Consider the following 51259-nt stretch of genomic DNA (forward strand, 5'->3'; position numbering starts at 1 on the left):
CCAAGCTTCTCTTTCAAGGTCTTCGTCGCTTCAATTACTTCTTCCAGTGTAAAAGCGGGGTACGAAGCACTTCTTTTACGATTTTTCTTAATTACTATATTATCTTTCATTTTGTCTCCTTTATTTACTGATACTAGTTTATCAGCTATTCAGGCTCTTATCAAGTATATATCTGTTGTATTATATACAACTATAGTTTTACGGCTTATATCCCCTTGGGTATACCTCGACTCAGCCGTAGAGATTCTTTCGCCTATAGGGAGTGGCTCTTTAGTTCTTTCAAACTAGTTTTGGCAAAAGCAAATCACGAATGTTAGATAAATAATCTATTTGTTTCTTGTTTTTATGTATCATATCAAATAATGGTCGCACTCTCTGCTCGAAATCATTAAACTCGCAATCTGATAAATCAGCAATCTCCAAAAGCTCTATGTGCTTTGGATAAATATGCGGCTGACCAGAGCCAGTTTGCATATCGTATATTTCTTTTTGCTTATTCTTGAGGAACAAATAATAGGTATAAACATATTTGGTAATTGTTGAGTCAATATACGAAGAGTCTGCCGACCAAACTGGTTCACCCCAGACAGATACAAAACCAGCATTTGCTCCGGATGCACTTATCGTGATAACTGGCGCGGTCGTATTTGCTTCATTGTGAAATCCGGCTGGCTTCAGTCCACCGCTAATCACCGGCGTGTCACCACAAATCATATCTCTAGCTTGCAAACTTCTACCTCTTTTTGGATGAAACTTTTTCCCTAAAGGTATGGTCCGTATATTACCATTACTCTGCTTAGTTTTATCAACAAAATAATGACGAAAGAGAGCTTGACCGAGCTGCTCGAGGGTTTCGTTCATGCGGCGATTGAGCTCGATTTTTTCATCAAGACTGCCGAGGATATTGGCAATTTTCTTTTGGGTTTCTAAATTTGGTATACTGACACTGACAACATCAAAAGTGCTACGAGTTATCGTATTAAATACACCACCGTGTGACTGCCTTCTTAGATCATTAACAGATTTTTTCAATAGATAATAAAGAAAATTTTGATCAACCCCTGCTTTTGCCCTAATTCCATAGCAAGATTGATTAAAAGCCATTGGTCGCCTCAGTTGAGCCAATTCGCCCACAGTACCGCGTGCAGATATGATTATATCTCCTTTGTTTAGCAGTTTCGTACTAGAGCTCTCCAGCCCAAGACTAGTGATTGCTTTTTCGGTTTGATCCACCCAGCGTCTGTCACCCCCAAAATCAACCACGGACAGCCACGGTATGTCACCACTCCAAAACTCGGGTTTGTTTGTCTTCGGGGTGCCGCCACCTATGAGCTCGATGATATCACTTAAAACAGCTGTTCTCATTATCCTTCTAACCCCAATTTCTCAAAGAATATTCGGTGACGCACGACTGCATCATTTAGCAGTTTTTCCCACGTTACGAATTCAATTCTGAGATTAATATTGTCCTGTATTAAGAACCACCCTTTATTGTCTGGCATTGATTTTAAGTTTTTCTCTTCAATCAACCATTTTTCAACCTTATTATCAACATCCGCTACTATATAACCATAGAAGGGTGTTGTGGGTGAGATATGAATCCTACTTCCTTTTGGTGTCTTATAGTCGCCATTTCTCATGCTGTTAACATAACGAATTATTTGTTGTATAGGGTCTTCTTTAGAAGACGCATCTACAAAGTCATTTCGACCAGGTCGTTTAAATTCAAAGATACTTACTGGATTAGAAGCCTCCGAGCCGTCTCTATACGCAACATTATAATGAAATGCTGCGATATCTGGACGGTCCTTATTTTCATTAAATATGTTTTTATCCGAACTGAGATACTGAGTAAGATTTAACCCTTCGTCTATAATCCACAAATTATGGCCATCATATATCGTATCATTTGAATCTGATTTTGTAGGAAATATTATATCATGAACTGCCTTTTCCGTATCGTATTCTCCCAAATCATTCCATTCCAAAGTCTTTTTAAATAATTCCAGGATAGATTTACGAAACGCTATATATTGTGCTAAATCACTATAGCTTGCGTCTTTTACTTCTCTAATCAGCTTTTTAGCATTCGACTGTGCTTCTATATAATTCCTGTTTCTACTAGTCAACTGAGAGATGTTTCTCTTTATCTCTAAGTCACGTTCATACTTTGCCTTATGTAGAATTAACTCTATGTCATCCTGGGTAGGATTTGCCTTTATTGCTTCAAAATCTATGTCGTCAATATATGGCTTGTACCAAATGTTACTTTGGGTATATTTCTCAAACTTCTCTCTTTTTACTTTTGACCTTAGACTAACCACACCTTCAAATTCCTTTTTTGCGATTTCTGCAATAGCCTTTTCAATATCCTCTCCCGATACTGGATATAGTGGGTCATGCTTTTCACCAAAGTTAAAACTGTCACGTTCTACCGTAACATTATCCTCCAGATATTCTCCTTGAACGTAGAATCTTATTATGTAGTTACGAGATCTCTTCTCTCCATCAACCAGTACGTCTTCGGTAAAGTCAGAGTAGAAATCTGGAATATACACATCCAAGCTCTTCTCGGTAACTGCTTGGTTTCGTGCAGTTAGAACAATCTTGCTCTTTTGGTTTCGAGGCTTAAGGATTTTAAACATTTTATATCTTAGTTCTATACCGTTAACAATAAAAGTATCACTTTTCTTGAGCTGAATTAGAGAATCATCTCTTGTGCCAATTTGCTCATTTAGGATTATTGGGATATCTAGCGCATCATCTTCAAATACAATCTGCGGGCATGTATATGATGGGTCGGAAAAATAACTAAGGATCTGTTCCAGAATGCGATGTGAGATAATTTCTGGATCTTTGTCAAGTTTTACACCCTTAATGTTTAAAAGTCGAAGTATCGTACCAGTCTCTGACGCGCTAGGTGAATTACTAACCTTATCATTAACTATAACGTCATATTGCTTACCAAAATCGAATGAACGATGTTTGTATTTGTTATCTTCAATAAACGTGCTTTCTATGTGTACGTCGTTAAAATGCCGCAGATAAAAAAATCGACCAAAACCCTTTCCTCCTATCGACCTTTTAAATTGGCTATATATGGTGTCGAAAGAATCGCGATTTTCTTTATTAAAACCGATACCATTATCGGAGACTTCCACAGAAGTTACATCTGCCAACTTATCACCGTCCGTTGATACAAATGGCGGATTCCTAATAATCCGAATACGGATTTCCCCATCATTTCGGCCTGACTTATCTATAGCATCAATAGCATTAGTTATTGCCTCTGTAATAGGAGTATACGGGGTGGACTTAGCCCTAATATTATTAATAACTCCTTGGATAAATACTTTACTCATTATAAATGCTCCCAGCCCTATTTTTTACTATCTCATTCATCTCTTCCCCTCAACCCTCTTCTGCACAGCCCTCAACTCCTCAAGATATTGCTGCTCTATACTACTCAGCTCTTGATTACGCATACGTTCTTTGTATGATTCATACTCTTTGGCAACTTTGGTGAGCATGGTTTTGTGTGATATTTTGCCCGGGTTATCAAGGACGCCCTTACCGTAGGTAGCCGCAAATTTGTCAACTTCACGCACCCAATCAGCCATGCGCATTGGTTCATGATTGATAGCCTTGAGCTCAGCGAGATCAAAAAAGGCACTCACGAGGCGGTTGAGTATGCCAAGTTCATCAGCCATCAAATAGTTTTTAGCAATTTGCGCTTCACTTTTGGTAGGTTGCTGACCGCGAAACGTCGTGAGCCCTAAGAATGGCTTGTCAGAATCAACCCTGGAGTAAATAACCTCAGCGGCAGTCAACATATTAACAGCGTAGTGCAGCTTATTCTGAACTATCTGGAAAAACTCTATTTGCTCTTTGGAGCTCGGATTATAATCTTGACTGGTGGCGAATAAATCTAACACTTGCCGATACAATATTTTTTCACTACTACGAATATCTCGAATTCGCTCAAGTAGCTCTTTCCAATAATTTCCGCCACTATTTTCTTTAAGACGCTCATCGTCCATGACAAAGCCCTTAGTAATATATTCACGCAGTCTTTCGGTAGCCCAGATACGAAAATTCGTTGCTATATTTGACTTCACGCGGTAACCAAGCGAGATGATTAAGTCAAGATTATAATGTTTTGTCGTGTACTTTTTACCGTCTGCAGCAGTTAGTAAGAAATCCTTACATACTGAAGCCTCATTTAGCTCGCCCTCATCAAAAATATTCTTAATATGCATGGTAATATTTGGTCGCGAGGTATCAAAAAGGTTGGCTAACTGAGCTTGAGTAAGCCATATTGTTTCACCTTGGAACCTTACATTAATCTGCGGCTTACAATCATCGCCAACATACACCACCATCTCGCCGTTTGGATTATCGCCGCTTATCATTTGATTTCTTTCCCTATTTTGGCAAGATTTTCTTTTATTTTTACCTCTAGCTCACGGCTCTTCGCAAACTGCCCTTCAAGCTCAGCCGTCAACCTAGCAAATTTCTCGACAAACAGTTCATCGTCTTCCTCGGCCTCTTCGACACCAACGTAACGACCGGGTGTCAGCACGTAATCATGCTGCTTGATTTCCCCTAGTGCAGCAACTTTGCAAAAACCTGGCTGGTCAGTGTAATCCGCGCTGGCGGTTTTATAATCATGATATGTCTTCGCTACCCTGGCGATATCTTCCGCAGTCAGTTCGCGGTTACGACGGGTGACCATTTTGCCCAAATTACGCCCATCAATGAACAGCACTTTGCCGTGACGATTGGCACGATCACGCGACACAAACCACAGACAGCATGGTATAGCCACATTAAAAAACAACTGGCTCGGCAGCGTGACGATAGCGTCAACCATATCATTAAGAACCAGCTGTTTGCGGATGTCACCTTCACCGCCAGTTTGACTGCTCATACTCCCGTTTGCCAGCACAAAGCCTGCAGTACCGCGCGGGCTCAAATGGTGAATCATATGTTGAATCCACGCAAAGTTAGCGTTACCCTTTGGTGGCAGACCATACTTCCAGCGCGGGTCAGCCTGCAAGTGCTCTTGACCCCAATCGCTGATGTTAAATGGCGGATTGGCCAAGATATAATCAGCTTTCAGGTCGAGAAGCTGGTCATCCACCAGGGTGTCGCCGCGTTTGATATTCGCGTCAATTCCCCGAATTGCCATATTCATTTTAGCGAGTCGCCAAGTCGTTTCGTTCAGTTCCTGGCCATACACCGCGATATCGCTAACGCGGCCTGCGTGCTCCTCGACAAACTTCTCGCTCCAAACAAACATACCGCCGCTACCGCAACATGGGTCATACACGCGCCCGCTGTATGGCTCAAGCATTTCTACTAGCAATTTCACGATGGAGCGCGGCGTGTAGAATTCACCGCCATGCTTACCCTCACTGTCAGCAAACATACCCATAAAATATTCGTACACTTGACCAAGCAAGTCTTTGGAACTGGCAGTGTCGAATTTGATATTGGTAAATAAATCGATAAGTTCACCCAGGCGACGTTTGTCCAGGGCTTCACGAGCATAATTTTTCGGCAAAACACCTTTCAAACTTGGATTATCGCGTTCAACTGCTTCCATGGCACTATCGACTAGCACGCCAATTTCTGGCTGCTTGGCGCTCGCCACCAGGTGTTCCCAACGAGCCTCCTTGGGAATCCAAAAAATATTCTCCGCCAAATACCAATCCCGGTCTTCAGGATCATAATTCTCATCAATCGCTGCCTGATGTCGCACCGAAAACGCATCTGAAACATATTTTAGAAAAATCAGCCCCAATACCACATATTTATAATCCGACGAGCTGATATTACCCCGTAGTTTATCCGCCGCAGCCCACAACTGCTTTTCAAGCTCCCTTGTATTCATAGATAAATTATATCAGATTGGGGGTCGTTTACTCTGAGTGTAGCAGACTTTTGTAGTCAGTTTTCGTAACAATAATATGATCATTAAGCGTAATACCAAGCAGTTTTCCCGCTTCCGCCAGCCTGTTCGTGACATCTTTATCAGCCTGACTGGCCTCCAAGCTCCCGCTCGGATGATTATGCGCCACGATGATCGAGGCAGCGCGGTCGGCGATGGCATCGGCGAAGACCTCGCGCGGGTGTACCAGGCTGGCCGTCAACGTGCCGATAGTCACCACCCGCTTGGCAATCAAACGATTCGCACCGTCCAGTGTCAGGCAAACAAAATATTCCTGCTTTTTGTCGCGAATGTCGGCCAGCAGTTCGACGGCCTTTTCTGGGCTGTCGATGATTGGCTGGTCGCTATCTAGCAAGTACCGCCGCGCCAGCTCCAAACTCGCCAGAATCACCGGGATTTTCGCTTCGCCCAAGCCAACCACGCTGCGCAGATCATCATACGAAACATCACCGCCTTTTTGACGCAAAATTTTCAGCACATCGCGCGCAATTTTACCAACATCTGCCTGCTTATTGCCGCTGCCAATAATCGCCATCAGCAGTTCCAAGTCGCTCAACCGCGCCGTACCGTAACGCGCCAATTTCTCGCGCGGACGGTCGATTTTCGGCTTGTCGAGCACCTTCATAATCTTATTATATCAAGCTCTCGCCATGCTATACTAGGGCCAATGCGACGGCAAACTATTTCCTTTTCTCACAATTCTCACACCATACCGTGCGAAATACTTTTTACGAGTGATGACATGTCGTTTGATACGATCCTCCTGCTCGGTAGTGGTCAAGTTGAGCACATATTTCACCGGGTAGCCCAAATATGCCCGCCCAACATCGCCGTTGTTCAAGGCGCGCCCCACTGGCTTCTTAATGAAGATAATGCCAATGATTTCATGGCAGCCTTCATCAAACAAGCCCTTGACTATTTACTAGCACACACCCAAACTCAACAGCTTCATATCATCGCTGAATCACAAGCCGCCCCGTCAACAATCTTTTGTTGTGCACAACCAGAGTATGTACCACGCCTCAGCCAACTCACCCTCATTCAACCACTTGGACTCACACACAACTATTACCAATCCCACCGACGTGTCATCAAGCTATTCCAGCGGCGTGTAGTAAAAAATATGTTGCATCAATTCGGATCGCTTCTCACTGACAAATATATGCGGCGCAATTATCGCACTGTCATGAAGCGAGTTAATTTTACTAATATCACAATCCAACGCCAATTTGTCCATGGATTATCTGTTAATAGCTTCAGTGATCTTCAGCAGATTCACCATAATCGCCACATTGTTATCATATCGGGGAAGCAGGACGCGTTATTTCCACCTCGTGTCATAAAACAAAATCTTACCAAACATCAATTACCAATCCCTGTAATCCGCGTACCTCGCATAGCTCACTCATCACTAGCCACGCGTCAAGGCTATCGGCTGCTCAAAATCGCGCTGGCTTGTCGACCGCGCGCTACACATATTGCCACTACCAACACACCGACCAATCGCGACGCTAATGACGTGTCAGTCGCACCGGATTGAATTGTCGCCACGGCTTCCTCTTCCGGATTGAGTCGGCTATCATCTGACCATAAGCCCAGCGATGGGTGGTTTTTGACAACCAAGATATTGTCACTCACGGTGCTCGTTTCGCTATTATAACCGTAATTATCAACCGCGCCGGCAACCGCCAAATCATTCTGCTCGCCCAGTTCAGACTCTACCGCCTCGTCCAACTCAGCATCAGGTATTAGCTCAACGGCTGGTGAGGTGGAAGTAACTATCTGCTCCTCTGACTCATAATCATTGGTGATTTCAGGAACTGATACCGCCTTAGAATTGTCCAATTGCCCCACGGAATCCATATCAACACCAATCTCGCCGTCTACAGAGAGTTCCAAATCACCAGGTTCTTCACACACCGTAACGACTTCTGCCGGCGATATCACCGCGGCTACTTCAGTTAAGGTTAATTCTGATTCCACTCCCGGCAAATCCTGCTTCACAAAAAACACCTCTTCCTCAGCCCAAATCTTATCTTCACTGCGACCGATGTCCGCGGTGGTGTCAGAGCAATCAAGTTGCCTAAAGACAGGAATTTGCGGCTCGGTCGCATCCGTATCAACCGCTAATTCATCACCCAATTTCTGTGGCAGATCAACGGCAAGTTGAGTGTCATTTCTATCAACTGCTGTGTGTTTATCTGGTAGATTCGGCGTAATGTCTATCATTTCTACAGATGCCGCCACATCAGTTTTATTTGTTGTATTTACCACATCATTCGCTACAAATACATCTGTTTCTACATCATCAATCTTCGGCTGTACCAAATTATTATCAAAATCGGCACGGTCGCCGATAATCAAAGAGTTCTCGCTACTTTCGACAGACATCTGCTCCTGTGACAATATAGCTTGCGGTGTTCTGCCAGATTGACCAATAGAATAACTGCCTGGCGATTGGTACGTCTCGTTTTTATCGTATTCCGCCGGCACGCTAGCCGCGACCGTTCGCTCCTGAGATAGCGGCACATCGTCTACGTCCGGCGTCAAGTTACCGGGCTGTACATTATCAGCACCGTCAAGAGCTTGGATAGAGCCATCACAACCTGCCACCGTGCCAAGTTCAGCTTCGCGAGGCTGTGTATTTTGTAGCGGCTTGACATTAGAACCATCAATTGATTCTGCCGCCGGCTTATTCATCTCTGTTGCATCAAATTGCGCTGCCGACCGCTGTTCAGAAGCTGACGTGAAGCTGCTTGCTGCCGTTTGTCTCGGTTCAGAATCAGACAGTTTTGGCGCTGCCGCAACAACGTTATTTTCTTTCGGATGTTCAATTGATGATGGTTTTATACTTGACGGCGCAGTAGCTTCATCACCATTATATGTATTTTCTACAACACTATCGACGAGTTTATTTTCGCCAGACAATAAGTTGGCAGTTTCATTTTTTGGCAAAGTATTATTCTCGTTAGCGGTTTGAGTATCCTCGCTTACCGCTGGCGATGACAGCACAGTTCTCGTTTTCGTTCGTGTCGGTATGTCTGAAGATTCAAATGCTGGCTGCTGGTTTTCTTTATCTGCTGCACCAGAAATAACATCAAAAGTCTGCTGTTTTATTTCTATCGACGGACGATTTTCCTCTGTTGGTTCGGCAAAATACTCCTCGCCAGATGTATTAACGAACGCTCCGCTAACATTTTCTGGCTGGGCTTCTCTAATCTCATCAACATTATCAGCGGCATCTTCCGTAGCAACTGTTGGTTCCAAAAACGATTGTTCCGCCTCCTTAATATCCGCAGGTTCGTCTGGAGATTCTGTTGTTTCACTAGTCGGGATTTCATTGCCTTGATTCGGCGGCGCAACCTGCTCAATTAGTTTATCCGTCTTATCATCGCTTGTTTCAGTGATATCTGCATTTGTTAAATCCGCCCCGCTATCAGGATTAGCGTAACCCGCCACGACAATGCCGTCATCGTCGTCACTCAACAGATCTCTTAAATACGATTCGCGTTCTGGCGCTGGCTGCAAATTTTCATTAGCAAAATTGCGCATACGTAAAATCGGACAGTCGTCGCGTGCCGCGCAACTAGCACAGGCGGCGCTCGCCACACCTTGACATATTGCTACCCTTCGCTCATCACTCATCCGGTTTTCCGACGAATTAATCTCGCTTTTGCCGGCAAGCGATAACGCGTCAACCGGCGCATCAGGCATATCTTTTAAGTCGGTGCTGCCATCCATGAAAGTATCAAGCTTTTCTTTGCCGCCAGCCACCGCTACTAAGTCAAGGCCGCTTGCCGCCTCGTCCGTATCAGCATTTACCTCTTCACCAATGTCGCCAATGCCAGACGAAAAATCCTCACCTCTCAGCGACGAAATGTCAAAACCATCACCGTCAATTCCTGCCGGTGATGATTCTCTTGTAGTCGCCTCCCCAATCATTGCTCAAAAAATGTCTCCGTTGAAATATGTGATTCGTCGACACCAGCGGCGGTTAGTTTTTGCCAAACATCGCGCACAAATGGCAGGCTGCCGCAGACCAGAAAATGCGCATCATCCGGCACTTCACTCACAATGTTCGCCGCCTCAAACCGCCCATTCCGCCAGCCATCTTTCTCCTTAACCTGCTGGCGGGTACTAAACTTTTTGACCGTAATATTTGACGCTGCCAGCTCCTCAGTAAACACCATATATTCCGGCGATTTTTGACTCAAATAGAGAAAGGTCGACTGCTGGGCATCCGCCAAAATACTCCAAATAGGACTGAGCCCGCACCCCGCCGCAATGCCAACCAGCGGCTGCTCAGTCTGCGGGTTGAAATCGCCGTACGCCCGACTAATCTGCAGCGTGTCGCCAACACGGCGCGAACACAAATAGCTCGAGAATTCGCCGCCCACATTTTTCACGGTAATTGACATCAGCTCCTCACTCGGACGCGAGGAAATACTATAAGCCTTGCCTTCGCGCACCTGACTGCCATCGATAAATACCGTAATGTATTGCCCCGCCATAAAGTCAATCGGCCGCACAAAATACAGTGTCGTCACCTCGGGGTTTTCCTGGCGCACCCGCACAATTTCAACCGTTAGTGAATCACGCATTCGTCAACGTACCTTTCCATTATGTTTTTGGCAGCTCTAAACTCTTCGTCGGTAAACGTGTGGTAGTTGGCAAACTTCGGGCTAATCGTCGTACCGGTGCGAAAATGCTGCAAAGCAAACCGTTTAGCGCCTTTGACCAACTCGCCAATCTTTTCAAAATCCGCCACCCCCAGCTGCTCGCGGACGATCGTCGTCCGAAATTCATGACCAATCCCTGAGTCAATCATCAGCCGCACATTGTCCTTGATCGCCGCTAGATCAATCGGCCGCGCCGCAATTTCTACGTATTTCTCTAACGGACCTTTGACGTCCATAGCGATAAAATCAATCGTCCCCTCTTCAATCATACCGCGCACCATGTCAGGATGCGTACCGTTGGTATCCAGCTTGACATCAAACCCCAGACTCTTGATCATCCGGCACAGCACCGGCAAATCCTCGTGTACCGTCGGCTCGCCACCAGAAATCACCACACCGTCTAGCCGACCAATGCGCGATTTTAGGAATATCATCGCCTCCTCGACTGGGATACTTGGCGCTAACCGCTCGGGTAGTACCAGTTCAGGATTATGGCAGTAGCCGCAGCGCATATTGCAGCCAGAGAGAAACAGCGCTGCCGCCACGTGTCCGGGATAGTCCACCAGCGACAGCTTCTGAATCCCGCCGATCGCCACCCTAAGCTGGGACAGCGACGGCGCAAGCTCGCTGGTGTTCGGCGGCATCGTCATAATGCTCCCTCATGTCAAATTCAGCTTGCTTGCCGTTGTTCCACTGGGAAACTGGGCGCAAGAAACCAACCACCCGCGAGTACACCTCGGTAGTTTCGCCGCAGTGCGGGCAAGCCGGATGTTCGCCAACGATATAACCGTGGTTAGCACAAATCGAGAAGCTTGGGCTAAAGGTAAAGTACGGCAGTTTGTAATGTTCGCAAATCATCTTAACTAATTTTTTCAGCGTCTGTGGATCATCCATGCGCTCGCCCAGGAAGAAGTGAATCACCGTGCCGCCCGTGTATTTGGTTTGTAGTTCGTCCTGGAGGTCCAGCAACTCAAACAGGTCGTCAGTGTAATTAACCGGTAGGTGGCTAGAGTTGGTGTAGAACGGATGCTTGACCGTGGCGCCGAGTCCATTGGCAAAGTGTGCTCGGTCGGGGAAGCTGGCCTTGTCAAGCTGCGCCAAGCGATAGGTCGTGCCCTCAGCTGGCGTCGCCTCCAGGTTGTAATTATTGCCCGTTTCTTTCTGGTATTCCACCAAGCGGTCGCGCATGAAGTCAAGCGTTTTCTCGGCAAAGACTTTACCTTTTTCAGTGCCAATGTCAACGCCCAGCAAGTTCAGTGCCGCTTCGTTAGTACCGATCAAGCCGATGGTTGAAAAGTGATTCTTCCAGTACTCGTTGAAGCGCTTTTTAATATCGCGCAGGTAAAACTTGGTGTACGGATACAGGCTGATATCCGAATCGGTTAGCTGTTCCAACACCTTGCGTTTGGTCTCCAGGCTGTCGCGCGCCATATCCATCAGCTCGCCCAGGCCCTTGAAAAACTCTTTCTCGTTCTTCGATTTCAGCGCCAAGCGCGGCAGGTTAATCGTCACCACGCCGATTGAGCCGGTCATCGGATTACTGCCAAACAAGCCGCCGCCGCGATATTCCAGCTGGCGATTATCAATGCGCAAGCGGCAGCACATCGAGCGCGCATCCTCTGGATCCATGTCGGAATTGATGAAGTTTGAGAAGTACGGAATGCCGTACTTGGCACTAGCCTCCCAAAGATTTTCAATGACCGGATTATCCCAGTTGAAATCCTTGGTGATATTGACCGTCGGAATCGGGAAGGTGAAGACTCGGCCATTGGCGTCGCCCTCAGACAACACCTCGAGCAGCGCTTTGTTAAGCATATTCATCTCTTCTTGATAATCGCCGTAGTTGGTATCCTGCATCTCGCCGCCGATGATCACAGGGTTACCAGCCATGTGCTTTGGACATTCCAGATCGAGCGTAATGTTGGTAAACGGCGTCTGGAAACCGACCCGCGTTGGTACGTTAACGTTAAAGACGAATTCTTGCAGCGCTTGCTTGACCTCGTCATAGCTCAGCTTATCAGCGCGAATGAACGGCGCTAAGAGCGTGTCAAAATCAGAGAACGCCTGAGCGCCAGCCGCTTCGCCCTGCAAAGTGTAAAAGAAATTGACCACCTGCCCAAGAGCCGAACGGAAATGCTTGGCTGGCTTGGAGGCAACCTTGTTTTTAACGCCAGTGAACCCTTGGCGCAGCAAGTCCATCAAATCCCAGCCAACACAGTAAACGCTCAGCAAATTAAGGTCGTGAATATGCAAGTCACCCTCTTTATGCGCCCGGCCGATTTTCGGCGAATAGATTTTATCCAGCCAGTAGGTCTTAGTAATTTCCGCCGAAACGTAATTATTCAGGCCCTGCAAACTATAGCCCATGTTGGAGTTTTCTTTGACTTTCCAGTCCAAGTTGTTGACGTATTTATCGATCAAATCGACGTGCGCATTGGAAGTAATTTCACGCAGTTTTTTATGCTGGTCGCGGTAAATGATGTAGGCCTTGGCGGTTTTCTTAAACTTAGAATCAATCAAAATATCCTCGACGACATCCTGAATATCCTCGACACCCGGCAGACGTTTTTGATTGCGGGTTTCCAGTACCGCCAATACCTTGTCAGTCAATTTAACGGCCTGCTTGGCGTCAAACTCGCCGGTCTCTAGGCCCGCCTTCTCGATGGCCTTTTCAATTTTTTTACGGTCAAATTTGACAGTCCGACCGTCGCGTTTTTTGATTGATTTGTACATACCCCTCCTTATGATGACAATAGCAAACCAGCCCCAACCTCCCCGAGGGACTCGTGTTGCAAAAAACGTTATTTATTTTCTAAAACACCATATCTAGTGCTTAATATAGAATATACACGCGATATATAGCGTTTGTCAACGAAAATACATTGTATTATTTACATGTGAGATGCGGAAGTATTTGTTCCCTCTGATAATACCAAAACGTCACGGTAAATCATATCAACAATTTCCGCCTGAGCCAGCTTCTCGCCAATTGGCTGCTCACCTGGCACATCCAAAACATCCTGATCTTTCCACCACTGGCGCATTTCCGATTCGCCAAATTCATGAGCGTTTGGCTTAGTGGCGTGGCGGCGCACCGTTTCTGCAAACGACACGTCAAAATAATAGACCAGCTTATCACCCTGAAAATCATTCAGCAGCCGACGCAGCATCGCGCCGTATTTTTTATTACTCAAAATACCCTCCAAAATCACCGTATAACCAACGTTATTGCCGTACATGCACAGATCATAAATCAGCTGAATCGCCGGGTTGCTTTCACTGTCTTTCACGCGAAGTATCTCCCGCCGCACCATATCCTGCGACACCAGCATCGTGCCGTAGCCTAGCCGACGCTGGAGCAAGCGCGCCGTGCTGGTTTTACCGCAACCAGAATTACCGCGGAGAATGATCAGCGGATGAGAGGTCGTCATATACGCTCCAGTAAATCATAAGCGGTGGCCGCTGACAGCGCCTGCATTTGGCGAAGATTATCGCCTGACTTAAGCGGCGGTTTGAGGCTGCGGATAAGATAAAAGCCAACAAATGCCGCTAACATCTCCGCATTGAGTTCATCCAACCACGGCGTTACGTCATGACCATGTCGCACCATATCGATCAGAAACTCCGTCGCACCAGACCCCCGAGGCGCATAGGAAGCCCAATTCCAATCGACCAATTTCAGCTCACCAGTTTGCGGATGAAACGCCAAATTATCACTGCGAACATCACTGTGATCAAAACAGTCTTCTGGCTGTTTAGCGAACCGTTTAGCACGTACCGAAATATCAACTAATTTATCGCTCTCGCCCAGTAAATCAATCGTCTTTTGGCAACGCCGCTGGTTAACTTCTGATTGTTCTGGTAATAGTGTCCGGTAATTCTCGATCAGCTGACGGCGAATATCAGCCTCGGCAATAATTCTATCAATGCCCTCATCCAAGCCGAGTTCCGCCGTCGTAAACGGCTGTAATTGCAGCTCCTCAACCACTTCATGCGGCAACTCCGTTTTTTCCAACTCGCGAGTTGCCGCTACCACCGCTGAAATATATCGTTTCACCACAAATTTTTCCGCTGGCGGCTGCCATAGCCAGCCGTCGGCTGACGCATAACTGGTTGTCATCAGCACGTACCCGTCGCCATCCAGTTTTATCCAATCGGCAACATATTGCGGGTGAAGTTTCTGCAATAACCTTGTCACTTCATAATCTTTTTTCAGCCAAGCTAATTCCCGCTCGCCATCGTCCGGCAGTAAATCGACATCAACCTCTTTGACAAAAATTGTCTTATCGCCCGCCGACACCAAGGCGCGGCGATTGCGCGAAAAGCCGCCGCTCACCGAGGTAATTTGTAAATCAGATACATCGACACCGAGCTCCGTTGCAGCACACTGCAATGATCTGTCGGTCAGCAACTTATCAGGGCGAGGCAAGGTTTCCATATGGAAATTATAACATTTACCATATACCTGTTCTATTGCGCCATATAATCAAACAGATCTATGTCAGTCATATAACGTCAGTTTCCTGAATTACACTCCCGTATCTCGCCGATAAAAGCCAATCGCTGCCACGCCAAGCGCCGCTAAGCTCACAAAGATTAAGACTACCAATTTTCCTAGGTCTAATCCATCCATCAAACTGCCCGGAATGTTGTAGTAATGGATCAGCGACCAAATGTCGTAATCTTTCCAACTTTCGATCAACTTGGCGGTAATCGACAGGGCGTACATTGCTAGAAAAATTAGACTACCAACGCCGACGGCCAGCCCGCGCCTACCTGTCACTGCCTGGGTGACAAAGGTGAGGCTGCCAAAACTAAGCCCCAAAAGCCACAAGCTCACACAGGCCCCGGCAACGTGAGTGAGGTTTGGATGAAAGTCGAACAGCGGACCGATGAGCACAATCGTCATACACAGCATCACTGGAGGAATCACCAACAATCCTGCCATCGCCACATATTTTTGCAGCACAATCGTCACACGAGTCCGCCGACTAGCGAGGAGTAATTCCAGCGTTCCTGCATCCTCTTCCCGACCAATTACCCCAGCACCCAAAATAATCGCCGTAATCACCACCCCGAACATCGCCACCAGCGGAAACAGCTCAATACTCAGCCAGCCCTCTGGCGTGGTGCCAATCGCCAAATCGCCAACTACCGCTTTCATGCCGGCTGGCATCATATTGATGAATGGACTTAATTGATCGCTAAATTTATTGAACAGCGCTGAGAACAACACCGCCACAACGCTAATTCCAATACCCAAAAACAGCGGCAGTTTGTAATTTTGCCGCACCGTCTGCCGCATCATCGCTTTGCCTCCTCGCCTTCATAATACCGCATGAATAATTCTTCTAATTCTAGTTCTGATTCGCGCAGGGCTTTTGGTTTATGTTCGGCGATGAATGAAACAAACTCTGCCGCGTCGCCTTTGACGGTAAATTCATATTCGTCGCCACGGTGTTGAACGTCGGTGATGGATGGTAATTTTTTAGCTGCCGCCAGGGACGGTTTTTTAGCAAAGGTCACAATGTAGCAGTGAGTCGCCAGGTGTTTCATGGTCGCGATAGGTTCAATAGCAATCAATTTTCCATCGCGGATAAAGCCAGCGCGGTGGCAAATTTTTTGCACTTCAGCCAGATCGTGGCTGCTAACAAACACCGTGGCGCCTTGCCCAGAAACTTCGCGCACCAAATCGTAAAATACCTGCTTCATCAGCGGATCCAGCCCGCTAGTCGGCTCGTCCAAAATCAGCAATTTCGGGCGGTGCATAAAAGCTTGAATCAGGCCGATTTTCTGACGATTACCCTTGGAAAGTTGACGAATCGGTCGATCCAGCGCCGCCTCAAAACGCCCAGCCAATTCATCAACATAGTGCCAATCAACATTTCGACCCGTTCGCGTCAAAAACTTCAGCAATTTCCGACCAGTCATAGTTTCATACAGCGCGATGTCACCCGCCAGATAACCAACCTGATCATGAAGCGCCGTTCGTTCCTCAACGCTCTGTCCACCCAGCAACTCTACCCAGCCATCCGTCGGCCTCAAGAAATCCATCACCGACCGAATCGTCGTGCTTTTACCCGCACCATTCGGCCCGAGAAACCCAAACACCTCGCCTTCGCGTAGCTCCAGCGACACATTGTCGACTGCCAGTTTATGACCAAAGCGCTTGGTCAGCCCGTGTAACATCAGCGGTGAAGTATTACTCATAACGACTCCTTTTCATAGTCATTATTTGCTATGGTTTCAGTATATTATAGCCATACTAAAAGATTAGAGCAATGAGCGAACTTCCACTGCTAGCACGCCATAATGTTTTTGGTCAGCAACGGAATAATATTTGTTGTATTCGGCAGCGGCAGCTTCGGCACTGGTGGCATGCGGAATAACACGGTGGTAACCCTCGGCCTGCACCATTTCTAAAAAGGAATTGTAGTGGCGGATAGCGACAATCTCCACGCGTGCTTGATCTGGTTCGCCGTCGTGTAGTATTCCTTCGGCATCGCGAACATCGCGGCGCAGGTGAATCTTATCGCCGACTCGATACTCGGCAAATTTTCCGCGATTCAATCGACCTTCAACCGTCTTCCGCCCGGCGATAATATCGTCGAGTAATTTTGATTCTCGTCCTGAGTGCCAGATTTTCATAATTCCTACAGTGTTGTATCTTTTTATAGTTTTTCTTAACTTCTAGACAGCAGCGGTGTCGTAGTAAAATTATAGCACAGCCTATAAAGGTGTTTCTGCTAGGCATACCTACCAAACTACAATAAAATCTTTAGATTAGGCAAACCTTAAACGGCCATCGCTTGCGCCTCCGGCCAGATTCGCTGCACCAGTCGTTTACCGCGCGTGGTTAGCCGCACCCAAGCGTCGCCATAGGCCTGGTCGATCGCCATCAAACCTTGGACATCACGAATCTGCCAACAGCCGCTCAGCCACCCTTCTATTGACACAATGGTCATAATTCGATACGATATGAATGAATATAAAAAATTATTCATTCATATTATTAACATGAAGGAGGTCACCAGCATTGGACAAAAGACAAGCATTAAAAACAGCCGCCTATGATGTCTTCTCAAAAAAGGGATATAAAGAGACCGGTATCTCAGAAATTGCTAAACGTGCTGGCGTAGCAGTCGGTTCTTTTTACAACTACTACGACGGCAAAGAAACTATCTTTCTGGATGTGTACATTGAAGAAAACAACCGTATTCGCCAAGCGATGATGGACGACATTGATTGGCAGCAGGATTTGGTTGAACTTGTGAGACAGATTTTTGAACAGTCACGAAGTCTCGTTTCATCCAATAAAATTCTGGCGGAATGGCATAATCCAGCCGTCTCTCGTACACTACGTGGTTATTATTCTTCGGGTAAGGGTAAAGCTACGAATACCTTCCATCAATTTTTGGTCGAAACCTTTACTGGTCGCATGGTAGCAGAAGGATATTCAGAGGAAAAAATTCAGGATATTTTACAGGTTTATAATCTATTTTACTACATGGATATGCATATCACTGAAGGCGATTTTCCAGGTATTGGTAGAACACTAGAACTACTTGCCACTAACTTTGTTAAAGGGATTTTTACATCATGAAAAGGAGTAAAAAAATGGTAATCATCGTTATGTCTATTCTTGCGGCTACAGGCCTTATCGCTTGGGGTGTCATCGCCTACTTAGGGAGAGGCCAAACGCTATCGGTCAAATCTATCGAAAACTCTAGCGGAGACCTTCATGTCATTCGCCTGGCAAAACCTGATACTATGACATGGAAGGCAGGCTCTTATGCCAAGATCACGCTACCCAGTACGACATTCGGTGGTGAAAAGAATGATCATAAGGGCTCGTTGGCTGAGTATCGCCTCTAGTCCTGAGGATAATGAAATTATTATCCTAACCCACAATAGCGGTAGTCCCTATAAAAAAGCTTTGACTAGCCTACCAGCAGGTAGTCAGGTCAAGATGAGTTGGCTGGAATCTTCTTTGTCAGTTACAGACGGTAGCGAGCCGCTGGTTTGCTTCGCGTCTGATGTCGGTATCTCAGCAATACGACCAATTGTCAGGCAGTGGGCCGGTAAACGCCCTGTCATTCTCTATCACCTAGACAAGGGAGTAAAGGTCTTTGATAAGGAACTCTCAGAGCTAGCAAACAAAACAGCCAATATGACTTATGAGACCAGTGCTAGCCTTTCTCAAAGCCAAGAACGCTTCAAGCAGGCGATTGATGGACATGGCAACAAGGCTCAATATCTTGTAGCAGGACAGCCCGACGATGTGAAAATGATGAAGAAACTCCTTGGAGACAACGCGATGTATGATAACGTCAAATCAAGTATTTTTCGGGGGTTGAAGTAGTCAATATGACTGCATGGGTTGCCGATAGGTGATACTTAGGCAGCTATCGCCTGAGCTTCCGGCCAAATTCGCTGTACCAGCCGTTTACCACGCGTGGTTAGTCGCACCCAAGCGTCGCCGTATGCTTGGTCGATTGCCATCAAACCTTTATGCCGCAAGTCCGCCAGCACATTCATCGCCGTTCGGCGCGGCATACCCATTTGCGCTGCCAGCATGGCCGCATCGTCACCGCCATCTTCGTAGACTTGCTGGAGTACCAACGCCTCGTTGGTGGTTAAATTGATTTCGTTTGCTTTCACCTTGTTCATGATCATCCTTTCTGTTAGTGATGAGTATATGATAGCTAAGCAATCTGTAATTTCGCTGTAAGCTGCTCGACTCTTTGACGTCCCTTCGTGACCGTTTACCTAGCAAAGAAAAACACCTCCCTAGAAGTGTCTTTTCTTGGCTCCGGGGGCGGGGTTCGAACCCGCGGCCTATTGGTTAACAGCCAACCGCTCTACCGCTGAGCTACCCCGGAATACGTGTCGTATTATAGCGAGTTTTCAATCAGTTGTAAAGTTACCGGCGGACAATTTCCAGGGCTTTTTTCAAGATTTCTGCCTCCAGGCGCGATTTCTCATCATCCGCCGCTTCCCGCTGCTTAATCTCCTTCACCAAGTTTTGCCACCACGCCTCTTTTTCCGCCTGGCATAGCACCAATGACCGCACCTCGCCGTCGCGCTTGTCAAGTAGCCCTGCCGCCACCAAATTATCGACGTGCTTTGCCACCGTCGAGACCGACTTATACCCCAGCGCCCGCATAATTTCCCGCAGCGTCGGGCTATAGCCATTGCCCTTGATAAATCCATCAATAAAATCCAGCAGTATTTTTTGCTTTTTTGTTGGCTGCATGCTTTTAGTATAACCTGCCCGAGTTATTTGCGCTATACTAAAGAGGTGAAGCGAGTATCATCGACGATATATGTGTGGCTACTGGCCGCCGTGCTGTTTGGCGGCGCACTGTCACTACAGCCGAGCATCAGCCTGGCGATGCTCGATTTTCCGTCGTTTCGCATCGGACTATATCAAGTGGCGGTGATCGGTGTGGTTGGCTGCGGTCTCGGTATAATGATGCGCCAGCGACTACGGCCTCGCGGGCCATGGTGGTGGCTCGGCATTAGCATGCTGGCTATTACTAGTATCATTGGGCTGTTAGTATCTTATGTCCGAGCACGTACCGCATTATATACGGCATCGCTTTTATTGCTGCTGATAACCGCGGTATGTGCTGCCCTGATGTACCGGGCATTATCGGCGAGCGATCGGCGGCGCCTCATGACAATTGGCCTGTGGAGCGGCATCGTCTTTGGTATATTGGCGGTACTGCAGCTGATCATCGCCCATATTGAACCAACGGCATTCGGTACGCTCTGCTCAGGTTGTCACGCCGGCGTGTTTGGCTTTGTCAGGATCAATTTATTTGCCGCTGAGCCGCAATTTTTAGCAAGCAGCTTGCTACCGGCCCTGTTCGTCGGACTGTGCTGGCGAGAGAGGCGGCGACTAGCAGGCTGGAGCGTTTTTGGTAGCAGTGTGGCGATCAGTCTGACGTTCTCGCGCGGCGCGTTTATCGCGGTAATTGGCGCAGGCATCGTGTATGGCGTTGTCCGCTGCTGGCAGCGGTGCGGGAGAAATAGGGACAATACTACTGACGCGGCGCGGGCATCTCATCACGATGCGTGGCGTCAACTCGGCATCATCACGGCGGGGTTCGTGATTGGATGTGCCCTGCTACTGGTCTCAGCGGTGATTCGCTATCACGACACGCCACACATTGCCTATAATACCGCGGTGAGCATGCTTGACCAGCTGTCGCTCGGCCGCATCAAATTACCGCAAAAAAACACCCTCCCAACGCCGGGTAGCCCACCCTCACCGCAAGTACCGCCAACCAGCGAGACTACAGCACCAGAGGCACCGCCCGCCGCCCAACCAAACCAGCCCGCACCACCAGCTAATTTCCAGCCATCGGGTTTCGTCGCAGCCTCGGCTGATGACCGACTCAACGCCGCTCAACTGGCGCTCCGAGCCTGGGCAGCAAGTCCACGCACCATACTCTTTGGGACTGGCCTTGGCAATCTCGGCAGTTTTATCCAACATCAGCTACACCAGCCGGTGTCGACCGATCATACGGTGTATATTTTCTACGTTTTGCTGCTGAGTAATATCGGCGTTGTCGGTATGATACCGCTACTAGCACTGCTTGCCGTCACGCTATGGCGCAGTGGCCGATGGCTACTAAAACCGTGGGGGCGATTCGCCTTACTGCTAACAACGGCTATCGCTATCCACTTTTGGTTTTTTGGCAGCTTGATCAACTCGATGCATTGCCTTGCATGGATTGGTATTTTCTTGTATAATCACCCCAAAGGTCATGAAGAAGAACTCTGATTTTTACTTCAAATTGGTGTTGATCGGGCTGGACGTACTGGCGCTAGTTGGTGCGTTCACGGCGGCATACATCATGCGCGTATCACTCGACACGCGACCCTTCCATGTGCAAATCGGGGCGCTGGAGTTTATCACGTCGATTGTACTGATGCTGCCGCTGTGGGTTGTCTTGTTCTCGTTTTTTGGGTTATACGACCGTGAGCACTACATTCATCCGCTGCGCGAATTTTGGCGACTTGGTATGGCGGCGGTTTGTGGCATCATGATGATGATTTCCTTTAGCTTCTTTAGCAACACACCGCTCTTTCCGGCCAAGATGGTGGTGATTTATGCGCTGATCATCAGCTTTGTCATCTTGCTCATCCTGCGTAGCGCTGCCAATATCGTGCGGCTGCATCTGCTGCGCAAAAACATCGGCATCAAGCGTGTGGCGCTGGTCGGCAATGCCGAATCGACGCGAACGCTGGCCGAGTTTATCAGCGCCCACCCGTCAACCGGCTTTCACCTCAGTGCTATTATTTCTAAAGACGGACTAATCCCGCCACGGCTCAAGGGTTTGCGGCGTTCGACATTGGCATCGGCCTTGACTCGCGATAAAATTGACGCCATTATTCAGACCGACACTGCTCGCAGCGAAGCGCACTATAACTTGGCGGAGCAGCACTATCTTGATTTTTATCAAGCGCCAGCCCTCGACGGCCTGATGACGGCGCGCCATACGGTGGAGATTATCAATTCCGTGCCGCTAGCGTACATTCACCCAACACCGCTGGCTACCGGCTACGGACGCGTGGTCAAACGACTGATGGATCTCATCGGTGCGACCATTGGTATCATCATTACCTCGCCGATTATGCTGCTAGTGGCAATCGCTGTTAAGCTCGGTGACCCACGCGGCCCCGTGCTGATGCATGGGCAACAGCGGCGACGTTTAACCCAGTTTAATCGCCCATTCAAGGTGTATAAGTTTCGCTCGCACTACGCCAAGTTTGATGGCAAAACCGACGAGGAGGTGTTCACGATGATTGGCAAACCAGAGCTGATCAACGAATATCGGCAGAACGGCGACAAGCTCGATCATGACTTTCGCGTCACACCAGTCGGTCGTTTCATTCGCCGGTTTAGCCTCGACGAACTACCGCAGTTATTTAACGTTATCAAGGGCGATATTAGCCTCGTTGGGCCGCGGGCGCTGGTGCCGCACGAGCTGAGCAATTACGAGAAAAAGCACACGCTACTGACGGTCAAGTCTGGCCTGACTGGCCTAGCGGTTGTGTCGGGGCGGCGCAGCATCGGCTTTGAAGAGCGGCGGCGACTGGATCTTTATTATGTACAAAACTGGAGTTTGTGGCTGGATATCACCATCCTCCTCAAGACCTGCCTGGTCATCTTTAAGAAGGAGTCTTGATGCGCACCCAGCCGACCATCGCGATCGTTCACGACTGGTTGTATGGCGGTGGTGCTGAGCAAGTTGTTTTGGCGCTACACCAGCTCTATCCTGACGCCCCGATTTATACCTCGTACTGCTCCCGAACGTGGCGAAAAAAACTTGATAACAAGGTGGTGACTGGTTATTTGCAGCATTGGCCATTTGCCCAGCTCAGGCGACTACTGCCGGTGCTCAGGCAGCGGTGGTTTGCGCGGCTGGATCTCGGGCAATTTGATATTATTATTTCTAGCTCTGGTAACGGCGAGGCCAAGTTTATCCGAACCACCCGTCCCGATCAACGACATATCTGTTATTGTCATACGCCAACACATTTTTATTGGCGGCACTATCAGGAATACCTGCGTCGGCCGAGCTTTCGGCCGCGGTGGCTGGCGCGACTGGGCCTGCGGCTGCTGGTCCGACATCTCAGGCGGCGTGATTATCAGGCGGCGCAGCGGGTTGATGTCTTTTTAGCCAATTCCACCGCCATTCAGGCTGATGTCAAGCAGTTTTATGACCGAGACAGCATCGTCGTCTTTCCGCCGGTGCAAACAACCAGCTTTATGGCACTCGCAAAAACCCGGCCGCGCTCCGTGACGCTACCCGACCGACCGCGCTGCCTGGTGTGGGGGCGACTGGTGCCGATGAAGCGGCTGGATTTGGTGATTCGGGCCTGTCAGCAGCTTGGTTGGCCGCTGGACATCATGGGCGATGGGCCTGATCGCGAGCAGCTGGAGAAGCTGGCGGGCGAATCGACGCGCTTTCTTGGCTACGTCAGTGACGAGACCCGGGCTGCCGCCATCCAACAAGCCGACCTATTCATCTTTACCGCCCACGAAGATTTTGGCGTCGCACCAGTTGAAGCCTTGGCCGCTGGACTGCCAGTGGTAGCATATCAAGCTGGTGGCGCACTGGACTATATCAACCCTGGTAAGAACGGCTGGTTTTTCGCCGAACAAACCGTTGAGAGCTTGGTGGCAACGCTCCAAACACTGCCCGACCAGCGAGTCTCGCCGCGAGCCATCGCCACCTCCGCTAAACCATTTGCCGAACATGCCTTTACGACTGCCATAAAGAAAATTGTAACCAACGAAAGGAGGGGCGCTCATGCGCATCGCCATTGATGCTCGGACGCTACGGACGAGCACCGGCCGTTACGTCGAACGGCTGATTCATTATCTACAAAAAATTGATAACAGGAATGACTATATTATCTTACTCAAGCCAAAGGATATGGACGGCTGGCAGGCCGACAACCCACGCTTTCAGAAAGTCACCTGTCCATTTGCTGAATTTTCGTTTGCCGAGCAACGAGGTTTTAAGAAACAGCTGGAGGAGCTGCGCCCAGATCTCGTGCATTTTGCAATGGTTCAGCAGCCCGTGTGGTACCGGGCCAGCCCGGTCGTCACCACCATGCAAGACCTGACCACCGTTCGGTTCAACAACCCCGACAAGAACCCGATGGTCTTTTGGGTGAAGCAGCAAATTTATAAATGGGTCAACAAAAAAGTCGCCAGAAAGTCGGCTCATATCATCACCATCTCTGACTTTGTCAAGCGTGACTTGGTGGATTTTACCGGAGTCAGTCCAGATAAGATTACCGTGACGCTTGAGTCCGCCGACGAGCTACCAAAGGGCAATGATCCGGTCAAGGAGCTGGTTGGAAAAAAGTTCATCATGTATATCGGCCGGCCGACACCACATAAAAATCTGCGGCGACTAATTGACGCATTTGAATTATTGCAACAAAAGCACCCCGAGCTGACACTGGCGCTGGCTGGCAAAAAGGACGGCAACTACGCTCGCCACGAAGCGTACGTTACTGAACACGGCCTTACAAATGTCGTCTTCACCGGTTTTGTGTCGGACGAGCAACTGCGCTGGATGTACGAGCATACGGCTGTGTATTGCTTCCCATCGCTGAGCGAAGGTTTTGGCCTGCCGGGTCTCGAAGCCATGCTGCACGGCGCGCCGGTCGCTTCAAGCACCGCCACTTGCCTGCCGGAAACGCATGGCGAGGCGGCTCACTACTTTGATCCGTATAGCGTTGAGGACATAGCGCGGGCAATTGACGAACTTCTGACTGACGAGAAGCGACGTCGTGACCTCATCAAGAAGGGTAAACAGCACGTCAAAACTTTCTCGTGGCAGCGAATGGCTGAGCAGACATTGGCGGTGTATGAGCGATACGGCCGCAAAGACACCAACTCATAGCGGATGATTCTAGCTTATCCACACTAGACACTTACGTCCATGACCATAGTTCTTAGGTCGCGGCTCGGCTGCTGGGTTATTTTTGCAACTGCTTCGCGATATCGCCACACTTGGCGGCCACATCCCGCCGCGCCACCAGCACACCGTCTGGCGTGTTGACCACCACTACATTGTCAAGGCCGATCACCGCCACCGGCTTGTCTGGCTGCTCATTACGAATATAGGTATTGGCGACGTCGATGGTATGAATGTTGTCACCATATGCGTAATTGCCCGCCTCGTCCTTGGCGACCGCATCATGTAGATCCTTGAAATTACCGATGTCCATCCAGTCAAAGCTGGCTGATACCATAGCCAGCTGATGAGCTTTTTCGATCAAGGCGATGTCGATAACTTGATTATCTAGCGCCAGGTACGCGTGATTGTAAGCCTCGCTACCAAAGTCAGCAATTGACGCTAACGTCTGGTAATTTGACCACAGATCTGGGGCACTCCGCTGCATTTCATTCATAAAAACGTCAACTGAGCCAACAAAGTAGCCGCAATTCCACAGATAATTTCCCGACTCAACATACTGCTTCGCCGTCTCGTAATCAGGTTTTTCCTTGAACGACTCGACATTATAGACGCCCGCTTGAGCATCAATCACTCCATCGCGCTGAATATAACCAAAGCCAGTCGACGGGAAGGTCGGCTCAATGCCAATCAGCGTAATACAACCACGCTCGCGAGAAATGCGCGCTGCTGTATCGAACGAGTGGGCAAACCCCTGGGTGTCACGCACATTATGATCAGAATGAATAAAGGCAATCGGCTCAGTCCGGTTATGGTGGCGATTGATATAATCCAAGGCTAACACAATACAATGCGCTGTCCCCCGCCGTCCCGGCTCGATCAAAAAGGCCTCGTCCGGCAATTCCGGTAGCTGCGCCCGCAGCGCCCCGGCGTGGCTGGCCTCGGTCACCACGTAGATAGTATCACCGAGCTTTCTCGCCCGGTCATAGGCTTGTTGGACCATGGTGCGCTCACTAGTTAACGCCAAAAGTTGTTTTGGTTGAGTGGAGGTTGAGAGTGGCCAGAGGCGCGTGCCTGAGCCACCGGCGATAATTACAGCTATCATACTATATAGTATACCGAGTTAGGAGTACAAACGCCACCTATTCTTTAGAGGATTCCGCACTCATATCACAATGGGCCACTAGCGGGGCCTGTCATCGTCAACACCAACCTTGTAATCAAATAACATCGCTATAGCTTCTACTCTATCAAAGAACTCCTGTATCTGCCCGATCGTTGGATCTTTTGGCATTAATGTGAGTTCTTTTAGTATCATATCGCGCAGAACAGCCTTCTTATCATCAAGCTCGCTCAGCAATTTGATGCGCTGTATCTCGGCTTTATAGTCCTGAGGAGCCTCAGACTCCTCTCCTAGTAATATGTGGGCCTGCATTCTAGCTTGTTCGTAGCGCTTTTCATCATAAGCAGAATTATCCGTTTCCTGCTCAACCATTGACTTTGGATACATCAGGTCGACCTTAATTTCACCAACACGCTCTCCATTGGCCATTGCCGCCAGAACAGTATAGTACATATACGGCCATTTTTTCATATTTGGTGTATCTGAAGGATAATCTAATAGGTGCTGCATCCCTTGACGATTGTAGCCTCGTGGACCAGCGAGTGAATCTGCCGGCATCCCTAGTATATGCTCGAATAACCAGCCAATCAATTCTTCGGTACGCCGCTGGAATGGCGGCATTGATTCTTTCGAAGCCTCCGTCCGTCCGATAACGACAACTGAGGGGTCAACCTTTGAATCACCGTCACCCAACATCTCAGCAATCTTGCATGCAAGATGTGCCATTGATTTCTCTGGCTCGAGAGTGATAATTTTATTTCCACCTTGAGCTATGACAACTTCTGCACCCTCCTGTCGCTGACTGGCAATTCCCAACCGACGAGCAGATCGTACAAAAGCCCCGCGCGCGCGGAAGGCATCTGCGACTTTATCATCTGGCGACCCATCAATCACGACAAGTGGCAATTCTTGTTCGGACCACTCCTCTGCATTTTTAAGTGCAGCCTCAAGGCGAACATCGTCAAGATTAGGATAAAACGTCGCCGTCACTCCGACAGCCGGTGCTCCCTCTATAGGAGGGCTATTCCTTGGACTCATGCTCTCATTTTAACACAAAAGTTTAATTTGTCAATAACAAATCTGGTCTCTACCCTTCAAAAACGCTTTGTACAAACGATATCGCGTCTGCTACACGCTTCACGTTCTCACCCTGTTCGCCCGGGCGCATTTCGATTGACACAACACCCTCATAGCCAATGGACTTTAGCGCATCAGCTGCAGCGCGATAGTCAACATCGTCGCGATCATAAACTCGATCAAGCATCGGAGCGCTGACATGAAAATGCTTCAAGATATCGCCGTTATTTCGTATCGATTCGCCAATATCATCACCAGCTAACGCCATGCATGCCGTATCAAGATGCAGGCCGATCCCCTCTGAGTTAACCATACGAACAAGCCGCGCACCTTCATCTGCTGTTGTCACGTAGTCACAATTATATTGAGGTGCATTCGGTTCGATGCAGAGCATGGTGTTATGCTCCTTGGCGACATTACCGAGCTCGGCAAAGAAACGGCTTGCGATACCGTCCGCCTCTTCTACTGACATCGCACCGCGCTGTCGATTCTTTGGTGAACCAAATACCAGCCGACCAGCACCCATATCCCCAGCTAACCGCAAAAAGTCAGCCATATATTGCTGCATCTCGTTGCGAAGTTCGCTTGATTCAAACAGCTTTAGGTCAGGGCGCGCAAACAGCATCGACTGAAAGGCTACAATCTCAATACCATACCCCCTCCACCACTCGACATATTCGTTAATTTGCTCGGGAGTCGCCTTGGTCGGATCATCCCAGCGCTTCGTCGGCGCGATCTCGACACAGCGTACACCAAGCTCCCGCAGCTTTGCGGCGACCTCCGCCTCTTCTTCATTTGTCCATGCGATGTTCGATATAGCTAGTTTCATATGGTAATTATACCACTATTTATCCTATAGATTACGCTGCGAGACCACACCGCTCCTTGATGTATTGAATCTCCTTCTCGATTACATCCGGATTCAGAGGACCCCTCATCTCAAGCGACAACCAGCCCTGATAGCTAACACTCCTGAGGGCGTCCACATATTTTCCTTGAGGAATATCCAGCGCAGATGAAAGTCGCGCCAAGTCTGGAGCGCTGGCATCAATACCGCGTACACTGTCTCTATGGTCACGAATCAGCGAAGCTAAATCCCCCGGCGTGTCCCCAGCACCAAACATCGCCGCTGTATCAGGATGAATTCCAAACCCCGGATGGTCGATGCGATCAGCCAGTTTCCTGGCTTGGTTTAGGTTTTCCACGAACTTGTTGCCATAGCCTGATAGCGGCTCGAATGCTATCTGCGTATTGTTATCATGGGCCGCAATAGCAACTCTACCAAACAGTTTAGCCGCTCTCTCCATAGCCTGCTCGCCACTAAGCTCTCCTGGGTTACGCAATCCCGGTGAACCAAATGACATCGAGTCTGCACCGAGTGACCCGGCAAGGTCGGTTAGTCTCTTTAGGTGTTCTGCCAGATTTTTACCCTCTTCTTCAGTACCGAAAATCTTCGCATTCTCTCCAACCCCGTATGTCAAAGATTGCAGCCCAACACACGCTAGACCGAAGCCCCCAAGCTTTTTGCGATATTCTCCAGCTTTCCGCTTCAAAGTTTCGAGTCGATCCCCAGAGAGATTGGCAATTTCTGATACACTTGGCCAAATTATCGTTGGCGCAACCACAAGCCCTTCAACACCACACTGCGACACGCGGTCTAGCGCTGCTGCTTGTTGACCTTCACCTTCACCAAAAGCAATATTCGAGATAGCAAGCTTCATTGACTTCTTCGAATTCATACCCGCATTATACCATGATTACTTATTTTTTGCAACAAACTCCTTGATGCCGGCCAGCTCTTGCTCCTTTGTGTATAGATAATTACCTTCACCACCATACACTTCAGCGTATTTACTGTGCATATCCCAATAGGCTGGCGTCACGCCCTCTGGTGTGTTGGTAAATTCCATACCAAAGGCGACCCTGGCGACTTCCCGCGTGCTGACTGGTGGCGTCGCAAAATTAACCAGCGGCAGATTATTCTCGAGAGCAATAGTGATATCACGCCAGATATTAGCGAGATTATAGTACTGATACATACCATCAGCATGAATTTTCTCAACCATGTTATTGTTCATCAGATCATAAATAACATTCTTCTTCAGCCCATCGCCAAATAGCCCCGGCAGGCGAACAATTGTTGTGTCAAAGTTCTCACGACAGAATTGCTCAAGATAATACCTATTAACTCCGTATGGCAAAAGCCCTTCGGTTTCAATGGGTGTATCTTCGTTAGCACCATTTGGGTTTTTATAAACACCGACTGTTGAAATCAGGACGAGCTTCTTAATCTTTGCCTTTTTGATGTGTGAGATAAACCCTTCAATCTCCGCACGGTCAACCTCTGGCTCCTGATTGATCCGCCACATCTCAGCACGGTTTGCAGCGCTCACCACCAGGTCGTACTCTTGACCTTCAATGTCAGCTATATTTTTGCTGTTATAATAATCGTCAAACTCGTGTTGACTCTTTATATTCCCACCGACAAAGCCAGTGTACCCAATTAATGCAGTTTTCATAGTATATTCCTCCTGGCTACAATTATGTCAGATTTTATATAAAACTCAACGATAGCCAGTATGGACATGCGACAATATCAATTATAGAATGGTTTAGGTACTATGAAGAAACCTAAAATTTTAGGCCAGATAACTCTTAAACAAGCGCTGCTTTTTACCGCAGTATTTGTAAGTATTGCCCACTTGTTGGTTTTCGTAGGCTACGCTGTGTTCGCAGCTCTCGGGAATGGCCTGGCGATGGATTCCTATGCGGCCAATGGGACGTTCCAGCTATACAACCCCCTCCGTCGATTACTTGATGGTGAAGTTTTAGCACGAGACTTTCCATTCTTTCACGGGGTAGGAGTTCCCCTGCTTCATTTCCCCTTGTTTTACATCATGGGGCACAACTTATTTGCTGTAGAGGTTGCAAAGTTACTAGTATCACCACTCATATTCCTCATCTCGTCTTTCTTGCTATTTTGGGCTTACTTCAAAAATGTAAAGAAAGCGGTCTTTACAACAAGTATATTTACCGTCATTTCACTGCTGTGCATCGATGCGATTTGGGCGGGTAATTCCCTTCTAGGTCTCAGGACAGCCTTTCCATTCATTGCAGCAGCATTTATGTTATGGCACCCAGACTGGCATGTTAATATCGGTAAACATAAAACGAAAGTCAACCTTTATTACCCCATTCTATACACCCTCATGGGGATTTCCGTCGCGTGCGGAACCGAACAGGGTCTAGCATTCATGCTTGCTTATGTGCTCATCAGGGTAATTCAGTATATTCGTTCCAAAGAGATGATAAAAAAGCGGATGCTGGCATTTATTGGCGAGTTATGTGGTGTAGCACTGGCTACGTATGTCGTGCTTTCAATTATGACGCTTGGCCACGCACACGAGGCACTTTACTATGCACTCGTTGAGGTTTCAGGCGACCAAGGATGGTACTTTGGCGCTCCACCAAATAATTTTTTGCAATTAAGCAATCTTGATCAGTTATTCACCAACAGGATGCTATTCTACATGCTGCCCATCATTATCGGCGGTGTTGTTGCCTATATAATTGGTGTAAAGAAAGCTCTACTGTCCAAAAAAGAAACGTTCGTTTTCTCTATCTTGCTACTATATGGCCTGGTGGTCTTTGCTGTTTCTGCCACTGGTTACTGGGCACCTAGTGCGCAGCTCATACCACTAGAGCGAGCAGCAGGAGTTATTCTTGTGGCGACAGCAACTCGTGTGATATATAACCTGATCCGAGCAAAAAAATCGACTCCTAACGCTAAAAGTAAAGGCTTCTCGGTCTTAGCATTCGGGTTATTGCTTGGTAGCATCATCGCCCTAGGATATAACACGGCGATATTTCTACAAAAAATTGATTGGATGCCGCTAAGACACATTATTACCGAGTCAAAAAAGGCCAGGCATTCTACTGATGATGCTGAATATGTCAGCACCGCCTGGAGGAAGCGCCTCGAGGCCTTTGCTCCACATATTGAAAAGGGGGCACGTGTCTGGTCTACCTACACCAGTGTTTATGATTCGATTCGCCAACAGAAAAATGGATCTTCGGGGGGTGAAGACTATATTATACACGCCCTAGGCCCCGCCAGAAGAAATCGTTACACTCAAGATTTTATAACCCAAAAGCCTGATTACGTCATAACCCTAAATCCCTCATATTTTAAATATGAGGAGTGGCTGTGGACTCGTCACTGGGCATTTTATAAGGAGCTTCAGGATAACTACACTATCATTGCAACAAATGATTCTCATGTTTTGTGGAAACGTCAGGCGAGTAATGCAGCCCAAGAAAAGACGAATCACCCGAAACACCGCATACAAAAAGACACAAACGGAGATTATGTCATTACTGCTGGTGCCGCAAACAATATACGCGTGTTTGAGGTGTCGGTTCGCTACAGTGCTAGAAGCGTTCTACCTATGACCGCTAAATTACCGAGATACCTCCTAGAGTTATCTGGATCATCACTACAAAAACATCCTGTGTCGCTACCACAATACGACACGAGCTGGAGCTTCCCTGTGGCACTGGCACCAAATGATTCATCCATACGAATTTCGCCAAAAGTTTATAGTTTGATACCGGGAGCTTCTCTGGAAATACAAGACGTATCTTACCGCGAAGTCACCGCCCAAAATAATCTATATATCTATCAAAGTAACTTTTGCCTACATAACGCTAATAAATGCGAAGGGATTGATAAACGCTAGCTACGAGCGGCGGCCTTCTTTCTTTGGTTGGCTTAATATTATCGTGAATAGTCCGGACAGTATCGCCGCAAAAACCGACCAATACATATACCGATAATCAACCGCCACCGCCATAGGAAAGTATGCCACGATATATATAAGACCCGACAAAGCCACCGCACGGATAAAGCGTCGCTGTACCTGTTCTCGTATTCTCCCGCTCTTATAGTAAATGAAGACAAGGACAGCAAGATATAGCCACGGCTGGAAAATCAGAGGGATATTCGCCTGAGCGCCGCCTTTAACATATGCCGCTAGACCACTAACGGCATATTCATTCTTTACCGCGGCACCGACCTGATTTTGCTCAATGCCGGGCTGAAAAATATACATACGCTCTGGTTGTGGAAAAAGAAATATCGAAAAAGTTGCCAACCGATATGATGCATATTTTATTGGATGTCTTACGATCGTCAATAGCCAATCATTAAATACACCTTGATGTTCATTTTTGAGTGCTTCTCGCTGGGCGGCCGTTGTACATATGATATAAGAATTCATAATATCTTTTGTTTTATCGCGACAGGTGTCATGGATTTTTTTGTACATAGACCACCGACCGTGATGTTCTCTATCAAGATTAGCAACGTGAACTATATCGTCAAGCTGCACAGCGGTAATTGGATGAGTTTTTTCACTAGGCTGATTAATGACAGCAGTGACACCAATCGTCACTATTAAACCCGCCGCTATACAGGCAAAACCGCCCCATACAGGAAGTCGCTTGGTAAATAATCTCGGTAGCACAAACAAGATAGGCAGCACCGCAAATAATGCGTTATATCGTAACATGCCGGCATAGAGAATCAATAACAGCGCCAGTCCGACAATACCATACTTAACAGTACGTCCTAGTGGTTTTTTACTGCTTATGATGAACCAGATGAGGATTACCGCCAACGTCAGACTGAATGCCATCTGAACATCTTTCCATATTACGCCAGCAATGTTCACTATATTAGGCAGTAGCAAAATCATGTAGGTAGAAAGAGCCCATGCGCGATTACGAGTGTGCCGATACACGAGAATCGACAGCACAAACATAGCCGTAACAAGTAGTACCAGCTGAAAAATCAACATAGATGAAATGTGGCCAGTTACTCTAATCAGAAATCCCCACAGCCGCGTCATCACTGGCGGATGCCAATCAGTAAGGTGAGCTACGCCCGTGGCTTGCTCAAGGTGGCTGATGGAGTCGGGCGACATATATCCAGGATAGAAAACAATAACAAGTAGCGCTAGCATACACACTGCTACTAACGCAGACTGGATGTGAAATTTTGAGAGGCTATTTTTTATGCTTGCGATATTTACCGGCCACCGCATAGAATAACACCTTCAGAACGTGCATGTTCCCCTTAATTGGGCTGATTTTTGTTGGTGTCTTGCCCTTCTTCGGATAGGTTCGTACCACTGGCGTTTCGGCCGTTTTATATTGTTTGCGGCGGCTACTCTCGATAGCGAGGTAGTAATGAAGCTCATAGGTTTGAAATATATCACGGAATACGGCAATATCTGGGTCTTTAAGTAGCTTTGCACTGTAGGCGCGGAATCCATTTGTGGTATCGGTATGCCTCTTACCAGCCGCAAGACTTATCAGCGGCGCATGAATAAGATGAAGACCTATCTCTCTCGAAAGCGGTGTGTTTACCGCCTTACCACCTGGTATAAACCGTGAGCCCTGAATGTGGTCATATCCTTGGTCAAGCAGCTTAATAAAGTCAGGAATTCTCTCTATACTATCCTTGCCGTTGCCATCAACAACGACCACTCCTTCATAACCCTCAGAAAGAGCCCAGGCAAACGCCATCCTCATCTGTGCGCTCAATTTGCCCTTGCCTTTTTTCGTCAACAAAGCGCGTACGTCTTGAGATTTCAAGAAATCAGCCTCAAGTGAACCATCAGTGCTACCACCATCAGCTACTATAATGTCAATCTGTTTTGCTAACGGCTTCATTTTTTGTAATTGCTTCTGAATTCGCTCTCCTTCATTAATGACGAAAACACACACGCAATATTTGTGCTTTTTCTTGTTTATTTCATTTACTTCAAAGTCTGGAAACTCCCACTCCGGATGGTCTTGACGAATATGATCTTGTTTATTGACTACGGGGGTTTTTGTCATGATGCAATATTCTTCCTTTCTGCATTTGCTAGTGACGTTGTACTACTTAGCTCATCAAGCACATAATACCGAGCATCCCGCCGTGATTCCACTAATATCTTGCCAATATATTCGGACAGAATCACCATAAATAAAAATAGGATGAAAAACATTCCTGATAGCTCAAGCGACGTCGACACCCAGCCCTCAGCAACATTCTTTTTGGTAAGGGCTATGATTACAACATAAAGCGCATACACCAAGTTCACAACACTGGCAAAGAACCCAACCCACGACATAAAGCGGAGCGGATGCGTCGAGTGGCTGGTAATGATATCGAGCGCCTCTAGTGTCCCCCGCCCGAAGCCATGTTTTTTTACAGGATCAACCAGAGGTGAATAGGTATACTCGGTATATGAATAGCCGATAGTCCTTATCATGTGCCGAATGTGGCTATCATGTCGAGTTGATAGAGTTATCGCTCGTATGGCACGACGATTAAGAGATATAAGATATGTTGCTTGTAGTGGAATATCTATATTGATGTATTTACGATTATACCAATAAAACAACCTGCGACCGATACCAGATTTTGACAAAAGGCGCTTTGTGGTTATGTCGGCAACACCCTGCACGATATCGTGTTTTTTATTCGCCTCAACAATGTTCATTACATCCTCTATGCCGTCAATAGCGGGATTAGTTACTACCGCATAATCGCCAATCGCCCCCTCGAGACCAGCAATAATGGCGATGTCATATGTGTATTGTCGAGAGAGGCGGATAAGCCGCATACACGGTAATTCATCAAGGAGTCCACTAACAGCAATCACACTATTTTGACTCAAATCATTATCGACAATTATAATCTCATAATTTGTGTAGCTACCCATTAATCTCTGTGAGAGCCTGCGACAATAGTCGGGAAAACCATCAAAGTCGCACGTTACGACAATAACCGACACAAAGATGTCTTGTTTACTCGATTTTTTATTTGTCTTAGTTGAACTATTTCTTGCCATATAGCTTGTCTAACTCCTCGTACACATCGTAAATATTATCTAGCTTACCGCCCATTATACAAACATACCCGTTGTAACCCAAGTGGGCCTTAAACAAAATAGGACGGCTATCATCATCTTCACTCTTAACGAGCACTGTCTTTACCTCAACGATCGACTCCTCGTATTTCATGTCCTTGAGGGCTGGGATAAAACGCACCACGTCGTTATACATTTGTTTATAATTACTCTGAAAAGAACTTTTGTCGAGATAGGCGTGTGTGTCAATTTTTTCAGCCGGCGTATCCTCGTTGTCAACCCATGACTCGTGCGGCGTATACCTGACATGAGAGAGTGTATATAATCCCCTGGAGGGAAACGGCATAATAGAGAAAAACGGACCGTCCATCACCGTAATACTAAAGTCCTTTAGATGCTCCGGCAAGCTCACCAAACACATCTCTGTAACTTCATGCTTCAAGCCAACAAGCGGTATATTTGATGCACGATGGAGCGTGTTAATGTTAGCATACGTGCAATTTAATACGAAGTCGCCCCTGAATTTGCCACCATTAGTAATAACGCACAGTCCATCTGGCGTTTCATCAATCATCGTAACGCGACAGCCAGTGTGAAGCGTTATTCCCGGACGATCGTTAATTTGCCGTAGTAAGTCGTCTCTCAGGGCGTGGGCATTAAAGGCATATTCTTTAACCTTAAAAACTTCTTCAATGAGATTTTTATTAAACATTTTTTGAATGTTTGGCGGAGCTACCGCTATATCTGCCTCGATCTTATCCGCAAAATTCTTGAATTGATGCGCATTAACCTTGGATAGATGCTTGGCAACAGCATAGTATTTATTAAAATCTGAATGAATTGCCGTCCCAAACTGTTTTGTAAAGCGCGGAAAATTAACTGCCGAACGATATCCCGTTAGAATACTTCTAGGGTAGTGGTAGCCATTGTGTACCCTAGCCTGATTAACATATGACGCCCGAGTCATTGTCTGTTTTTCTTTCTCTAAAATATCAATATTCTTGACACCCAGGGTGTCGTACAGGTACAGCGCTACACTCAATCCATAAAAACCACCGCCAATTATCACCGTTTTGTTACGCACGTTTTCTCCATTTTTTAACCATATTGCCAACATACAAACCAACTATCATATAGACAAACAGAAGTAGCGGCATATAAAATACGATACCGTTAATGTGAGCATGTGGCAAGGCATGTCCAGGCATAAGAATTAACCAACTCAGCGCCCCAGCTAATGAAATGTGTAACGACCATAGGAATGAACGATAATACTTGAAGGACGGGTGTCGCCTCTTAAGATAGAATAACACTAAATACCCCACAAGTACCCAAACGAGTATCGACTGAACGATCTCACCAAACACCCCCTTGATCGACAGCGGCAAGCTCAGTGCCGGCAATAGTACATAGTTACCTGCGTTTATTGCTAGATACTGATATGTTGAGCCTCTATCTTTTGCCAGCTCCTCCATATTAATGAATCGATTGGCAAATTTATACGATTCAGGTAGAAGCGTCTTTAAGTTACCAACAGCATGTGTTCGCATCTTTCGAATTCCCGAAAGCCCTCTCTCCGATGCCCGCTCATTAATCATCTTGAGAGCGGTGTCTGAGGAGTGATAGTAATCAGAGAGTGCCATAAAGTTGGTTGCGTACGCACCAACAAAGGCCACAACAACCACGATACATGTCATGACGGCGTGCTTCCAGAGGCTGATAACTTTTTGTTTATTATTGACGAGTTCAAAGAATATGATTGGTACAAATACAGATATAGCAATTGTTGATATATACTCATAGCCGCCCAGAAGTTTTAAGAATAGCAATATGGTTTCACCGAGGTAGAATAGCCACATTTTCTTTGATGACTTACAGTATGAGTAACTCAGAAAGGCAAAGGTAAACGGAGCAAACATGAGCGGCTCTATCCAGTACATGTTTTGGGCGTAGCCGACAATCCACGGGCTAAATGCAACCAGTATCGCGAATACTGCTGCAGCAACAAAACCAAATAATTTCCTAACCCTAAGAGCTACCAGAGCCATAATGACCGCCATGACCGCGGACAGGACCACGTTAACCTTCTTAAAATACGATGGTAGTTTTGCACTATCTTTTGGCGCCAACGCCGTAATTATTCTCGCCTGCAGACCATATTGCGAAGCATAGGGTTTGAGCAGGCTGGCGTCGCAATCTTCAGCCATCATAACTGAATTATAATCTTCATTTTTAGTGACGATTAGTGGTCCGCTATAGCTAGATTTTTCCTTACAACGAGCTGTTTTTTCTATTATGGCTGATGAGTCGCGCTGAAAACCATCAAACCATTCGCGCCACAAACCGACTCCAAAAATATTACCAAAGAAAGATAAAAACAAAACTCCCCAGACAACTCCAAAAAACAGTATGCTCTTTTTTCGCTCCATAATACTTACCATATAGTATCATAACTTAACAATAGACTAAAGTGACTACCTAAATTATAATAGCGTCATGAAACCACTTTTATCTATCATCGTTACCGCCCATCACGAGGGCCTTATTGCTCATAAAACTATGCGCTCCATTGAACGTGCTGTTAGCCTGCTTCGTGATAGCGATATTTCTTACGAAATAATTATATCAATTGACCGTGGCGATGAAGAAACAATTCGCTACTTCAGTAATTATACCGCTCTACCGATCGCTATACACCAATGGGATCATGGCGACCTCGCACAGTCTCGCAATAGTGCAATCACCAGGGCACATGGTCGTTTTATCGCATTTATTGACGCGGATGATTTAATGAGCGCTAACTGGTTGCGCGATGGTGTACAATTTTTAACAGCCCATTCCTATGGTAAGTACGTTGCTCATAGCGCATATACTATTGAGTTTGAGGGGGCGAGCGCCATTGTCGAAAAAGTCGGCCATACTAACAAAGACCGCGACACCCTGCTGAGTGTACTTTCGGGACGATGGAACTCGGTCATTATTGCGCCAAGTACTTTACTTCGCCAATTCCCATATACACCAAATAGCCCCGGATATGGCTACGAGGATTGGTTTATGAGCTGTCAGTTCATCCAGCATGGTGTCAAAAATGTCCTCATTCCGGAAACCGCTATCTTTGTTCGCCGTAAGGCCACCGGCTCGGAATGGGCACGTCAAAAAACTAGCCGCTCAGTGCTCCACGCCCACCCACTCTTTAGTCCATCGCACTTTCGTACCATCAAGCTTGACTCGGTTGCCACGCCTACCTCAGAGCAGCGGCGCCAAACGAAAAATACCATTAAGGAATTGATGGTTCGTTCTCGCATCCCACTGGGGTTAGTCAAGCGACCGCTCGCAATTATCCGACGCGGACGCAATGTGCTCAAAAAAAAGAAGTCGACACCGGCGACCGAGGTGCTGCCAGCGTGGCTTGATGCTGAATGGCGAGCATTACATCATATTGAGAAACTAATTTTTCCACCACATCCATTGCCGACAGTATACCACACAATTACTGATGATCATTATCGTGTTGGCTTGGCGTACTGGCAAATATGTCGTGATTTACGAAACGACACCTATGATTATGTGCTGTTCGTACCGTGGCTCAAGCGTGGTGGTGCTGATCTATTTGCTCTTAACTACGCCAACACCGCTGCATCACTCGGCAAGAAAGTTTTGGTTATTGCCACAAATGAAGTTGACGCTAATTACTCAGAGTGGCGACCACGCCTTAACATCGACGTAGATTTCGTGCCGTTTGGGACAATTACTCGATTTTTCCCTGCGGAGCAGAAATATAGACTTCTAGAGCAACTGATCGAAAATATCCACGTGCCGGTGCTCCATATCCTCAATTCAGAGCTAGCCTATGATTTTGTGCGAGATCACGCAGTGTATATCAAGGCCACCGGCAAAAAAGTTATTGCTACATCCTATAGTCAAAGCACTGATGAAACCGGACGAGTGTTTGGCTTTTCGCACAGTCACCTACCGCAGGTCTATCACCTGCTGGCCGAGATAACTACCGACAATGAAGCCGTCAAGTCGATGTGGGTTAATGAATATGCTTATAACGCGGATATAATCACCGTTCATCATCAGCCGCTTGATAGCAGTGCGTACACACCGATAACAGAGCTGGCCGGTCAAAGGCGGGTTCTTTGGGCGTCCCGCCTATCACCAGAGAAATTACCTCAATTAGTTGCAGTTATCGCTGATCTATTGCCTGATGATGTCCACATCGATATGTACGGTGATGCATCGAGCGAGTTTCCCGCCCATAAACTACCATCCCATCCACGGGTTCATTATCGCGGTGGCTTTAATGGTGTACCGTCACTGCCTGTTGACAACTATGACGCTTTTCTCTATACATCGCTCTTTGATGGCATGCCAAATACACCAATTGAGATAGCCCTGTGTGGATTGCCGTTGGTGGCAGCGCGCGTTGGTGGAGTAGCAGACTTTGTTGGTGCATATGGACAGATTGTTGATGATGTCACCAATCCAAAAGCCTACGCTGAAGCGTTAACTGTTGTTCTGGACAATCCCAAGACAGCGTTTGCTAACGCCCAAGCTCTGCGAAAGCAGGCACTACGTAATTTTTCGCAGAAAAGGTTTTTGACGGAAGTAAGGCGCATGCTCAAGCGGTAGTTGTCCGCAGTTGTCGCTCTACTCGCGCACCCTCATCTCCCCTCTAACCGCCTCATTACCAGTCTCAAGCGGTGGGGTAGCGTATTCATGCCAGGTGCGACCGTCAAAGGTAGAGAAATAGGCGCGGTAGACACCGACTGGGAAGGAACGAGTGGTCTTGAATTCTTGTTCTTGGTTAGGCTGAATGGTGGTTGGCCTGAGGCAGCCGAGATCGTAGTTTACTCCGTGCTGGTTGCGCATAATGAGACAGGTGCGGTTAGTGGTGGTGATGGGTTGGCTGGCAAAGTTCTTGATCTTAAAGGTGGTAGTGACTGGCTCGCCGGCACGTGGAGAGGGGTTAGAGAAAGTGATGCCCTGGGTGAGGGTGGGGTTGGGGAGAATGGTGAATGATAAGCTAGCTACCTCCTTGCCAGTCAACCCCGGTAGCGCCACCCCTTCGTGCCAGCGACTGCCGTCGTATAGCGCAAAGAAGGCTCTATACGTACCCGGCTTGTCAAAAAGACGACTGAGCGAAAACTGCATGCTACTATTTGGAGCAATTCCCTTTGTCGATTGACAGCCAAGGTCATGGTTCTCGCCACGTGGACCCCGAACAATGTAGCACAAGCGCTGATCAGTCTGTGACACCGCCGAACTAAGATTACGCAGGGTGAACGAGCCGGTCAGCTTGTCACCAGCACGCGCTCGCGCTGGCGTTATCGATAATCCCTGTGACATAACGACATCTTGCAGCACCCTCATCTCACCCTTCACCGCCTCGTTACCAGTCTCAAGTGGTGGAGCGGCATATTCGTGCCACGTACGGCCGTCAAAGGTGGAGAAGTAGGCGCGGTAGACACCAACTGGGAAGGAGCGAGTGGTCTTGAATTCTTGTTCTTGACCAGGTTGAATGGTGGTTGGTTGGAGGCAGCCGAGATCATAGTTTGCTCCATGTTGGTTGCGCATAATGAGACAGGTGCGGTTAGTGGTGGTGATGGGTTGGCTGGCAAAGTTCTTGATCTTAAAGGTGGTAGTGACTGGCTCGCCGGCACGTGGAGAGGGGTTAGAGAAAGTGATGCCCTGGGTGAGGGTGGGGTTGGGGAGAATGGTGAATTGCGCCCGGTTACCAGCACTAGCTGGCGTTGGCACCGGATACTGCGCCTCGGTCCAGGTTGTCCCCTTGTCAAGCGTACCACTCACTCGCGCCTTGTATAGACCACTTTCTCGTGGAATAAACTCTTGGTCATAGGCATAGGTTGCACCCGGCGCAAGGCTATTAACCGTATCAAAGCGAGCGTCGGCATTTCGTCCGCTCGGACTAGTAATTGCCGCGCCAAAATAACCGAGGTCGATTGGCTTCGGACTATTGTTTTTAACCGTGAAGCGGATCCGCGTTGATTGCCCAACGTGAGTTTGTTGGTTCTGAATAGTTACTGGGGAAGTTACTGTTGGCGCCGTCTGCACAAACGTCGACACTTCGCGGCTATGGCCCGGAGCTGATTCTGGATAATTATTACTCCAACCGTTGCCCTCACGGTAATTTGTGATCCAGAATTTATAATTCTCCTCTTTCGTTAACTTAGTTGTCACTCGGTAGGTATATGTCTGCCATGGCTCAAGAATAACCCGTTGGCTACCAAAGTCATAGTTGTTCCACTTGCTATCACGGGCAGCTATTGCCATAGTGCCTAGATTACGGCGCTGATTTGTGGCGTTACGGATAGTGAACGATGCAGTTATGGTCATGTCCGTAAACAATTTTGACCCGGTCCCCTCCGTTCTCACTGACAGCGGCGATTCAATTCGCACAGATTTCAGTGGCGAACCAAACCATTCGTTAAAGAAGCGCCAAAAATTACGATTACCATACGCGCCACAATGTGCCGTTCCTGGATAGGCGTCAAGGGCACCTTGATTTGGCTGATATGGGGTATAGTTGTACAAGTTGGCTGTTGCTTGATTCTCGATATATACCCATGAGCCGCCGCAGGCTGCGTTTGTGTTATACTGGATATAATTTGACCGACCAGCCTTGTAGCGATATTCACCCGGCCGATTAGTATATAGCCGGAATTGGCGCGCCGCCATCCGCAATTGATTGTACATGCCAGCATACTCATTTGAACAATTCGCTGTATTACCTGGTCCGCTGTCCGGACAAGCAAAGCCCATAGCATACTTGTACTGACTCTTGAGTGGCCAGACATCAGTAAATAACGACCCCTGTTCTTTCTTTAGTGTCACAAGCATTACTTGTGGATTAATGCCGAATTCTTTTGATACATTCCAAATAATATTGGCCACCGACAGGCCACCAGCAAACCAGCCGCCTCCTTTTTCAAACGAGGTTTCTTTCGTGCTTGGATTTTCATGATAATCACGCAGGCAGGCATACGGTGGGCCGTGCCAACCGCGTTTGGCTGCATATTGCGCTCGCGTACCTCCGCCATACTCGGACGGCCCAGTTCCCCACGTATCGCAGGCTGGCGTATGACTGTTGATAAAGTTTTGGATGTCTTGAACACTTGAAAATGTATTGGTGTCATAAAAAACATTGTCATCAATAATTCGCCCGGGACTCCATGGTGACAATGCTCCTGTTTTTGGCCAGAAGACAACCCCTAGACCAACAACACCAACGACGATCAGTGTATACCCGACACGCTTTAGCCAAGATAACTTCACACGCTGCAACCGAATCATCGTAGCCCCTCCTTACGGAACGACGGCCCGTTCGTAGACTCCCCGGCGTATACGCCCGACGAGTAAGCAACCTTGATCGACATGTCAGTGCCCGACGGCAACTCTGACAAGGGGATTTCAGCCATGCGACAGTTTGTTGAACTCGGCCCGGCGGACGCACTAGTTTGACGCGAAACTTGACCACCAGACCAGTAGACCGTGAAGGTACAGCTGCCACCATTTTCGACAATAGCGTTAACGCCGCCATCAATCTGTAGACGCTGGCGATCACCACTCAGACCGTAACCACTTACGATTGGCGTCACTGCTCGTTTTGAGCCGCGTTGCTCACCAGGACCGGCTGGCTTATCGGGGCTTCGACCATCGCGCTCTTCTGGCTTCGTCTTACTGTCGTCAACTTTCTTATTGCCATCTTTGTTGCTGTTATTTTCCTTTGCTCGGGACGAATTAGCATCATCCTTGGCCCGCTCTGTTTGTTGTGGCCGCGTTATCGCATAAACAACCGCTGCAATGGCAATCACGATGACCGCACTTACTAAACTAATTATTACAATCTTGGTCCTCTTTGGCGATGTTTGTTTAACTCGCATAGTGTTGTTTCCCCTGTTTTATCCTATCAGCTTAAGCATAACAGTTAATCGTTGGGTTTTCAATATTTTGCCAATAAAGATGCTATAATATCCCGTATGAATGCACAGAAATCCCAAGTTAAACCACCATTGGTGTCAATTATTACCGCCACCTATAATGACGAAACATACATTGAGTCCTCAATTCGCTCCGTGCTGTCACAAGATTTTACTGATTTCGAGTACCTTATTATTAATGATGGCTCAACCGATAATACAAAAAAAATCGTTCAGCGCCTTCAAAAAGAAGATAGCCGCATTCGCCTCATTAATCAAAAAAATAGTGGCCTCGTGGCTTCACTCAACCGCGGCATTACTGAAGCGCGTGGCACCTACATTGCCCGTATTGATGGCGACGATGAGTGGCTACCGCACAAGCTCAGGACTCAAGTCACTATGCTAGAGAAAAACAAAAACCTGGTTCTGGTTGGCGGTGGCGCAGAAATCATGAACCAAGATAGCGTACCAACTGGTTTTATTTTTAACGTTGCTCGTAACGAAGATATTAGACTCGGTCTTTGCATTTTTAATCAATTCTGTCATTCATCGGTCATTTATCGCCGCCAGGCAGCACTTGACGCTGGTCTTTACCCTGACACCTGTCCGGCTGAAGATTATGACCTGTTTAGTAAATTTGCCGAACATGGTGAGCTTGCCAACGTACCTTACCCTGTTTTTCGCTATCGCATTAGTGACGGCAGCATCTCGGCTAAACGGCGCGATGAGCAAAATCGTCTCGCTAAAAAGTTTTCGCTTCGCAACTGGGATATCGTTCAGCCGACGGTCACTAGTCGTGCCGACATCAAACGTGCTTTCGCCTATTATATCAAAAATCCAATTAACCATGATTTTGGAATTAGCCATAAACATGCCTATACGTTTGTACTCATGCGCATTGGTTATCGTATGCTTCAAAAGGGACAGGTTGGCAAGGGACTCCATCAGCTTTGGAACGTAGCATCAACCGGGCGTACTGCCGCCAAGATCGTTGTTAAGTGGGGACTTGATATCATCAGGATTAAGCTTAAACCATCACGTCGAAAAACAAAAACAGCAGCTTAGTAGTACGAAGACAGAAGATCACCAAACTATTGGACGGGCTATCCTTTTTATTTGTGATCGTGGCGCCACTGCCGCGGAATCAATGTTAATCCCCCAAACGACTGCCCAACCACTGAAAAGTCTTTCGTGATAGTAAATTCCTCGGCACGATAAGCAACGTCATACTTTACTGACCCATCGTGATTGAGGAGATTAACATCAACATAATACGACCCCGGGCCCAAGTTTGCTTCGATATCGAGTGTCAGTTTTTTATCCTTCGGTAGCCTAGCAAAACCCTCACGATTAGTAATAAAATTCGATACTAAATCACTGTCTTTGCGATATAAATCAACCATGATTGCTCGCGTCTTATCGTGACGCCAGGCGATATCAAACGAGATAGTCTCGCCAACCTTAAAGCTACGCTGTTTTTTACCTGTCGCGCCACGTATTGTAACATCAACATTTTCACCGGTATATTGCCTATTTCGGTCAATACTCGCGTCAATCACCGCCTGGTTAAGCCGACTATACTCGTCAGCTACCTGAACCGGGTTTCCCTCTTTAATAATCTTGCCATCCTGAATTAGCACAGCACGATTACAAAACTTCTTGACTGTTTCCATGTCATGTGTAACCAAGACAACTGTCTGCCCGCTGGCTTTATATTGCTCAAATATGTCGATACACTTGCGTTGAAAGGCTTCATCACCAACAGCTAATACTTCATCAAAAATCATAATATCATTACGCGCCTTGATTGCTACCGAAAACGCCAATCGTACCTGCATGCCCGACGAATAATTTTTTAACTTCTGATCCATAAACGGTTCAAGTTCAGCAAAGGCAACGATCTCATCATACATCGCCTCCATCTCTTTGCGAGTAAACCCGAGTAACGCCCCGTTCAAAAAAACATTGTCTCGGCCAGATAACTCTGGGTTGAAGCCAACGCCCAGTTCAATAAATGGCGTCAACTTACCGTTTAGCTGGACATCTCCACTCGTTGGTTGATATACACCGGCGAGAATCTTAAGCATGGTACTTTTTCCCGAGCCATTCCGACCAACAACGCCGAAAAAATCGCCCTGATTAACAGTAAAACTAACCCCGTCTAGTACTTTCTGGACGGTCTTTTTATTCCTCTTGACAATATTAACAAAAGCATGCTTGATGCTTGAGTTCTTGGTTTGCGGCAGCACAAACTCTTTATGTATATCCTTGATTATAATCGCCGGCTTCGTCATCTAAATGTCCTCCGCAAATGAACGTTGCTTACGCTGGAAATACCACCACCCCAGCCCAAACAGCCCGATGGTTATCATAATCGGAATAAACCACAACAACGGATTATGAAATGTTTGCCAAATTGTCTGAGAGGCGGGGTTACTAGGCATCAGTGTATGCCTGGCGTCTTGAATAATTTGCGTAACAGGGTTCAAAAACGCGACTTTCTGGATGACTGCAGGCATATAAATAATGGCGAAAATAATACCACTGGCGTAAAACCCAGCCTGCAACAAAATTTCCCAAATGTACGCGATATCACGAAATGTCACATAAAGCGCTGAGAGCAGGAGAGATAGGCCAATTGATAGCAAAAATAGCTGAGCAATTATCGGAATTAGTAGCAACCACAACAAAGTTGGCATCAAGCCACTTAGTAGTGCAAAAATTATCACCACAATCATCCCCAAGCCAAGGTTAATCAGCGCCGATACGGAGCTGGCAACCACTAAGAGGTGTCTCGGGATTGCCACCTTACGAATTAGTTGCCCATTTTCCACTACCGAACGAGTACCTACCATTGTTGCCTCAGAGAAAAAGTTCCACAGCACGACGCCAATTAATAACCAGACGCCAAAATATTCAATCCCTTTACTACCCTGTGGGAATGCATAGGTAAACAATACATACAAGATGCCGAATATGAACAGCGGCTTCAGAAGCGACCATACGTATCCGAGGGCAGAATTTTGGTAGCGAACCTTAAAGTCTGTGCTAACCATTGCGCGCAAAATTGCCCGATTTTTTTCATTACCAAAGAGATGTTTCACTCCCTGATTATACCAAATTACACCAAAAAGATATATACTTGTAAAATGAATCGGTTGCGAGTTGTTATCGTACGAAATGCCGCACCTCATGATTTTGGTGGCGGCGAGCGATTTCCAGTGTTCTTAGCCCAAGAACTACGAGAGCTGGGCCATTTGCCGGTTATTTTTAGTCACCACACGACGCTCTGTGACTACGCTAAGCACGAACGGTTGACTTACCGCCGCTCTTGGTGGTGGTCTCGACAAAACTGGAGCGGCCGGCGAGTTGTATTAACACCACTATATATACTCTGGCAGCTGCTACTCACTTTGTATTATATTATCCAATTTCATCGCTACAAAGCTGACGTTGTTCACCTGCAGAGTAAGGATGATTTTATTGCTGGGTCAATTGCCGGTAAGCTTATCGGTGCCCATGTTATCTGGACCGACCACGCCGACCTCAAACATGTCTGGAAACAGCTCGGCGTATGGTATAAAAACCCGACTGGTAAGCTGGTTGCTTGGGCGGCACGCTTTGCCGACGCAATTACCCTCGTTAGCCAGAGTGAATGCCGTCTCGTTTCTGATAATCTGCCGTCAACCTCACCAATTCATCGTAAATTAACCGTTATCTATAATGGTGTCAACGACCAGAAAACACCACACACACCCATCAAAAGCCACCCGTTCACGTTCTGTATCGCCGGTCGCCTGGTTGTTGATAAGGGAGTTAGCGAAGCGATCGCTGCATTCAAACGACTTCACGCTACACATCACGACACGCGCCTCATTCTGATCGGCGATGGACCAGATCGCTCACAATTTGAAAAACAAGCTAAAGGATTACCGATCACTTTTCGTGGCCATCAAACAGACCCTCTCCCTGAGGTTGCCACCGCTGACGTATATCTTCATCCAACATACCACGAGGGGTTTAGTGTTTCACTCGTTGAGGCCAGTATGCTCCAGCTACCAATTATCGCCACTGACGTTGGTGGCAATCCGGAGATTATTCATCATAACAAGACCGGCCTCCTCGTCCCCGCAAAAGATTCGACAGCACTGCATCGCGCCATGGAGCAGCTATATTCTAACCCCAAGCTTCGCGTACGTCTAGCCGCCGCCGCTCGCCGTCAATATCTTGCCTCATTTGTTTTTCACATCATCGTTAAAACACAGTTTATTCCTTTGTATGAAAACGGTTTATAATATACGTATGAAGATTCGTATTGAAACCGCTGCCCTCACTGCCCCCAATATATCCGGGGTTGGTCATTATACCCGTATGTTGACCAATAGTCTCGCTCGCTATTCACCGCCAGGAACTGAAGTTTCGGCGTTTTATTTTAATTTTTTGAGCAAGCATCGGGACCCTATTCTAGACAGCTCAATCAAGCATGAAAAACATACGCTCATGCCGCAGCGGCTATTTGCTAAGCTCCAGAGTTACGGTCTACCGTTACCGTACGACCTGCTGTCTTCGCCTGTTGATGTCGCGATTTTTCCGAATTTCGACCGCTGGACAACCAGTAAGGCAGCTATTACTGCCGTTGTCATTCACGACCTTGGCTATCTTTATTTTCCTGAAACGATTGAACAGCGTAATTTAGCCCATTTACGCCGCCGTGTCGCCCATGCAACCCGAGTAGCAGACCTCATTATTACCGTCTCGGAGTCAGTCAAATCAGAAATTATCGCCGAATACGGCGTGCCAGCCTCAAAAATTATCGTCACGCCAATACCAGCTGACCCAATTTATTCTCAACCGGGTGCAATCGACGTCGCCACCAAATACAACTTACCAACCAAGCGGTATATCTTTTCAATCGGCAATCTCGAACCGCGCAAGGATTTACCGACAATGATTGCTGCTTTTCGGGCCCTGCCAGAAAAAATCCGCAAACAATATTCGTTAGTGTTGGCTGGCGGTAAGGGCTGGAAGACCGAAACTACTGAACGTGCCATCGCTGAAGCCCAGGCTGCAGGTGAACATATTGTCCGTCCGGGATACGTCCCCCAAGAAGATGTACCTGCGTTTTATCAGCAAGCAGACCTTTTTTGCATGAGTTCCATTTACGAAGGATTCGGTATGCCGATTGTTGAGGCGCTGACTAGCGGTACGCCGGTTGTTGCCTCCGATATTCCTGTACTCCGCGAGGCTGGTGGAAATGCGGTTCTTTACGCTCAGCCTAAAAATCCCGACGACTTCATGAAAAAAATGCTCTCTATTATCGCTGACCCGCAAAAAGCACGCCTTGATATGAAAACTGAGGTTCAGGCTCATCTCAATACTATTTCCTGGCAGAATAATACCGATCGCCTCATCACTGCTTTCAAGGAGGCCATTGCCGCTAAAAAACATCGCACCAACTAGGGTTTATGGGTTATACTTATCATTATGGCTCGTTTCAAACACTACATCACCAACCACGCCACCAAACTTCGCTACCTCCTTATCGGTACCATTAATACCGCCATTGATTTTGGTATATTGTTTATGCTAACTTGGCTTATTAGCACACCAAAAGAATTAGCTAACATCATCTCAACCACCATCGCCTTTAGCTTTAGCTTTGTTGCTAATCGATCGTTCACCTTTCGCTCACGCACCGGTAATGTTCGTCGCCAGCTACTCCTCTTTACCCTCGTCACCCTGTTTGGTCTCTGGGTAATCCAGACTATCATTATTGCGCTACTCGCGCCAATTTTCATTAGCTTTAATTTCAGTCAGCCAGTAGCACTGTTTATTAGCAAGCTCATCGCCACCGTCGCCAGCCTCATCTGGAACTACCTGCTCTATACCAACGTTGTCTTCAAAGATTAAGAGCTCTTCTGCGAGATTACTAAGTGCCGTGCACGGCCCTCGCCCTCAGAGTGGGTCTCAATATCGCTATAGTCGCTCGCCACGTGATGCACCACCCAGCGATCGGCCGAATTTAGTTCAATAATTTTCGTCTCGCCCGTCCGTCGCACCTCTTCGATCCAGCCGCGCGCCTTGTCAGCAATCTTTTCGGCGTGTTGCTTTTTATAATCAGCAATATCAATATTCACTCGAACTAGTGCCGCTTGACGATTGCGTAAAATTGCCGACACCACCGTCTGTAGACTCCGCAGTGTCTCCGCATTCCGCCCAATCAGCAAGCTATTACGTTCACTCGACGGCACAACGGCCTTGATAACATCGTCTTCAACACTAACATCGACATCCAGATTGAGATCAAAGAACGCCAAAAAGTCCTCTAGGTATTTCTTGACAAATTCAATGGTCGCGATTTGATCCATATAGCCTCCTTAATCCTTCGCCTTTATCCGCGTAATGTTCGCCTCAGTCGCTGTGGCCGCTCGTTGCGAAGCGACTTTTAATTTTTTCACTGACGTGGTTGCTGACTTGCTCGTAGATTTTGGCGAACGCTTTTCGCCGGCAATTTGTTGCATTTCTGTCCCGTCTTGCTTGAGAATAATGGCGTTTTGGATATAAGCAGCGATATTTGAGGTTGCCATGTAGAGCGCCAGCGCCCCCGGCAGACTGATCATAATAAGGAACATAAACACCGGCATAACCTTCATCATTTTGCGCGTGACAATGGCGTTAACTTCGGTTTGATCGGCGTTCTTGCCTTCACCGGCCTCCATCAGCACATCACGTAGTCGCTTCTTGCTGTCCGAACTTGGCGACATTTGCTTTGATAATAAATACTGTAAAACGGCAGCTACCAGAGCGAGGATGAGTAACCCGATTGATACGCCGTTTGATGATAACGCTTGCTTCGTCAAGTCCATCAGCCCCAAGAAATTCTGGTTAAAGTGATCTGGATTGGCGATCAAGTGCTTGACCGGCCCCCACTGCTCCATTACGTCGTAGGTGTACTTGGCGAGCTCTGAGCGCTGCAGTACGAATATCTGTACCACACGGTAAATCGCGATCAGCACCGGCAGCTGGATAAGAAGTACTAGGATAGAGCTCATCGGCTTGATGTTATGTTTTTTATACACATCCATCATCGCCATTGCCCGCATCTGTGGGTTACTCTTATATTTTTTGTTCAGCTTGGCAAGCTCGGGCTGTATCTTGCGCATCGCTTTAGCCTGGTGGAGTTGCTTCTTAACCAGTGGCCACAAGAGTAACCGCACAATTATTGTAAATAGTACAACGCTAACTCCAAAATCGCCGCCCGGGATCAGCGCGTAAATCGCCATCAGCAAGTTAAAAATTGGCTGCACAATAACCACATCAAACATATTCATGTCCTCATTATACCAGAGGTGGCGCTATTTATACAGCCCGGCTTGCGAAAAGAGTTGTTTTACTGCCGTTCTTAAATTGTCATGCGACATCAGTAGCACCTCCGGCGAAAACACCATAATGACAACATCAAACCCGCCCCGAACATGCGGCAATTCTAGTCGGATAATTTCGTAAATTCGGCGGCGAACACGATTGCGCTTAACGGCAGACTTGAGCACCTTTTTGCTAATCACTACCGAAAACCGACCATGGCGACGGCGCGGATTAGCAATATATTTCATAGTGAGCTGCGACGAGCGAATTGCCTGCCCGCGCATATAGACGTAGCGCAGGCTACCATGACCATGAAATCGGTTGACGTGACGTAACATAGGTCCAGTATAGCAAAATCCCGCCCTGTTAGGCGAGGCGGGAGTTTACATTTAGATAGCGATTTTGGCGCGACCCTTGAGGCGACGGCGCTTCAGAACAGTGCGACCAGCCTTGGTCGAAACACGAGCTCGAAAACCGTGCGTCTTGGCGCGATGTCGCTTGTGTGGTTGAAATGTTCGCTTTGGCATATCGTTATTTAGTGTAGCCTTTTTTGACATTTTTTGCAAGCCATGGATAAACTTTCCACTGTTTCTACTGTTTTTTCCACATATTTATCAGAGGTGGCTCATCGCTGTGGAAAAATCACCTCGAGAGGCCTTAGATTTTATGATGGCGCCTGTGCTTGTGGAAAAGTCTGATTTTTTGCTATAGTAAAGTCATCAAGCTAGTTCCGAGGGGGAAGGTATT

At 47.4% G+C, this 51259-nt stretch carries 48 protein-coding genes, 1 tRNA gene and 1 pseudogene (1 of these 50 running past the window's edge); 13 read left to right on the forward strand and 37 right to left on the reverse strand.

The annotated features are described in order from the left end of the window. The 6 genes from GWK78_04255 to radC all read right to left on the reverse strand — a co-directional run. Positions 1 to 110, reverse strand: partial view of a hypothetical protein gene (locus GWK78_04255; protein QHU94202.1) — the 5' end (the start) only. Its footprint begins 715 nt before the window's first position; the window shows 110 of its 825 coding nt (coding positions 1-110); it begins with the start codon at positions 108 to 110; its stop codon lies off the left edge, out of view. A gap of 169 nt (positions 111 to 279) precedes the next feature. Beyond that, the gene (locus GWK78_04260; protein QHU94203.1) at positions 280 to 1365 is read right to left on the reverse strand and encodes a restriction endonuclease subunit S; all 1086 of its coding nucleotides are present in this window, start codon (positions 1363 to 1365) and stop codon (positions 280 to 282) included. After that, the gene (locus GWK78_04265; GenBank protein ID QHU94204.1) at positions 1365 to 3362 is read right to left on the reverse strand and encodes an ATP-binding protein; all 1998 of its coding nucleotides are present in this window, start codon (positions 3360 to 3362) and stop codon (positions 1365 to 1367) included. Before GWK78_04265 ends, GWK78_04260 begins: the two co-directional genes overlap by 1 nt. A 36-nt stretch (positions 3363 to 3398) precedes the next feature. Then, complete coding sequence (locus GWK78_04270; protein QHU94205.1) at positions 3399 to 4412, reverse strand: cell filamentation protein Fic; 1014 nt, start codon at positions 4410 to 4412, stop codon at positions 3399 to 3401. Then, complete coding sequence (locus GWK78_04275; protein QHU94206.1) at positions 4409 to 5896, reverse strand: N-6 DNA methylase; 1488 nt, start codon at positions 5894 to 5896, stop codon at positions 4409 to 4411. The genes GWK78_04270 and GWK78_04275 overlap by 4 nt, the downstream gene beginning before the upstream one ends. 28 nt (positions 5897 to 5924) lie before the next feature. After that, on the reverse strand, positions 5925 to 6578 hold the full coding sequence (gene radC / locus GWK78_04280; GenBank protein QHU94207.1) for a DNA repair protein RadC: 654 nt from the start codon (positions 6576 to 6578) through the stop codon (positions 5925 to 5927). Positions 6579 to 6695: 117 nt separating this feature from the next. Here radC and GWK78_04285 point away from each other — a divergent pair, with 117 nt between their 5' ends. Beyond that, the gene (locus tag GWK78_04285; GenBank protein ID QHU94208.1) at positions 6696 to 7493 is read left to right on the forward strand and encodes a hypothetical protein; all 798 of its coding nucleotides are present in this window, start codon (positions 6696 to 6698) and stop codon (positions 7491 to 7493) included. On the opposite strand, the gene GWK78_04290 is transcribed toward GWK78_04285, so the two are convergent. From GWK78_04290 to GWK78_04335, 10 genes are all read right to left on the reverse strand, one after another. Continuing rightward, positions 7382 to 9895, reverse strand: coding sequence for a hypothetical protein (locus tag GWK78_04290; GenBank protein QHU94209.1), 2514 nt, complete (start codon positions 9893 to 9895; stop codon positions 7382 to 7384). The genes GWK78_04285 and GWK78_04290 overlap by 112 nt on opposite strands. Beyond that, complete coding sequence (locus GWK78_04295; GenBank protein ID QHU94210.1) at positions 9892 to 10554, reverse strand: hypothetical protein; 663 nt, start codon at positions 10552 to 10554, stop codon at positions 9892 to 9894. Before GWK78_04295 ends, GWK78_04290 begins: the two co-directional genes overlap by 4 nt. Next, the gene (locus GWK78_04300) at positions 10539 to 11276 is read right to left on the reverse strand and encodes an anaerobic ribonucleoside-triphosphate reductase activating protein (protein ID QHU94211.1); all 738 of its coding nucleotides are present in this window, start codon (positions 11274 to 11276) and stop codon (positions 10539 to 10541) included. Before GWK78_04300 ends, GWK78_04295 begins: the two co-directional genes overlap by 16 nt. After that, entirely contained in the window at positions 11230 to 13365 is a 2136-nt protein-coding gene (locus tag GWK78_04305) for a ribonucleoside triphosphate reductase (GenBank protein ID QHU94212.1), read from the reverse strand. Before GWK78_04305 ends, GWK78_04300 begins: the two co-directional genes overlap by 47 nt. Before the next feature lie 158 nt (positions 13366 to 13523). Continuing rightward, on the reverse strand, positions 13524 to 14063 hold the full coding sequence (locus GWK78_04310; protein QHU94213.1) for a uridine kinase: 540 nt from the start codon (positions 14061 to 14063) through the stop codon (positions 13524 to 13526). Further along, the gene (locus tag GWK78_04315; protein QHU94214.1) at positions 14060 to 15070 is read right to left on the reverse strand and encodes a hypothetical protein; all 1011 of its coding nucleotides are present in this window, start codon (positions 15068 to 15070) and stop codon (positions 14060 to 14062) included. The genes GWK78_04310 and GWK78_04315 overlap by 4 nt, the downstream gene beginning before the upstream one ends. A 90-nt stretch (positions 15071 to 15160) precedes the next feature. Beyond that, positions 15161 to 15940 (reverse strand): ABC transporter permease subunit, encoded by a 780-nt coding sequence (locus tag GWK78_04320; GenBank protein QHU94215.1) that lies wholly within the window; start codon positions 15938 to 15940, stop codon positions 15161 to 15163. Continuing rightward, on the reverse strand, positions 15937 to 16821 hold the full coding sequence (locus GWK78_04325; protein QHU94281.1) for an ATP-binding cassette domain-containing protein: 885 nt from the start codon (positions 16819 to 16821) through the stop codon (positions 15937 to 15939). Before GWK78_04325 ends, GWK78_04320 begins: the two co-directional genes overlap by 4 nt. Positions 16822 to 16905: 84 nt before the next feature. Next, positions 16906 to 17280, reverse strand: a complete 375-nt coding sequence (locus GWK78_04330) for an ASCH domain-containing protein (GenBank protein QHU94216.1) — start codon at positions 17278 to 17280, stop codon at positions 16906 to 16908. A 146-nt stretch (positions 17281 to 17426) separates the two neighbouring features. After that, positions 17427 to 17597 carry a hypothetical protein gene (locus GWK78_04335; protein ID QHU94217.1) on the reverse strand — a complete coding sequence of 57 codons (171 nt, stop codon included), beginning with the start codon at positions 17595 to 17597 and terminating at the stop codon, positions 17427 to 17429. A gap of 71 nt (positions 17598 to 17668) precedes the next feature. Between GWK78_04335 and GWK78_04340 the strand changes: the two genes are divergently transcribed. Further along, on the forward strand, positions 17669 to 18235 hold the full coding sequence (locus tag GWK78_04340; GenBank protein QHU94218.1) for a TetR family transcriptional regulator: 567 nt from the start codon (positions 17669 to 17671) through the stop codon (positions 18233 to 18235). Then, a pseudogene (locus GWK78_04345) lies at positions 18232 to 18994 on the forward strand (ferredoxin reductase). The gene GWK78_04340 and the pseudogene GWK78_04345 overlap by 4 nt, the downstream one beginning before the upstream one ends. Positions 18995 to 19029: 35 nt before the next feature. On the opposite strand, the gene GWK78_04350 reads toward GWK78_04345, so the two are convergent. From GWK78_04350 to GWK78_04360, 3 genes are all read right to left on the reverse strand, one after another. Continuing rightward, the gene (locus GWK78_04350; protein ID QHU94219.1) at positions 19030 to 19302 is read right to left on the reverse strand and encodes a winged helix DNA-binding protein; all 273 of its coding nucleotides are present in this window, start codon (positions 19300 to 19302) and stop codon (positions 19030 to 19032) included. Positions 19303 to 19439: 137 nt separating this feature from the next. After that, positions 19440 to 19514: transfer RNA gene (locus GWK78_04355), tRNA-Asn, on the reverse strand. Between the two features lie 41 nt (positions 19515 to 19555). Further along, positions 19556 to 19888: a hypothetical protein gene (locus GWK78_04360; GenBank protein ID QHU94220.1), complete on the reverse strand. Its 333-nt coding sequence runs from the start codon at positions 19886 to 19888 to the stop codon at positions 19556 to 19558. Positions 19889 to 19933: 45 nt separating this feature from the next. Between GWK78_04360 and GWK78_04365 the strand changes: the two genes are divergently transcribed. Genes GWK78_04365 through GWK78_04380 form a run of 4 tightly spaced genes read left to right on the forward strand, consistent with a single transcriptional unit; the run spans position 19934 to position 25067 of the window. Further along, positions 19934 to 21424 (forward strand): hypothetical protein, encoded by a 1491-nt coding sequence (locus GWK78_04365; GenBank protein ID QHU94221.1) that lies wholly within the window; start codon positions 19934 to 19936, stop codon positions 21422 to 21424. Further along, positions 21408 to 22832, forward strand: coding sequence for an exopolysaccharide biosynthesis polyprenyl glycosylphosphotransferase (locus tag GWK78_04370; protein ID QHU94222.1), 1425 nt, complete (start codon positions 21408 to 21410; stop codon positions 22830 to 22832). Before GWK78_04365 ends, GWK78_04370 begins: the two co-directional genes overlap by 17 nt. After that, positions 22832 to 23977: a glycosyltransferase gene (locus GWK78_04375; protein ID QHU94223.1), complete on the forward strand. Its 1146-nt coding sequence runs from the start codon at positions 22832 to 22834 to the stop codon at positions 23975 to 23977. Before GWK78_04370 ends, GWK78_04375 begins: the two co-directional genes overlap by 1 nt. Beyond that, positions 23961 to 25067: a glycosyltransferase gene (locus GWK78_04380; GenBank protein ID QHU94224.1), complete on the forward strand. Its 1107-nt coding sequence runs from the start codon at positions 23961 to 23963 to the stop codon at positions 25065 to 25067. The genes GWK78_04375 and GWK78_04380 overlap by 17 nt, the downstream gene beginning before the upstream one ends. 76 nt (positions 25068 to 25143) lie before the next feature. Here the strand turns inward: GWK78_04380 and GWK78_04385 are convergent, their stop codons facing one another. The 5 genes from GWK78_04385 to GWK78_04405 all read right to left on the reverse strand — a co-directional run bounded on the left by GWK78_04385 (position 25144) and on the right by GWK78_04405 (position 29801). Continuing rightward, positions 25144 to 26187: an NTP transferase domain-containing protein gene (locus tag GWK78_04385; GenBank protein ID QHU94225.1), complete on the reverse strand. Its 1044-nt coding sequence runs from the start codon at positions 26185 to 26187 to the stop codon at positions 25144 to 25146. A gap of 78 nt (positions 26188 to 26265) precedes the next feature. Further along, a complete protein-coding gene (locus GWK78_04390; protein QHU94226.1) occupies positions 26266 to 27243 on the reverse strand; it encodes a hypothetical protein in 978 nt (325 codons plus the stop codon). A gap of 49 nt (positions 27244 to 27292) precedes the next feature. Continuing rightward, positions 27293 to 28111 carry a TIM barrel protein gene (locus GWK78_04395; protein ID QHU94227.1) on the reverse strand — a complete coding sequence of 273 codons (819 nt, stop codon included), beginning with the start codon at positions 28109 to 28111 and terminating at the stop codon, positions 27293 to 27295. 31 nt (positions 28112 to 28142) lie between these two features. Further along, positions 28143 to 29021, reverse strand: coding sequence for a TIM barrel protein (locus tag GWK78_04400; protein QHU94228.1), 879 nt, complete (start codon positions 29019 to 29021; stop codon positions 28143 to 28145). A gap of 18 nt (positions 29022 to 29039) precedes the next feature. Beyond that, complete coding sequence (locus GWK78_04405) at positions 29040 to 29801, reverse strand: NAD-dependent epimerase/dehydratase family protein (GenBank protein ID QHU94229.1); 762 nt, start codon at positions 29799 to 29801, stop codon at positions 29040 to 29042. Positions 29802 to 29903: 102 nt separating this feature from the next. Here GWK78_04405 and GWK78_04410 point away from each other — a divergent pair, with 102 nt between their 5' ends. Continuing rightward, positions 29904 to 32021 (forward strand): hypothetical protein, encoded by a 2118-nt coding sequence (locus GWK78_04410; protein QHU94230.1) that lies wholly within the window; start codon positions 29904 to 29906, stop codon positions 32019 to 32021. On the opposite strand, the gene GWK78_04415 is transcribed toward GWK78_04410, so the two are convergent. The 5 genes from GWK78_04415 to GWK78_04435 all read right to left on the reverse strand — a co-directional run bounded on the left by GWK78_04415 (position 32022) and on the right by GWK78_04435 (position 37633). Beyond that, the gene (locus GWK78_04415; protein ID QHU94231.1) at positions 32022 to 33266 is read right to left on the reverse strand and encodes a hypothetical protein; all 1245 of its coding nucleotides are present in this window, start codon (positions 33264 to 33266) and stop codon (positions 32022 to 32024) included. Between the two features lie 82 nt (positions 33267 to 33348). After that, positions 33349 to 34185, reverse strand: coding sequence for a glycosyltransferase (locus GWK78_04420; GenBank protein QHU94232.1), 837 nt, complete (start codon positions 34183 to 34185; stop codon positions 33349 to 33351). Further along, positions 34182 to 35186, reverse strand: a complete 1005-nt coding sequence (locus tag GWK78_04425) for a glycosyltransferase (protein ID QHU94233.1) — start codon at positions 35184 to 35186, stop codon at positions 34182 to 34184. Before GWK78_04425 ends, GWK78_04420 begins: the two co-directional genes overlap by 4 nt. Continuing rightward, a complete protein-coding gene (locus GWK78_04430; protein ID QHU94234.1) occupies positions 35173 to 36288 on the reverse strand; it encodes an FAD-dependent oxidoreductase in 1116 nt (371 codons plus the stop codon). The genes GWK78_04425 and GWK78_04430 overlap by 14 nt, the downstream gene beginning before the upstream one ends. Further along, positions 36281 to 37633: a hypothetical protein gene (locus GWK78_04435; GenBank protein ID QHU94235.1), complete on the reverse strand. Its 1353-nt coding sequence runs from the start codon at positions 37631 to 37633 to the stop codon at positions 36281 to 36283. The genes GWK78_04430 and GWK78_04435 overlap by 8 nt, the downstream gene beginning before the upstream one ends. A 67-nt stretch (positions 37634 to 37700) precedes the next feature. On the opposite strand from GWK78_04435, the gene GWK78_04440 reads away from it, so the two are divergent. Continuing rightward, positions 37701 to 39839 (forward strand): glycosyltransferase, encoded by a 2139-nt coding sequence (locus GWK78_04440; GenBank protein ID QHU94236.1) that lies wholly within the window; start codon positions 37701 to 37703, stop codon positions 39837 to 39839. A gap of 18 nt (positions 39840 to 39857) precedes the next feature. Here GWK78_04440 and GWK78_04445 read toward each other — a convergent pair whose 3' ends face one another. Together GWK78_04445 and GWK78_04450 are read right to left on the reverse strand one after the other, a co-directional pair. After that, positions 39858 to 42521 carry a hypothetical protein gene (locus GWK78_04445; GenBank protein ID QHU94237.1) on the reverse strand — a complete coding sequence of 888 codons (2664 nt, stop codon included), beginning with the start codon at positions 42519 to 42521 and terminating at the stop codon, positions 39858 to 39860. Continuing rightward, positions 42518 to 43111, reverse strand: a complete 594-nt coding sequence (locus tag GWK78_04450; GenBank protein ID QHU94238.1) for a hypothetical protein — start codon at positions 43109 to 43111, stop codon at positions 42518 to 42520. The genes GWK78_04445 and GWK78_04450 overlap by 4 nt, the downstream gene beginning before the upstream one ends. Before the next feature lie 96 nt (positions 43112 to 43207). Between GWK78_04450 and GWK78_04455 the strand changes: the two genes are divergently transcribed. Then, complete coding sequence (locus GWK78_04455) at positions 43208 to 44212, forward strand: glycosyltransferase (protein ID QHU94239.1); 1005 nt, start codon at positions 43208 to 43210, stop codon at positions 44210 to 44212. 47 nt (positions 44213 to 44259) lie between these two features. On the opposite strand, the gene GWK78_04460 is transcribed toward GWK78_04455, so the two are convergent. Beyond that, entirely contained in the window at positions 44260 to 45441 is a 1182-nt protein-coding gene (locus tag GWK78_04460; protein ID QHU94240.1) for an ATP-binding cassette domain-containing protein, read from the reverse strand. After that, positions 45442 to 46251 (reverse strand): ABC transporter permease, encoded by an 810-nt coding sequence (locus GWK78_04465; GenBank protein ID QHU94241.1) that lies wholly within the window; start codon positions 46249 to 46251, stop codon positions 45442 to 45444. Positions 46252 to 46296: 45 nt separating this feature from the next. On the opposite strand from GWK78_04465, the gene GWK78_04470 reads away from it, so the two are divergent. From GWK78_04470 to GWK78_04480, 3 genes are all read left to right on the forward strand, one after another. Continuing rightward, a complete protein-coding gene (locus GWK78_04470) occupies positions 46297 to 47442 on the forward strand; it encodes a glycosyltransferase (GenBank protein QHU94242.1) in 1146 nt (381 codons plus the stop codon). Between the two features lie 7 nt (positions 47443 to 47449). Next, on the forward strand, positions 47450 to 48607 hold the full coding sequence (locus GWK78_04475) for a glycosyltransferase (GenBank protein QHU94243.1): 1158 nt from the start codon (positions 47450 to 47452) through the stop codon (positions 48605 to 48607). Between the two features lie 81 nt (positions 48608 to 48688). Beyond that, positions 48689 to 49057: a GtrA family protein gene (locus GWK78_04480; protein ID QHU94282.1), complete on the forward strand. Its 369-nt coding sequence runs from the start codon at positions 48689 to 48691 to the stop codon at positions 49055 to 49057. On the opposite strand, the gene GWK78_04485 is transcribed toward GWK78_04480, so the two are convergent. The 4 genes from GWK78_04485 to rpmH are packed head-to-tail and all read right to left on the reverse strand — an operon-like array spanning position 49054 to position 51039. Continuing rightward, positions 49054 to 49515, reverse strand: coding sequence for a KH domain-containing protein (locus GWK78_04485; GenBank protein ID QHU94244.1), 462 nt, complete (start codon positions 49513 to 49515; stop codon positions 49054 to 49056). The genes GWK78_04480 and GWK78_04485 overlap by 4 nt on opposite strands. A gap of 9 nt (positions 49516 to 49524) precedes the next feature. Further along, a complete protein-coding gene (gene yidC / locus GWK78_04490) occupies positions 49525 to 50478 on the reverse strand; it encodes a membrane protein insertase YidC (GenBank protein ID QHU94245.1) in 954 nt (317 codons plus the stop codon). Positions 50479 to 50502: 24 nt separating this feature from the next. After that, positions 50503 to 50850 carry a ribonuclease P protein component gene (rnpA, locus tag GWK78_04495; protein ID QHU94246.1) on the reverse strand — a complete coding sequence of 116 codons (348 nt, stop codon included), beginning with the start codon at positions 50848 to 50850 and terminating at the stop codon, positions 50503 to 50505. Between the two features lie 51 nt (positions 50851 to 50901). After that, positions 50902 to 51039, reverse strand: a complete 138-nt coding sequence (gene rpmH, locus GWK78_04500) for a 50S ribosomal protein L34 (GenBank protein ID QHU94247.1) — start codon at positions 51037 to 51039, stop codon at positions 50902 to 50904. Positions 51040 to 51259: the final 220 nt, after the last annotated feature.

The sequence above is a fragment of the Candidatus Saccharibacteria bacterium oral taxon 488 genome, assembly GCA_010202845.1.
In the GTDB taxonomy this organism is placed as follows: Bacteria; Patescibacteriota; Saccharimonadia; order Saccharimonadales; family Saccharimonadaceae; genus Nanosynbacter.

Excerpts from the sequence above, each read along its gene's own strand:
- GWK78_04260 (QHU94203.1), bottom strand. The coding sequence starts at position 1,365 with ATGAGAACAGCTGTTTTAAGTGATATCATCGAGCTCATAGGTGGCGGC.
- GWK78_04265 (QHU94204.1), bottom strand. The coding sequence starts at position 3,362 with ATGAGTAAAGTATTTATCCAAGGAGTTATTAATAATATTAGGGCTAAG.
- GWK78_04270 (QHU94205.1), bottom strand. The coding sequence starts at position 4,412 with ATGATAAGCGGCGATAATCCAAACGGCGAGATGGTGGTGTATGTTGGC.
- GWK78_04275 (QHU94206.1), bottom strand. The coding sequence starts at position 5,896 with ATGAATACAAGGGAGCTTGAAAAGCAGTTGTGGGCTGCGGCGGATAAA.
- radC (QHU94207.1), bottom strand. The coding sequence starts at position 6,578 with ATGAAGGTGCTCGACAAGCCGAAAATCGACCGTCCGCGCGAGAAATTG.
- GWK78_04285 (QHU94208.1), top strand. The coding sequence starts at position 6,696 with ATGTCGTTTGATACGATCCTCCTGCTCGGTAGTGGTCAAGTTGAGCAC.
- GWK78_04290 (QHU94209.1), bottom strand. The coding sequence starts at position 9,895 with ATGATTGGGGAGGCGACTACAAGAGAATCATCACCGGCAGGAATTGAC.
- GWK78_04295 (QHU94210.1), bottom strand. The coding sequence starts at position 10,554 with ATGCGTGATTCACTAACGGTTGAAATTGTGCGGGTGCGCCAGGAAAAC.
- GWK78_04300 (QHU94211.1), bottom strand. The coding sequence starts at position 11,276 with ATGCCGCCGAACACCAGCGAGCTTGCGCCGTCGCTGTCCCAGCTTAGG.
- GWK78_04305 (QHU94212.1), bottom strand. The coding sequence starts at position 13,365 with ATGTACAAATCAATCAAAAAACGCGACGGTCGGACTGTCAAATTTGAC.
- GWK78_04310 (QHU94213.1), bottom strand. The coding sequence starts at position 14,063 with ATGACGACCTCTCATCCGCTGATCATTCTCCGCGGTAATTCTGGTTGC.
- GWK78_04315 (QHU94214.1), bottom strand. The coding sequence starts at position 15,070 with ATGGAAACCTTGCCTCGCCCTGATAAGTTGCTGACCGACAGATCATTG.
- GWK78_04320 (QHU94215.1), bottom strand. The coding sequence starts at position 15,940 with ATGATGCGGCAGACGGTGCGGCAAAATTACAAACTGCCGCTGTTTTTG.
- GWK78_04325 (QHU94281.1), bottom strand. The coding sequence starts at position 16,821 with ATGTTACACGGGCTGACCAAGCGCTTTGGTCATAAACTGGCAGTCGAC.
- GWK78_04330 (QHU94216.1), bottom strand. The coding sequence starts at position 17,280 with ATGAAAATCTGGCACTCAGGACGAGAATCAAAATTACTCGACGATATT.
- GWK78_04335 (QHU94217.1), bottom strand. The coding sequence starts at position 17,597 with ATGACCATTGTGTCAATAGAAGGGTGGCTGAGCGGCTGTTGGCAGATT.
- GWK78_04350 (QHU94219.1), bottom strand. The coding sequence starts at position 19,302 with ATGAACAAGGTGAAAGCAAACGAAATCAATTTAACCACCAACGAGGCG.
- GWK78_04360 (QHU94220.1), bottom strand. The coding sequence starts at position 19,888 with ATGCAGCCAACAAAAAAGCAAAAAATACTGCTGGATTTTATTGATGGA.
- GWK78_04370 (QHU94222.1), top strand. The coding sequence starts at position 21,408 with ATGAAGAAGAACTCTGATTTTTACTTCAAATTGGTGTTGATCGGGCTG.
- GWK78_04375 (QHU94223.1), top strand. The coding sequence starts at position 22,832 with ATGCGCACCCAGCCGACCATCGCGATCGTTCACGACTGGTTGTATGGC.
- GWK78_04380 (QHU94224.1), top strand. The coding sequence starts at position 23,961 with ATGCGCATCGCCATTGATGCTCGGACGCTACGGACGAGCACCGGCCGT.
- GWK78_04385 (QHU94225.1), bottom strand. The coding sequence starts at position 26,187 with ATGATAGCTGTAATTATCGCCGGTGGCTCAGGCACGCGCCTCTGGCCA.
- GWK78_04390 (QHU94226.1), bottom strand. The coding sequence starts at position 27,243 with ATGAGTCCAAGGAATAGCCCTCCTATAGAGGGAGCACCGGCTGTCGGA.
- GWK78_04395 (QHU94227.1), bottom strand. The coding sequence starts at position 28,111 with ATGAAACTAGCTATATCGAACATCGCATGGACAAATGAAGAAGAGGCG.
- GWK78_04400 (QHU94228.1), bottom strand. The coding sequence starts at position 29,021 with ATGAATTCGAAGAAGTCAATGAAGCTTGCTATCTCGAATATTGCTTTT.
- GWK78_04405 (QHU94229.1), bottom strand. The coding sequence starts at position 29,801 with ATGAAAACTGCATTAATTGGGTACACTGGCTTTGTCGGTGGGAATATA.
- GWK78_04410 (QHU94230.1), top strand. The coding sequence starts at position 29,904 with ATGAAGAAACCTAAAATTTTAGGCCAGATAACTCTTAAACAAGCGCTG.
- GWK78_04415 (QHU94231.1), bottom strand. The coding sequence starts at position 33,266 with ATGTCGCCCGACTCCATCAGCCACCTTGAGCAAGCCACGGGCGTAGCT.
- GWK78_04420 (QHU94232.1), bottom strand. The coding sequence starts at position 34,185 with ATGACAAAAACCCCCGTAGTCAATAAACAAGATCATATTCGTCAAGAC.
- GWK78_04425 (QHU94233.1), bottom strand. The coding sequence starts at position 35,186 with ATGGCAAGAAATAGTTCAACTAAGACAAATAAAAAATCGAGTAAACAA.
- GWK78_04435 (QHU94235.1), bottom strand. The coding sequence starts at position 37,633 with ATGGAGCGAAAAAAGAGCATACTGTTTTTTGGAGTTGTCTGGGGAGTT.
- GWK78_04440 (QHU94236.1), top strand. The coding sequence starts at position 37,701 with ATGAAACCACTTTTATCTATCATCGTTACCGCCCATCACGAGGGCCTT.
- GWK78_04445 (QHU94237.1), bottom strand. The coding sequence starts at position 42,521 with ATGATTCGGTTGCAGCGTGTGAAGTTATCTTGGCTAAAGCGTGTCGGG.
- GWK78_04450 (QHU94238.1), bottom strand. The coding sequence starts at position 43,111 with ATGCGAGTTAAACAAACATCGCCAAAGAGGACCAAGATTGTAATAATT.
- GWK78_04455 (QHU94239.1), top strand. The coding sequence starts at position 43,208 with ATGAATGCACAGAAATCCCAAGTTAAACCACCATTGGTGTCAATTATT.
- GWK78_04460 (QHU94240.1), bottom strand. The coding sequence starts at position 45,441 with ATGACGAAGCCGGCGATTATAATCAAGGATATACATAAAGAGTTTGTG.
- GWK78_04470 (QHU94242.1), top strand. The coding sequence starts at position 46,297 with ATGAATCGGTTGCGAGTTGTTATCGTACGAAATGCCGCACCTCATGAT.
- GWK78_04475 (QHU94243.1), top strand. The coding sequence starts at position 47,450 with ATGAAGATTCGTATTGAAACCGCTGCCCTCACTGCCCCCAATATATCC.
- GWK78_04485 (QHU94244.1), bottom strand. The coding sequence starts at position 49,515 with ATGGATCAAATCGCGACCATTGAATTTGTCAAGAAATACCTAGAGGAC.
- yidC (QHU94245.1), bottom strand. The coding sequence starts at position 50,478 with ATGAATATGTTTGATGTGGTTATTGTGCAGCCAATTTTTAACTTGCTG.
- rnpA (QHU94246.1), bottom strand. The coding sequence starts at position 50,850 with ATGTTACGTCACGTCAACCGATTTCATGGTCATGGTAGCCTGCGCTAC.
- rpmH (QHU94247.1), bottom strand. The coding sequence starts at position 51,039 with ATGCCAAAGCGAACATTTCAACCACACAAGCGACATCGCGCCAAGACG.